Genomic DNA, 41,904 nt, shown 5'->3' on the forward strand with positions numbered 1-41,904 from the left:
AATTGTAATGAAGGGTAAATTATGATATGATTTTTGTCTCCTGTTATCAGGGTAAATCCTCAATAGTGGTATTTTTGTTACTACATAGTGGGAAAGTCCCAAAAAAATCAATCATCAATAGATTCTTCCAGTCACAACAATTATGCCGTGATTAAAAATGGTAGTTGTGGTTTGTGGTATCGAAGGCTGATAATAGTTGTGTTAAACAAAAATACTAAGAATTAAAACAAACAATTGAGGCTTTCTAGGCGAAAGCAAAAAATTAGTACTAAAATGTGACTCAAAATTTCGGGAAGGTACAAAACAAGTTGTTGCAATATACACTTGTAGAGTAAATTCTATACGGCATTTTTATGGCACGGTTTTACAGGCCTGGAACGCTCTAGGTGAATTATGTTGATCGCGGTGCAGGGGAAGTAGGCTGTGCGAATTCCGCTAGATTACTACCGAATTTTAGGACTACCGTTAGCGGCAAGTGAAGAACAATTGCGACAAGCATACAGCGATCGCATTGTACAATTGCCGCGACGTGAGTATTCTCAGGCAGCAATTTCTTCTCGTAAACAACTCATAGAAGAAGCTTACGTGGTTTTATCAGATCCAAAACAACGCAGTACCTACGATCAGCTTTATCTTGCTCACGCCTATGACCCTGATAACCTTGCTGCTGCCGCAGTAGCACTGGAAAATCGTCCAGAAAGCACCAAAAGGGGTAGTGATACCCAAAGTTTGGGTATCGAAATTACCCAAGACGAATTAGTTGGCGCTTTATTAATTTTGCAAGAATTGGGGGAATACGAACTTGTACTGAAACTAGGTCGTCCGTACCTGGTAAATAAAAATGGTGCTACAAGTGCAAGAAAGGGCAATAATTTAGCAGACGAAGAAATACACAAAAGTGCTGAACATCCAGATGTTGTTCTCACTGTTGCCCTTGCTTGTCTAGAATTAGGTCGCGAACAGTGGCAGCAAGGTCACTATGAAAATGCCGCCATATCTCTAGAAACTGGTCAAGAACTGCTAGTACGCGAAGGGTTGTTCGCCAGTGTTCAGGCAGAAATTCAGGCGGATCTTTATAAATTGCGACCATATCGAATTTTGGAGTTGCTGGCACTACCTCAAGAAAAGACTGCCGAACGCAGCCAAGGTTTGGAATTATTGCAAAACCTCTTAGAAGACCGTGGCGGGATTGATGGCACAAACAATGATGATTCTGGTTTAAATATAGATGACTTTCTGCGATTTATCCAGCAGTTACGCAACCACTTAACAGTCGCCGAGCAGCACAAGTTATTTGAAGCCCAAAGCAAACGTCCTTCTGCTGTTGCCACTTACTTAGCTGTTTATGCATTAATAGCGCGGGGATTTGCTCAACGGCAACCTGCTTTAATTCGTCAAGCAAGGCAAATGCTCATACGTCTGAGTAAGCGCCAAGATGTACATTTAGAACAGTCTTTATGTGCGTTACTTTTGGGACAAACTGAAGAAGCAACTCGGGTTTTAGAACTTAGTCAGGAGTACGAAGCTTTAGCTTTTATTAGAGAAAAATCTCAAGACTCTCCAGATTTGTTACCAGGCCTGTGTCTATATGCAGAACAGTGGTTGCAACACGAAGTATTTCCCCATTTTCGAGATTTAGCAAACCAGCAAGCTTTTCTAAAAGATTACTTTGCTAACCAACAGGTACAAGCTTATTTAGAAGCACTGCCAACGGATGCAGAAACAACTAATGAGTGGGCTGTAATTAACCCCCAAAATTTTCCCCAGCCACAGACAAATAATTCGCCTTTCCCTAAGAATTCAACTAGGACTCCAAGGCAATTTAACCACAGCAGAACACCTGACCTAGATTTGCCAGAAACACCAGAATATTCAAACTTCTCACCACCTATGTGGAATTCATCTGGAAATGTAAAATCAGAGGTTCCTGCTGCTGAACGAACGAGCAGAGGCACTAATCAGCATTTGAACGGTTCAGCTAAAAGTGCTATACCTGCTCATAACCAAAAGCGTCGGCAAAGAAAACCTACTCCATCTGCTATCCGGGAGCGTGTACCGAATAATCGTCCCCATTCTCGTCGTCCTCGGCGGCGGCGAACTTTTGCTAACACCATCGAAGGGAAAACACGGCTGGTATGGAGAGTGTTTATTTCTTTGGTGAGTCTATTAGTTTTCTGGGTTTTAGCCACAACAACTTTTGGATGGTTAAAAAATCTGTTTTTTCCAACAAGGTCTGCGCCTGCTTCACAGTTGTTTGTACAAATAAATCAACCACCAATATCTATTCCCGGTCCAAATAGTAAACCACAAGGACTAGATGGCCCTTTAACAGATGCAGCAGCAGAGGAAATCATTCGCACTTGGCTATCTACTAAAGCCGAAGCTTTAGGGCCGAATCATGAGATTAATAACTTAGAGCAGATTTTAACTGGTTCAGCTTTGTCTCAATGGCGGGTGATTGCTCAACAGGCTAAGTCTGACAACCGCTATCGCAAGTACGACCATAGCGTAAAGGTAGAATCTGTAGAGAAAATTGATTTATTTGCAGATCGTGCCGCAGTCGTAGCTACAGTGAAGGAAGCGACGCAGTTATATGAAAATGGTCAGTATAAAAACTCTTCTAACGAGAATTTGCGAGTTCGGTACGATTTGATTCGAGAACGAGGTAAATGGCGTATTCAGAGTACATCTGTTGTGAATCAGATAATCAGATAAGTTTGAATTTTTAGGTTATCGTCTACGACTTACCCCCGCGCTGAACTGTTCCCTTGGAAGGCTTTAACAATTCAGTAAGTTGGCAAATCAACAATATAACAAGACAAATTTCTAGAGCTTTGGAAAGCCAACTTCAAAAACTTTTCGTCCGATGATGATTCCAGAGAATTATATGGGAATATTTATAAATGGAAGCCCAAATATTTCTCGGAGAGCATTATGTTTGGCTCGGCTTCCAATAATTTTATCTTTTCTAAATAACTAAATATGGGCGTATTTAACAAAATTACAGCAACGTTTCAGGAGTCTAGACAATTTCTAAAAAGAAGTCTAGAAGAATACGTTATGTTTAGCTCAGAAGCTAAATATTTGACTTTGACCAAAAAAATGGTTTTACTTCTCTGTCAACAAGCCGAATCTAGAGTTGAGCAATTAAAAAGCTTAAAGCCACACTCTGAGGAGGGACTTATTGCAACAATAGAATACAATAAAATTCAAGTGCAATTACATTTTACTCCTGAGAAAATAATTCTTAATGAAGATTGCCTTGAAGGGGAACTTCGCTTATTGAAACCCCCTGAGTTTGAAACTGAATCGATAGTTTACCGTTACCTCATTGCAGGTTGGAAAACATTCTTGGGAGGTAAACTTCCCAATGAGGCTTTACCAAAAGAAGTTAGAATTGAAAATAATAAGATTTACTATACTCTTCCTCGAAATCAATTACAGCTTTTAGATGACCTTTTCTATAGTCTTGAAAATGGTTCTGCTTTGATTACTAACCTCAAACAAGGAGAGTTAACTATTGAAACTTCAGTAGCTTTGAGTTGGAATAATTTCAAGCTTCAAAATCTGCTTCAACTTCTGAATTTTAAATAGGGGTAATATCATGTCCGCAGAACCCCACCCCGCCAAAGCTATGCTTCGTCTCCCCTCCCCGCAAGCGAGGAGGGGGATTGAGAGGTGAGTGCAATGACTGTGGGAATCATAACTAATTATCTGGACTTGATATTACCTAGAATCTTCCAATACACCTAACAAACTCTTCAACATCAAATAAGCAGAAGTTCCTCCTGGATCTGGATGTCCGATACTCCGTTCTCCAAGGTAGCTAGCTCGTCCCTTTTTGGCTTGCATCGGTATAGTTTCTTGCAATCCCCTTTGGGCTGCTGCTACAGCCTGTTGCATCGCTTCCAGCGTCCCTTTACTTTCTCCTACAGCCTGCCTAAAAGCGTCTACAGCCGGAGATAGTACATCGACCATTGTTTTGTCTTCTAGTTGCGCTTTACCACGTTGCAACACACCGTCCAAGCCTGCTTGGAGTAGCCCTAATACATCTTGTTTCGTTAATTCTTGCTTATCTACTACTGCTGTACTGGCTCGTAAAAACCAGGTTCCATAAAGAGGGCCACTAGCACCGCCAATGGAAGAAATTAAGGTCATACTCACGGTTTTGAGAATGTTGCTGATGTCCTTGTTTGTAAGAGTTGGTAACTGAGTACTTACCTTTTTGAAGCCGCGATCCATATTGATCCCGTGGTCAGCATCTCCGATCGCAGCATCTAATTCTGTCAAATATGCTTTATTCTGCTCTATCTCGGTTGCATAAGCCTGCAACCATTGTAATATCTGCGCTTGAGTCACCATATCAACATAATTCGTAATTCGTAATTATGAAATTCCCCAGCACCAACTTGGCGTTTTTACTGGTGCATCCCATAGCCGGATCATCTCATCATCTAATTTCAGCAAGGTAATGGAGCAACCTTGCATTTCTAAAGATGTTATATAAGGGCCAATTAAGTTTCGCACAATTTGCAATTCTTGCTGTTCGCAGATTTGGGCGAGTTTGCGATAAACAATATACAATTCAGAAATCGGGGTTCCACCCATACTATTGACGAAAGCTAAGAGGCGATCGCCTTTGGCAAATGGTAGACTTGTTAACTCTACATCTACCCATTCTCCTTTATCTTCATCCCACTCTCGCAGTGTGCGGCTGTATGCTGCATCCTCCATGAGCGATCGCATCAAAATTTCGGTAATCTCATCTACTGATTTGATAGCTGTACGTTCTGTTCCTGGCTCACCGTGGATACCGATACCTAATTCGATTTCGCGATCGCTCAATTCAAATGTCGGCGTTCCATTAGCTGGCACTGTACAGGATGTTAGAGCAATTCCCATACTCCGTCCATTCAGATTTACTCGGCGACACAAATTTGCTATCTGTGGCAAATCATACCCTGCCTCAGCCGCCGCACCACAAATTTTTTCTGCCAGTATTGTTGTTCCCACACCTCTACGTCCTTGGGTATAGAGGCTATCCTTTACTGCTACATCGTCATCAATCAAAATATTTAGCGATCGAATGCCTTCACCACGGGCTAACTCTGTTGCCATCTCAAAGTTCATCACATCGCCACTGTAATTTTTGACGATATAAAGGATACCTGAGCCTCCATTTACTTGCTTGGCTGCTTCTAGCATTTGGTCAGGAGTGGGTGAAGTGAAAACCTCACCAGGACAAGCTGCATCCAGCATTCCTTTGCCCACAAAGCCAGCGTGCATTGGTTCATGTCCACTGCCACCACCTGAAATAATTGCTACTTTACCCTGAATAGGTGCATTGGCTCGATAGACAAAGGCAGGATCGTAGTTCAGTTTAATTAAATCGGAATGAGCCGCCGCCATACCTTCTAGACTTTCTTGCACAAAGTCTTCCGGCTTGTTGATCAGCTTTTTCATAATCCGTGTTTGGTTAAAAGGGTGCTAAAACCCAGGTTATAGCGATCGCTGGTTTGTATGCAATACAGTCTGACCTCTCTTCTTAAAGGCTACCGTGTACATACAAGTCTTTTAGAGTGGCTCCACGACTTTTAATCCTCCCACCCCCCTCTTGAAAAGCAAAGCTGTTTCATTCCCTTAAAGGCTCAAAAAAGACTTGTGTTGTGAACGAAAAGACCTGTTTATGAACCAAAGTACTTGTGTTATGAACGAAAAGACTTGCTTATGAACGAAAGTACTTGTGTTGTGAACGAAAAGACTTGTGTTATGAACGAAAGCACTTGTGTTGTGAACGAAAAGACTTGTGTTGTGAACGAAAAGACTTGTGTGTACACCGTAGCCCTAAAAGAGAGAGACTTTGAAATTTTCCCCTTCCTGTGTCGGGAAGGGGGTTAGGTTTTTCGTAGGTTTTGCCATATAACCGAATAATTATGAATTATTTGGTCAATTCAAAGATTCCATCAACTCAATACACTTGTGCATCTGCTGGTGCATCATTTCCCTATCAGCATGAAACCTTCGCCCATGACCTGGTAGTACCCACTCAAAAGAGTAATTAGCCAAGTTACGCATTGATTTAGTCTGTTCTGACCAAGAATACCAGCAGGCACCGTGGAATGCAATCAGTTGGTGCAAGCTTTCTGACCAAGCGAGATGGTCGCCAGTGAAGAGGAACTTATTTTTGTAGAGTAAAACAGTTTGTCCTTTGGTGTGACCGGGAACTGGGATAATTAATAAATCTGGTGTCAAAGTAAATGGTTCAGAACCAGTTAGCTGTATTTCTACATTGCGAGTATCGGCAGTAATATCATCAGTATGAAGGATGCGATCGCACTGAAAATGTTCGGCAAACTTTTGATGATCTGCGACATCATCCTTATGAGTTAGGTACATATAACGAATTGGCCCCAGTTCCTCTAAACGCTTGACTAAAGGTGGCGTAAAGCGGGGAGAATCCACTAAAATATTACCTTCTGGAAGTTGAATTAAATAGCTAGCAGCACCATAAGATTTTTCGGAATGATAGCCGCAATGGTAAACATTTTCTGCTACTAATATTGGAAACTTTTCTTGAGCAACTTTGATATCTTTTGGTTTCTCAACTGTGCCAATAGAACTAGTAGGACAAGCTAAAAGTGCTTCCAGGGCTGCTAATCTTTCTGTATTATTCGTAGGTTGATGATAAACCACCGACTGTTGATCGACACGAGAAAACACTTCAGGAGTCATCCAGCGACAGGTATCACAATCAATACAGGTAGTATCTACATAAAAATCGCCGTTGACATTTTGCGAGTGACGTTGATTTAAATGAGCCATATTAATCCTTTTGCTTCCAGCCGCTTACTGGGGAGCGATAAACTCTATATCACTACGCTAGCAAAAGCGGACTAAGACTGGAGACACCATTAGAAATAAATCTGCTCAAAAATATAAAGACTCATGAAACCTAGTAAGCAGAAAATGGAAAACTTAACATAGACACCATCTGCTTAGAGAGCATCCCAAACGATCAACTACTTTTAATATTCATGCACCAGAAAGAGCATTTCCTACTTTTTGAGGTGGAGAAGGAAGAAAGTTGATATTTAGTTCTGGGAATATTGAATAGTTGTTTCGCGCTTAGAGCGAATCTACTCCAAATTCCTGCGGACGATGGCGAACCGCCGTATAGGCTTTCATTGGTGGCAATTCTGGCCGTCTTAAAAACCAGTTTTCTGAGGCATCAGAGCCGTAATTAAACCCCACTATTACCACATACTCTTCCTTGGGCTTATAGGTGTCAATCACATTAAACAACTCAGCATATTCGATCGGCTGTTGTTTCGCCGCTTGCGAGAGCATCATCATCTTCCAGGGTTCACTTCTTTGCGCCACATAATGAACCTTGCTCCCGATCGCAGATGGACTTTCTGTGATTGAAAAGTCGTTGCCACCGGAATGCTGGATATTCACGACTTTGTGAAGATAAAGGTAGCCTCGACCTGAGCGCTGATAGAACTTCCACGCCTGGGCGCTAAACAGGACTTCACATTCATCGATGATGTTTCTTGCGATTTCGACTCTCAGTTCGCGTTCAGGTGTCATTGTCAGTTCACCCGTGCAGTGGTCAGGCTTCTTGCCCTCATTTATCATGGTAACAGAAGACAAATAGACTATTTTGGCTTCTTTTGAAAACCATGCTGGTGAAGTAGTAATTACTTGCTGCCAATGGGCTTGTGCTGCCTGATGATTTCGATCGTTTGCCAGTTCGAGTGTTAGAAGATATCAACCCTGTCAGCCTTGCCAGTTCTGCCAAAGTCGGGGGATGCTTCAGCCGTTGTCGTAAAATATCTCTGGCATAGTGAATTCTATCCACTGTGTCCGATTTCAACAGATTTAGACCGCAGGGGGCAGGGAGCAGGGGGCAGGGAGCAGGGAGCAGGGAGCAGGGGGAAAGAGACTTTTCCGATTTTTGCACAGATCCGGTAATCATAAGTGATTAACCGGACTTGATATAATACGTCCAAGATCAATCCCTTAGATTTATCTATGGGGTTACTCTAAGCCGAGGCACTCAGCAATCAGCACTCCTGAATACCTCCAAATAAGGATGGCACTCCGAAAAATCCACTAGGTTTTTGGGAGATAACCCACTGCCATAAATGCCGTATTGTCCTGCCCCAACGGTATGGTAGCGATCCTGATAGTCTCCAAAGAAGTAAAAATGATACTCTACTTTGCCTGCTTTTCCTTCCCGCTTCTCCTGTAGGAAACGCTATGCGTAGCTTGCTTTCTCCACGAAGTGGTACGGGTTGCCGCAGGCATCGCCTTTCCTTACCACTTCACCTCAGCTGCCACGTTGACCTCTCGTTGAGTGCCCACTTTCACCCGACGGCGATACCACCACATCACAACACCTGTCACCATCAGCACGGTGGGAGCCAGACCCACAAACACATACAAAACCTGCGTCAGCCGTCCACCGAAGGTGCCAAAATGCACAGAGCCAAACTGATTCAAAATGGCTTCGGCACGGGAGGGTTTAACGCCATCATTAATCTGAATTACCTTGCCTGTGAATTGATCGAGATAGACTTGCGTTGTCCCATATTGACCTGTTTCCTGAGCCTGCTTTTTGCCCACGTGGAATGGTTCTTCCTGTTTATTAGCAAAAGAAACGTAGGTAGTAATAGCATTGGGAACGGCGGCATCGGCTCGTTGTAGCAGGTCTTTGATCGCCAAAGGTTGCTGAAGAGAAATCGGTTTAGAAACTGGCTCTGCGGGTTTTGGTGTTAGGGTTGCGGCATAAATGATATCAGTCACCTTTGCTTGAGGAATGTTCCAGGCAAAACCGGTGAAGCCAATGAAGGCAAGAAAGACGGCGGTGATGATACCTGCTACTTTGTGAATATCAAAATTCGTGCGTTTGATATGAGCCTTCTGCCATTTGATTTTGAATCCAGTAATCAATTTGCGCCAACCAGGCCAGAGGATGATACCCGTGATGCTAAGGATCAGAGTTAGAAGGGCAACAATACCCATGATCCATTGGCCTATATCGCCTGCTAAAAGTTTGTAATGCAGGCTATAAATGCTGCCAATCCAACTGGTTTCCCACTGACGATCGCCCATAACCTGCCCTGTATATGGGTTCACAAATACATACCAAACGCGATCGGCCGCATCATTCAACCACACCTGGTAAGGCTGATCGATGTGTTCTGGCAAGCTGACACCGCCAATAGTCAAGCCTTTGGAGGCGTAGACAGTTTTCACAGTGTCTGCGATCGCGTGAATTGAAACTTGCTCTTTACCGGGGATGATGCGACCAAACCGTTGTGCTAGAACAATGCGATCGATTTCGTGCCAGAAAACCAGCACACTGCCTGTCAATCCAGCGATGGAGAGTAGAGTGCCACCGATTAAACCGAGCCAGCGATGCAGGTGAAATGCAGTATTGCGAATTATTCTTGCATTCATGATAGACCCTTCTCAATAACTTAATCCTGTGCCCTTGTCACAGAGCTAGCAAACCAGATTGCGATAGTTTAAAGCTAAATGAGAATTAATTCTATCAGAACTTACGCATTGTCCACAACTCAATCCTGTACCCTTGTGACGAACCAGCAAGGGACTTCCAACTAAAAAAATACCCATCGCTTTGGTGAGCAGGGGAAGCAAGGGAGGAAGAATCTAACGATCATCTTCGCTCACAAAATTGAATAATTTAATTTCTGGAAGTCCCTAAAACAGTTTGTTCTTTGGTGTGACCGGGAACTGGGATAATTAATAAATCTGGAGTCAAGGCAAATGGTTCAAAACCAGTTAGCTGTATTTCTACATTGCGAGTACTTGCAGTAATATCATCAGTATGAAGGATGCGATCGCACTGAAAATGCTCGGCAAATTTTTGATGATCTGCTACATTATCCCTATGAGTTAGATACATATAACGAATTGGCCCCAGTTCTTATAAACGCTTGACTAAAGGCGGCGTAAAGCGGGGAGAATCTACTAAAATGTTACCTTCTGGAAGTTGAATTAAATAGCTAGCAGCACCGTAAGATTTTTCAGAATGATAGCCACAGTGGTAAATATTTTCCGTTACTAATATCGGAAAAGTTTCTTGAACAGCCTTGATATCTTTTGGCTTTTCAACTGTGCCAATGGAACTGGTAGGACAAGCTAAAAGTGCTTGCAGCGCGGCTAATCTTTCCGTTTCATTGGTTGGTTGATGATAAACAGCCGATTGGTCATCAACATCATAAAATACTTCAGGAGCCATCCAGCAACAGGTATCACAATCAATACAGGTAGTATCTACATAAAAATCGCCGTTGACATTTTGGGAGCGACGCTGATTTAAATGAGCCATATTAATCCTTTTGCTTCCAGCCGCTTACTGGAGAGCGATAAATGCTATATCACTACGCTAGCAAAAGTGAGTTGAGATTGTAGATGCCAGTAGAAGTAAATCTGCTCAAAAATAGAGAGTCGTGAAACCAAGTCAGCAGAAAATGGGAAAACTGAACATAGACACTATCTGCTGATATATTTCCAAATATGCTTTACTGTTATAATTCCAACTGCTCAAATCCGTTTAACCCTGATAATAATAAGTTTTGCATTAAGTGTGGACAAACACTCACACCATTATTCAGAAACCGCTTCCGAGTAATACGACTTTTGGGTGAGGGTGGATTTAGCAGAACTTATGAAGCCAGAGATGCAGATAAGATAGATGAACCTTGCGTAATTAAGCAATTTGTTCCGCAAGTTCAAGGAACGAATGCACTTGAGAAAGCAACAGAGTTATTTAAGCAAGAGGCGAAGCGACTGTATGACTTGGGAGAACACCCGCAAATTCCCCGTCTGATTGCTTATTTTGAACAGGATAAACGGCTTTATTTGGTACAAGAGTTAATTGAGGGACAGAATTTATTACAAGAATTGCAGCAGCAGGGAGCTTTTAGCGAAGAAAAGATCAAAGAGCTTTTGGCTGATATATTGCCTATCCTGAAATTTATCCATGAACGCGGTGTAATTCATCGAGACATCAAGCCAGAAAATATTATGCGCCGTCGTCAGGATGGCAAGTTAATATTAATTGATTTTGGTGTTTCTAAACAAATTACAAAAACTTTTGTAGGTGTTGGCACAACAGTAGGAACGCCTGGATATACACCACTAGAGCAAATACATGGTCAAGTTTTCCCTGCAAGTGACCTTTATAGTTTGGGTGTAACTTGTATTCGGCTATTGACACAATGTTTACCAAATGTAGATGGTTATGATGAACTTTATGATGCATTAAATGGTGAATGGATATGGAAAAATCATTTACTAAAAGATACAAATATTACACTTCATTTGAGCAAAATTTTAGATAGATTAATTGAGGAATACGTTAAAAAGCGCTATCAATCGGTAGATGAGGTATTTCTATATTTCGATTTTTATAATAAGCCACAATCTAATCAAGATATAGATTTAAAATCGAATACAACTCAGTTAAGTGGAGAAGGTTGGAGACAACGGAAAAATTGGGGAACCCATTCACGTTGGGATAGTTCAGAGGACTCGGATGGTGAAAAAAATTCGGGAGATTGGGATAGTTGGGAAAGTTCCGCAGGCAGCTATACTTGGTAAAGTTATAGAGATTGATGTAGCTGTTGATTCCTATTTCTGCTTGACAATAATTTAATTTTACAAGCAATGATTAAATATGACTGAAATTATATTTATCGTTGAAGATGATCCAGATGGTGGTTATACAGCTAGAGCTTTAACCGAGTCAATTTTTACTCAGGCTGATGATATAGAAAAACTACGAGAAATGATCCGTGATGCGGTTCATTGCCATTTTCCTAATGAACAAAACCGTCCCCGAAGAATCTTACTTAAATAATAAGGTATTAAAATTTTGGATTTTCAGTTTTAGAGATGCGATCGCACGAGAGATTATTGTCTCATGAGCGATTGCGCATATAATTCATAACACCTCCCATTCATCTCTGCTGATATTAGCTTGACGTAATATTCTATTTAGTAAGCTTGGACTGATGTCTCCCTGATGTGGATTGGGAATTGTCAGCCTTAATTCACCTTTCACCATGTATTGATGCTTACCACCTGGGTAAGGCCCATCAAAACCTGCATTTTTCAGATAACGAATTAGATCCCGCCGATTAATCGATCCAAAGGGTGGCATTCGGCGACCTCTTTGGTAAAATTCAGGTCAACACCATTAAGTATTGGTAGAGTATGACCCAAACGCAATCCTAGTACAATCCATCCTTCAAGAGTATCTTGCAAATCCTCCCGGCAAGCTTCTAGTGTTGCAGCGTTTGCCCAAACACCTTGACATTCTAGAATTTCGCCATAGAAAGTTCCATCCTCAAGCAACTCATAAGTTGCTTTGTGCATTGCTATACGAATGTAATTTGTCAACATTTATATTTTTTGCAACTTAATTCAGCTTTTTTAGGACTTATGCAAAATATCTCTCAAACTCTGATTTCTCCGTGTCCTCTGCGCCTCTGCGGTTCGTTATTCCGTAACTCATCTATAAGTCCTATTTTTAATCAATTTGGTTATAACTGAAATTTTACTTTTAATCGCAAATCCGCCAAACTCTAATTATTATGTATAATTTTTAATTTCCGAAAATGCGATCGCGCCCTTTGATCAACGCGATCGCTAAATTTTCCATCCCCTAACCAATAAAATGCAGATGATTCATCACCGCACTAATTAGATTATGGGTAACGGGAAGACTATCCACCACCATCCCCAGACACAACAGCATCATGTAGGAAATGGAATAGAGAAACAACTCTTTAGCTACAGCGCGATCCTCTGGATTCTGCAACAACCGCCAAGATTTGTGGATAAATAATCCTCCCAGACTTACAGCGATCGCAGCATAAAGAATTCCACTTGCGCCCAAGGGATATACCAATAACACGGTTGCAACTACAGTTAGCAGCGTATAATACCAAATCTGCCGCACTGTTGCTGTATCACCTTCAATTACAGGTAGCATTGGTATCCCAACCTTTGCGTAATCATCCCGAATCATCAGAGCTAATGCCCAGAAATGGGGTGGTGTCCACAAAAAGACGATGCCAAAAATTAACCATGCTGACCAGCTTAAAGTGCCTGTGACAGCAGCCCAACCCACTAAAGCCGGAATTGCCCCAGCAGCCCCACCAATGACAATATTTTGGGTACTGTGGCGTTTTAGCCAGTGAGTATAGACCAAAATATAAAAGACGATGCCAGAGAAAGCTAGCGAGGCGGCTAACAGATTGGCAAATACTGCTAGGAGTGTAAAGGAGATCGTTGCTAGTGCGATCGCAAAAATTAGAGCATCACGCGGCTGCACCTTACCGGAAGGCATCGGACGATGGCGCGTCCGCTCCATGTCATAATCAATATCCCGGTCATAGACACAGTTAATCGTCTGGGCGCTTGCAGCAGCCAAAGTACCACCAGTAAGAGTTACTAGCAACAGCAATGGGTCTACTTCTCCCTTAGCAGCAATCCACATACTTCCAGCCGTGGTAATCAAAAGCAACGGAATAATCCGAGGCTTCGTTAGCTGGTAATAACTTTGAACTACCTGGAAAAATGTTTCGTGGTGGCGAGAGACATTAGTCTCAATCATTTTGGCTCTGGTTCCTTATTTTTCAACAACTTATATGCAGCCCCCGCTCAAGGTGGCTCTTTCAGGCAAATGAAAACACAGATTTTCTGCACCTGCGTGGGTCGCATCATCAGTGCTGAGTGCTGAGTGCTGTTAGCGGTAGCGGGGCGTTTAGCCCGTGCTGAGTTAGGAGTTAGGAGTTAGGAATTCTTCCTCTGCTCCCTCATTTCCCCGATCTCTCCCAGTCCCTACTCAGCACTCAGCACTCGTGATTCAACACTCACTGAGTCACGTAGTGATAAAACTGTGAAAACCACCAAAGTACCTAGCAAAGTAGCTCCTATAGCTTGATGAGAGACTGTAAGAGGCTCGACTTGGAGGTGTAATTTGAAAGTGGCGACTCCCAACAAGATTTGTAAGATTAATAACGCACCAGCCATATTTGCCAGTCGCCGCAAGGCTGGATGTAGTGCTGGTGTCCGCCAACAAATAAATACCATTGCCAAGGTTGCCACTGTTGGCGGCACCAAACCAGCAATATGGCTGTACATTACAGTACAAAGTTGAGAACCGCCGAGGCATTGGTGTAGCGCCCAGCGAGAGCCTACCAAAGCACCTAGTAAACTTTGCAGGTAAACTAGAACAGCAGCAGTTAAACCGACCCAAGGCAACTTACCAACGGTTCCATTCCCCTGATAGGGTGTGAGTGCTGTGCCGATAATCAGGAGAGTAGTAAAAAACAGCAGCGCCGTTCCTAAATGGGCGGTAACGATATCAAACCGCAACAGTTCGGTAACGGTGAGTCCCCCTAAGATGCCTTGGAAGACGATTAGAAATAGGGCGAATGTAGATGCCCAAGGCAGCCAAGAGGGTAAGAAACGACGACGCCACCAGGACAATCCGAAAAGTGCGATCGCGCTTAAACCAATTAAAGCTGCATCCAATCTGTGAAACCACTCCAAAAACACTTGGAGATTCATTTGCTTGGCTGGCACGAGTTCGCCATAGCATAAGGGCCAGTCTGGGCAAGCAAGTCCAGCATTCATGACGCGGGTGGCACTGCCTATGGCCATCAAAATTAAGGTGGCTATGCACATTTTCCACACCAAGCGCCGAATCATTTCCTTGGGTTTTTGCTGCTGAAGAGCCGCTTCATTTTGTTGTTGTAGGACAAATTCGCTCATGAACGATACCTTCTGCCCGCTCTTGGTGGATTTCTTAAAATCTTCAATTTTCTTTTAGCGTCCTATCTCCACCCTAGCGTATACGCTAAAGCTTTATAGATCGGCACTCACTTATACTTTGAAGCACATTAGCCACTTTTTGCCTCAAGCTTTAGGTATTTTTCAAGATGTGAAAAATTGATTAGTTGCAATTAATTTCAATATCCTAAATTTTTTATTAAAATTTTTTAGTTATTTACATCTACCTTTGGCAGTATTTAATGTATCTCTTTTACTCAAAATTAGTAAAGTAGGCGAAAAAATTAATAAAAATTTTAGACTTTAGGACTATATATCGTTATTGACAGATTACCTTTTGCAGCATACGGCAACTGCGTAAATATGTTCTACTTTCGGTGTACCAAAAGAATGTCAACGTGGAAAAAAGCCGCTGAAGTGACAAAAAATTGCAGCTTTACAGATAGACACGAGGTTGGGGTTTAGCTTGGGGTTATTTTATATTGGCGATCGCCAAGGAGACTTAAACAACATATTTACTGTGCCAAGTTATTTACGCACGGATGCTGGTATCTTCTACAAGCAGGAAGGTTTTCGAGTTGGAGTCAATGTTAGGAATCTGTTTGACGTTGACTATTTTGAGAGTTCCCAGAGCAGGCTGCGTGTTTTCCCAGGCGAACCGTTGAGGGTGGTAGGGTCGATTTCCTGGGAGTTATGATGCTAAATGATGCCCCTCACATTTATGCTTAAGGAACCTAAATGATACCAATTTAATTGATAAATCATTGATAAAGAAATTTTAGTAGTCAATAGGCGATCGTGAGAAACAAGATCCCTGACATCTTTGAGATGTCGGGAATCTGTCGCTTTCAATTCTCACAAATGAAATAGAATTGCTATATCTTAAATTTTCTCATTGATTTATGTGTATTTCTCTCAGTATCTGATGAACCCTATAAAAAATCGAAATTAGCGTTTCCACCGAAATTCTCAAAAGACAACGCTTAACTAAACCTTATTGTTTGATCGACTTCTTGCACTCAGGATGAGTAAAGTAGCCAAAAAAATTAATAAAAATTTCAGAACACTGTACTCCATATCTAACAGCCTAGACTACCTTAGTAAGTGAGCAGCTCTGAGATAACGTAGTAAATTCAATTAAGTAAGCCGTGAAGATTCCAAGTTCAATCTGGACATTACTCATTGGCATCGTGCTAACGCTAGTCAGCCTTTGGTACGGTCAAAATCACGGTCTGTTGCCAGCAGCAGCCACGGATGAAGCCGTCTTGGTGGATAATCTGTTCAACGCGATGATGATCGTTTCTACAGGTATATTCCTGCTCGTAGAAGGTATTTTAATTTACTCTGCATTTAAATACCGTCGGCGTGCAGGTGACAATGAAGACGGCCCACCAGTTGAGGGCAATATACCTCTAGAAATTCTCTGGACGGCGATCCCAGCAATTATCGTTATTGGTATTTCTGTTTATAGCTTTGATGTCTACAACGAAATCGGTGGCTTTGATCCCCATGCTATTCATGAAGCACCGATGAATCAGGAATCGATGAAAATGCCAGGGCATGGAAGTGCAATCGCGCAGGGTGCGGGAACCGCACTCGCAGCAACTTTAAGCGATACTCCTCCCAGCACCGAACCCAACCTCAATCAAGAAAAATCTGATGAGGCAATGCAAGACCCAGCAACGGCAGAAGTCCGCAATGCTGACCAAATTCCCCAACTGCGGAATGCCCCAGGTGTAGGTAGTGTTGCTCCGACAATTGGGGGCAGTCCTGATAAAGCAGGCAAACCACCAGAATTACAGGTCAACGTCACAGGTCTACAATATGCTTGGCTTTTCACCTATCCTGAAACTGGTATAACTACGGGTGAAATGCACGTCCCCATCGGGCGAGAAGTGCAAATCAATATGACAGCCAACGATGTTATCCACGCCTTCTGGGTACCAGAGTTCCGCCTGAAACAAGATGCGATCCCTGGTAGACAAAGCGAAATTCGCTTCACACCTAAAAAAGCAGGCGATTATGCTTTGATCTGCGCTGAACTTTGTGGCCCATATCATGGTGCGATGAGAGCATCAGTAGTAGTTGAGACAGAAGAAGCCTTTAACAAATGGGAGCAAGAGCAGCTAGTTGCCAGCAAAGAAACGCTAAATCAAGCTGTTGCTGTTAACCCTGCCGATCTATCCCCAAATGAATTTCTCGCTCCTTACACCAAGGACTTGGGGATTCAGCCAGAAATCCTCCATCAAGTTCACCATTAGTAAATTGTCATTTAGTCAAAATCCAATGACTAATGACTAATGACTAATGACTAATGACTAATGACTATGACACAAGCTCAGTTGCAAGAAACTGCCAATATCCCCGCCCTTAGTGAGGAACCAGGGATCAGAAAATGGCAAGACTACTTTGGCTTCAACACCGACCATAAGGTGATTGGGATTCAATACCTAGTCACTACGTTCATTTTCTACTGCATTGGTGGCGTAATGGCTGACTTGGTTCGTACAGAACTACGAACCCCAGAAGTCGATTTTGTCACCCCTGAAGTCTACAACAGCTTATTTACGCTGCACGCCACGATCATGATTTTCTTGTGGATTGTGCCAGCTGGTGCGGGTTTTGCTAACTTCCTCATCCCGTTGATGATTGGGGCAAAGGATATGGCATTCCCACGCTTGAATGCTGTTGCCTTTTGGATGATTCCCCCTGCGGGTTTATTGTTGATCGCTAGTTTAGTAGTAGGCGATGCACCAGATGCAGGTTGGACTTCCTACCCTCCCCTGAGCTTGGTAACAGGTCAAGTAGGTGAGGGAATTTGGATTATGAGCGTCCTCCTACTAGGTACGTCATCGATTCTAGGGGCAATCAATTTCCTCGTCACATTGCTCAGGATGCGTATCCCTGGTATGGGGGTTCATCAAATGCCCTTGTTTTGCTGGGCGATGTTTGCTACCTCAGCACTGACTCTAGTATCTACACCAGTGCTAGCAGCTGGTCTAATTCTGCTTTCCTTTGATTTAATTGCCGGGACAACATTTTTTAACCCGACTGGCGGTGGCGACCCAGTTGTGTATCAGCATATGTTCTGGTTTTACTCTCACCCAGCGGTTTACATCATGATTTTGCCCTTTTTTGGGGCAATTTCAGAAATTATCCCGGTGCATTCCCGCAAACCGATTTTTGGCTATAAAGCGATCGCTTATTCCTCCCTAGCCATCAGCTTTCTGGGGCTAATCGTCTGGGCGCACCACATGTTTACCAGCGGTATCCCCGGTTGGTTGCGGATGTTCTTTATGATCACCACCATGATCATTGCCGTACCTACGGGAATTAAAATTTTCAGTTGGTTAGCAACGATGTGGGGCGGAAAAATCCAACTGAACAGCGCCATGCTGTTCGCCATCGGCTTTGTTGGCACCTTTGTAATTGGTGGGATCAGTGGTGTAATGTTGGCAGCAGTGCCCTTTGATATTCACGTTCACGACACCTATTTTGTGGTGGCACACTTGCACTACGTCCTATTTGGTGGTAGCGTTCTCGGTATTTATGCAGCCATCTACCACTGGTTCCCAAAAATGACGGGACGGATGGTAAATGAATTTTGGGGTAAGGTTCACTTTGCCTTGACAATAGTTGGTCTAAACATGACCTTCTTACCCATGCACAAGCTGGGATTAATGGGCATGAACCGCCGCATCGCCCAGTATGACCCGAAATTTACCTTTCTCAACGAAATCTGCACTTATGGCGCTTACATACTAGCAGTTTCGACATTCCCCTTCATCATCAATGCAATTTGGAGTTGGTTATACGGCGAGAAAGCTGGTAATAATCCCTGGAGGGCACTTACCTTAGAGTGGATGACAACCTCACCACCTGCGATCGAGAATTTTGATCGAACCCCAGTACTGGCTACGGGCCCCTACGACTACGGTTTGGAAAATGTTAGTGAAGGTGTACCTTTATCCGATCCCAATCCCGTCTTATCTGGTGGGCCAAACTCAGTATTAAGAGCAGAACCCGACCCAGCGGTTGCCGCCAATCCCGAAGACCGGAAATAAACTGGGGACTGGGGACTGGGGACTGGGGACTGGGGACTAGGGACTAGGGACTGGTTAATTAATTCTCTTCCCAATGCCCAATGTCCCATGCCCAATGTCCCTGCCCAATGTCCCATGCCCAATGTCCCATGCCCAATGCCCAATTCCCCACTTATCAAAATTCATGCAAAGTCAAACTATTGACCCAGCTAAAACTGAACTAAATCATCACCACGCGGCGGAAGCCTCCGTTGCTCATCACGAAGAACATCCAGATCATCGTCTGTTTGGGCTAATTGTCTTCCTGATTGCTGAAGGGATGATTTTTATGGGGTTGTTCGGAGCCTATTTGGCTTTCCGTGCTACCTTACCTGCATGGCCTCCAGAAGGCACACCAGAGTTAGAACTATTGTTACCCGGAGTGAACACCATCAATCTAATTTCTAGTAGTTTTGTCATGCATAATGCTGACACTGCAATCAAAAAGAACGATACGCGGGGTGCACAAATCTGGTTAGCAATTACTGCTGCAATGGGTGCTATCTTCTTGGTGGGTCAAGTATATGAATATACCCATTTAGAATTTGGTTTAACTACCAATTTATTTGCTAGTGCATTTTACGTTTTGACTGGTTTCCACGGATTGCACGTTACTATCGGCGTTTTGGCAATTGTTGCTGTCTTGTGGCGATCGCGCGTTCCGGGTCACTACAGTAACGAAAAGCACTTTGGTATTGAAGCAGCCGAAATCTACTGGCACTTTGTTGACGTGATTTGGATTATTTTGTTCGGATTACTGTATCTACTCTGAGCATTCATTAATTAACTAGTTGTTTAATCCACGCGGACAACTTAATAAGCCCCCTTAGTGGGGGCTTTTTTAATTAACAGAATTAAAAATATCAGTGAAAAAGATTGTAGAGACGTAGCAGTGTTATAGCAGGAGGCAGAAGGCAGGAGGCAGGAGGCAGGAGGTAAAAGTATTACTATTCCTAGCTTTCATGCTTTCAAAATGTCCTAACCTGTGTGACTACGGCTATACCTCTCTATAAGGGCTATCAATAAGCTATATTTATCATTGACCTAAAAACAGTTAAATAAAAATATATAAAAACAAGCTTAGACTTTTCCCACTATTACTTTTGCTAGATGCAACTGAGTTGTTGCAAGTGATATAGATACAAGTAAAGTAAAAGGTGGGAAAAGTCGGAAAAGTAGGATGTTTTGGAGTAAGCATTGAATAAGCAGTTAATATACTGTAGATTGATATCTTAAGGACTAAGTAAACCAATAAATAAAGAAAGTTCGCAAATTTATGCGGATTTAATTTAAGGAAATGCAGTCCTAATATTTCTTCTACTTCTAAAAGTGGAAACTTAAAGTTATTCGAGAGATTGCAAGCATTGTAATTCGCCATTTTGCTTTCTCATTTAAGTAGCTTGTACCAATTCAAAAAATGTTTACGACAGATAACCCAACCTGCACTCTCGTCTTGCTAAGGGTAGGGTAGGGATGGATTCTTTTTTAACAATTGGTATCAGATATTAATTGTGGTATTTCATGGAAGCGAATACGCATTACAGATTTGCCAGAATTATGAGTAGATCGAGATCGTGAAATGTGTGAGTGATTGAAAAGTTACACCTAATTTACCTCAAAAACCATCACTCAGTATTTACCTCAAAAACTTATCCGATCTTTTTTAGTTTTTTCGTCGAACTCACATTGAGCTGACAACCCGATCGCGGTTGGTAATGACTAAAATCTGGTAATAAAATTGTGGCAAACACTGTAAAGGTATTTGTGCTTTTAAATTTTACTTTTCAAGGTTTTGTCAGTAATCAAACTTAACAGTTAAAATAAATAAATATCCTGACTCCTGAATATTATTTTCTGCCCGCAGTATTTAAACTGTGGACTAGTGTTAAATTTACTTAAGTGATAAAATTACAAAAGTACTTCATAAATTAATTTTGTACTAAGATACTTAATAAAGGTATTAAATAAACCAATCAAGCAACTAAGCATTTAACTCATCTAAAGTATAGGTCGCCCGATGGCTAACTGCCGCAAATACCAGCAAATCTAGCAACAAGCAGTTATTCATGAACTCACCCAAGCTCTGAATGGTCAGTAAATTAAGAAGTAGTATACGCCACATGAGCCAGAACCCTCTAGTCAGAAAAACACTCCGAAGTCGCTTTGAAACTGTCAAAGTGATGGGAAGCGGAGAATCTGATAATACTTACTTATTAGGGGGTGCTATACGTAACAGAAATCGATACTCTTTCAATAGAAAAACACTTCGGAATCGCTTTGAGATTATCAAACACTTAGGAAGTGGAGGTTCTGGTGATACCTACTTGGCCATTGACTTGGATTTACCAGGACAACCCCATTGTGTCGTCAAACATTTCCACCCAAAAGATTCCAGCCCTGCTGTGCTACCCATTGCTAAAAAGCTATTCGATCGGGAAGCGGAAGTTTTATACCAGCTAGGCAACGACCACGATCAAATTCCGAGACTGTTTGCCCATTTTAATGAAGACGGGGATTTTTATTTAGTCCAGGAATTTATTGACGGTCATGCCTTGACTCAAGAAATTGTCCCAGGTCAGCGTCTGAACGAGAATACAGTTTTAAATTTATTAAAAGACATCCTAGAAGTACTGGCTTTCGTCCACCAACACGATATTGTTCACCGAGATATTAAGCCTCAAAACTTAATGCGACGCTCCTCCGATGGGAAGATTGTGCTAATTGATTTTGGGAGTATTAAGAAAATTGGTGCTTTGGGAGCAGGTTTAACAATTGCTGTTGGAACTCCTGGCTATATGCCAAGCGAACAGGCTAAGGGAAAGCCAAAACTTTGCAGCGATATTTATGCTGTAGGGATGATTGGCATTCAAGCTTTAACAGGTTTAATACCTGAGCAACTACCAGAAGATCCCAGTACGGGAGAAGTTATCTGGCGCGACAAGGCACAGGTAAGTGATAGTCTGGCAAATATTTTAGATACAATGGTTCGCGATCGCTACAGCCAGCGTTATCAGTCTGCCACAGAAGCTTTGCAAGCCCTTAATGATGTAGCGTTGTCAGAGTCTTCACAATCTGCTGACATCAACCACAAGGCTGATGATACCTATTTGCTAACTTATAGAAACTTTATTTTGCTGCTGGGCATCGGTCTTGGTGCAACCACTAGTTTGATAGTAATAGTTTTAATCTACACCTTTATTAATACAGGGACATCGCTTCCAAACCAACCTACTCCACTAAAGAGTTTTCTAGAAAAGTTTGGTGAGTCACTGTTAATTAATAGGAATAGCCTAGTAGTTAAATCAGCAGCTAATAAAGGAATATGTCAAAGCAACTGCACCATTGCAGAAACTACCAAAGAGCAAATTTAATCTCAATGAGAAAGAGTTAATCATCTAGCAACAATCATAAAACTGCCTATTAACTAGCTATTACAAATTTATTTTGAATCTTAAATATTTAAAGATTACTGTAGGATAAATACTTAGATATTCCTGTAAGATAAATACAATGAAACAATATTTAAAGATATGGACAATACAAATCAAAAAAAAGCTTTAATTAACAGCGAAATCTCCCTCTTTCTCAGAGGTTTGATTATTGGTAAAGTTCTCACACTTATGGTTATTGGCGGATTACTTTGGTGGTTATTGAAGCCAAATGTATTGTCCCCCAACAGTGTTAACTCTTCCTCTGCTCAAAATCTCAAGAGCGTCTCTAATAATGTCTCTAATAATAATGGATCAACTTTTCAGACAGTTGCTGATGTTCCCACTGCCTCATTCAACTACGGAGGTAGTACAGCTTGGGCATCTATCCGGCAATTGGTAGATTCTCAGATCCAGAGCGATCGCCCAGAACTACAATTACGCTACGTAAACCCTGTTAATGGTAGTCCTGGTTCTAGCTCCGGCATTCGGATGTTGCTTGATGGGAAACTAGACTTTGCTCAGTCTTCCCGTCCCCTCACAGATGAAGAACAAGCTATGGCAAAAGAGCGAGGCTTCACCCTTGAGCAACGTCAGGTGGGTAGGGATGGGATAGCAGTGGTAGTCAACCCATCACTCAATGTGCCTGGTTTAACTGTCGAACAATTGCAGCAAATTTATTTAGGGCAAATTACTAATTGGAATCAAGTCGGTGGGCCAAATCTACCCATTACAGCTTTTTCCCAACAGCCAGAGGACGCAGATACAGTAATATTCCCTAGTAACAGCAACTTAAAAGGGCAAGCATTTGGCTCGAATGTGCAGTATGTCTACTCTGCTACAGATGCAGTGCGCCAACTCAGTAAAACCCCTGGTGGTGTGTATTACGCTTCTGCCCGTTCGGTAGTCTTTCAATGTAGCGTGAAGGCTTTGCGATTGGGTCAGACTTCTGGTCAGTTAATTCCCCCCTATCGGGAGCCGATGGTATCACCTGAGCAATGTCCAGGTCGGCGCAACCAGCTAAATACTCAGGCGATCAAAAATGGCAGCTATCCGATGATTGCTAATTTGTTTGTGATTATTAAGCAGAATAAAGGTCGGGAACAGCAGATTGGAAATGCTTATGCCAATCTTTTATTAACTGACCAAGGGCAAAAGGCAATTGAACAAGCTGGTTTCGTTGGCGTTCGCTAGTAGATTTGGAAGTAGCAAGAAAAACGAGGTTTTTATCTGGCTAGCGATTGGCCGCAATTCCCAAAAAATTGTCGGTTGCTTTGTGGGAGATAGAACTCGAAAATCAGCCCGTAAATTATGGGCTTCTTTACCAGAAGTTTATCAGCAATGTGCCGTTGCCTATACAGATTTTTGGCAGGCTTACAAAACACTTATCATTTAGACCGCAGTTCTTGCTGGGAGCAGGGCAGGGGGCAGGGGGAAAGAGGCTTTTGGGATTTTTGCACAGATGCGGTAATCATAAGTGATTAACCGGACTTGATATTATTCCCCATGAACGTCATCGCTCTGTTGGTAAGGAAACGGGTCAAACTAGTCATATTGAACGATTAAATAATACCTTCAGACAGCGGGTTTCTCGACTGGTAAGAGAAAGCTTATCATTCTCCAAAAAGCTCAACAATCATATTGGGGCAATTTGGTACTTTATTCATGGTTACAATGCATAACTAGCAAGGACTTGAGCTTCACCACTACTTCCATATCATTACCAAATCGTTGATATTTAAACCAGTGGGAAATCGACAAGTGCCGACTCTAAAAGTTATTTATGTCGGCACTTCCAAAACGCTACTTTGCCTTTTTTGCAGCTTCTCTAGCTTTAGGGCGACGACACCGAGCGTGAATTACCACAATCGATGGCTGCGGGCTTTGCATTACAGAGTACTGCTTCAATTTTCCCAGAACCAAGCACTCTAAGATGCGATTAATTTCAAGGATGAGATTGTGTCATTAGTTATCCCAAAGTTTTCGACCCAAGGATAGTAGCCTGGTCCTAAATCTTTGTAAGAACCTGTGTAATTTGCATCTGCATAGAAACGCCACGTTCCTCCTGTAATAATAATTGAGGAAGTTTCATCGTTAAAATCATCCCCAACGTATGGACGGCTTCGGGTTGCACTGAATGTCTTACCACCATAATCGATGTTTTCACGAAGTAATACTTTCGCTCCACCCTTAATGGTACTAGCTTCTTCAAAGGAAAGCTCTACACAAAGGGGATTTATGTCAAAAATTTTCATGTTTTACTCCTTTGGTTAAGGAAATGGTTGTTACTACAGTTGTAGATAGTTGTAATGGACTGTCCACAACTCCTTATTTTCTTCAAAAAACATGAGAGGCGTTTCGGAAACTTAACAAAAGTTGATTGAGGATACCGTTGGCGAAATATTACTGAACAAAAAAGTTTTCTTTACTACTTGCTATTATGGGCAAAACGGAAGGAATACATGAGAATTTATAGAAAAGTTCAGCTATCTGAGCATTCCCTCCACAATCCAGTGTTTCGGTAGTAAGTTGAAGCCTTTTGATAAAAGTGAGTATAAGCGATCGCTCTGTTCCAAATAAAGGTACAATCGCATTTATTCTTAAACTCCAATGGCTGACGAGCCGATTTTTGATAACGCGATTATTATAGTAGAAATCTGGCTTGAGAAAAATGCGATCGCTAACCAAATCGAGAACATCTCATATTTTTGACATCCAATTATTTACTCCTTGTCTGTGCACCTCTGCGTGATTTATTCTTAACTTTTCCCCATAGCCGCCGCCAGTTTTTTTAAATTCTCCCGCACAGCCACACAACGAAGATGCTCAACACCCCAGACTCGTTCGCAAATATCTAAAGCTTGCAAATAAAGCGGTTCTGCTTCACCGTAACGTCCAGTTTCACGATAAATTTCTGCCAGATTATTGAGACTTTCGGCAACATTGGGATGATTTTCTCCCAATAGGTGCTTATCAAGTTCTAAAGCTCTTATACATAAGGGTTCCGCTTCATTGTAACGCCCCTGCTCTCTGTACATATAACCCAAAGCATAGATAGTATCTGCTAAAAGCGGATGCGCTTTTTGTAATACACGCTGCTTGAGTTCCAATGATTCCAAAAACAAAGACTCGGCTTCACTGTAACGTCCTTGAGCGCGGTATATTAAACCTAAATTGTGCAAATCTGTTGCAACATCAGGATTTTCTTCTCCCAAAAATCGCTTATCTAATTCTATTGCTTGTTGCGACAAGGGTTCGGCTTCACTGTAACGTCCTTGATGATAATAAAGTAGCGCTAAATTATTCAGTATGAGAGCGAAAGAAAGATGATTTTCGTTAAGCAAACGTTTTTCGAGTTCTAATGATTGCAGATACAGAGGTTCTGCTTCCTCATAACGTCCTTGTTGATCGTATAGTAATGCCAAATCGTTGAGACTGGCGGCGACATCGGCATGGTTTTCTCCCAATAGGTGTTTCCTCAGTTCCAAAGCTTGTTGATATAGGAGTTCTGCTTTACTATATTGTCCAGTAGATTTGTAGAGTCCCGCCAAATTATTCAGGCTAGTTGCAAAATAAGGATGATTTTCTCCTAACAGGCGTTTCCTCAGTTCTAAAGCTTGTTGATATAAAGGCTCGGCTTCGCTGTAGTGTCCCGTTGCACGATATATTCCTGCTAAATTGTTGAGGCTAGTAGCTAAATCTATCTGCAAACCTAATTCATTTTGTAGCTCACTCGCTTGACGCCAATATTTAATTGCTAATTCCTGTTCTTCTTGATAATTTTGAGATTCACCCCGATTTAATCTGCTGTGGTAAATATCGCCCAATCTTGAGTATAAAGTAGCCAAAGTAGGATCTTTAGTTCCCCGTTCTTGTTCTACCTTCTCAATTAACCTTTGTAAATCTTGAATGGGTAAGAAAAAGGGGTTATTTTCATTAGTATCTGTGCTGGCTAATTCTGTATCTCGAAAAACAAAGCGTATAGGTTCTAATTCTTCACCAGGAATAGCATTTGTCTTTTGAGATTCAAACCGAAATACACCGTTGCGCCAACTCCAAAAATCAGGAGCTTTTTTAATTAGGTTGACTAAAATTTGGTTAGTTACCCAAAGCACGATTGCAAATGGAAATTCGCGCAATCCTTCCCTTGTCCACTGTAAGTAACCAAAAAATTTCTCCTGTTCCGATTGCTCGTTTCCCAACCTGAGAAAATACAATTGTTCAGCACCCGTCACAGTAATTATTACCAGATTCTGCTGACGGAGGTATTCTTCTTGTTGTACCAGTTGGTTAAGAGCAGCTTTGAGGCTTGGTTCATGACGTGCTAAAGTTACTCGATATGCACCGAAGGCGGATTGTAGTTCAGCTTCATATTGAGCAATAATCTCATCGCGAAAGCTAGCATCATCGCAAACTGCAATCAGTAAATTTAATCCTCGTTTTTGAGCTTCAATAGATACAATTAAATCATCATAGGCATCTTGATTTTCTCCTTCATCATCTAATAGTTCTTCATTTAACATTAATGGCTCCCTGTCTTTTCAAGCTTTCGATCATAATTGGATGAACATCATACCAAGTTTCCTCAGTGCGATATTCTAGAACATACAGCCCGTGTAACAAATCTAAAAACTCTGCTTGTTTGGGGTCATTGGGCATAAATTGTTCGTACACACTCTGCAAAATATCGATATCAACCTTTCCTAAACGTATGGAAAAATCATTGCGGATTTTATTGATTGCTTGCAGGAGAATTTTATCATCAATAATAACTTTGGCTGAAGGATTTCGCCGGATCGTTCGCAAACATATACGGCAACATTCCTTAGAAATCCGAATTAACTCTCGTAATACACCACCACTGTAAATTACGATTTTTTCAGCAGTTTCTGCCGCGATTAATTCACTGGGAATCCGTTTTTGTAAAACTTCACCAAGAATCTTTGTTGCTTCCGGGCGAGGTTGGGCATTTGGGAAGCGATTTTTACCTTTATCAAATATTTTTAAGACAGGCATTGCCACAACTTGATCGTTGGTTTCAGTGGCAATTATTGTACTAATAAATGTTTCTCGAAGAACTGCGATCGGGATAGTGTAAATAATTTGAAAGTTAGGTTGACAGAGAGCTTTAATGTTATCTCGATAAATTTCGTTAACTCTGCCTAAGTCAAGCTTATCTAAATCATCAATAATGACTAAAACGTTTTGTTTAGTTGCAGCTTGAATTAGAGCAGCAATTTCATTAATTCTGGCAACTAAATCTGATAACTTGCGTTCAAATTCTTGCTTAATTTCATCCCGAACGCTAGCATCAGCTTTTAATTTAGAGCTAATCAATTTTAATAAGTCAAAACCGATACTAGCTTCAGCTTGCAAATTTAATTCTTCAGTGCGAGTGCGGGTAGCGAACCACTTATAAAGAGCTTCTTTAGTAGATTGAGGAATATCGACTTTACGTGCTTCTGCCTCGGTCATTAAATTAACTGCGATCGCAAACAGTATATTAATATGATTAACTGCCGACATTTCAATTTTGTCGGCAATAGAAAAGAGAACTACAAAATATTTATTTTGAATTTGTCGGCTAAATTCAGCTAACAAAGTAGACTTACCACATCCCCGATGTCCTGTAAAGACAATTTTGCCATCTCCATTAGGACTATCTTCCACTAATTGGTTTAAATCTGCAATCAAATCATCACCATATTCGACTCTAAATCTTTCCATTTCGTTCCGTTCCATCAACGGAAATAGTTCGAGATTACTATATGCTTCTTGAAAGGAGTTTAATAAGTCTTGAGACATTGGATAGTGCCTAAACATGCTAACTATCCATATAATGGCTCATCATTTTTGAAGTAGAAGTTGAGGTAATGTCTAGGATAGAGTATGCTTACATAACTCCTCAAATTCGGTTAATAAATAACTACTAGGTGAGTGGTATGTTATGTCTTAAAAAGAGATACCCCAATACCCAAATTTCAACCGAGCAATAAGTAACAGAGGTCAATAATCAATAAGACTGAATGATAGATTATACATTCGATAATTTAAACTGAATGATAGATTATACAGATAAAATAGTGAAAGCTACCTAACACATAAATAAAATAAAATTTTCAGTTAAAAAAATAAATTTTTAGTGTGCTTCGTCTCATCCCTCTCTAGCTGATGCGATGGTAGCTGTTGTGACTATTAGTTTACTAGGCGGATATCTCACTTTTGCAAATATACCTAGCAATTGGAAATTGCGGAGTTTACGGTAGACAAACGAAGTCCGAGCAGGCGGACTTTTAAAGTATCCCAAATTATTTGTATATTTGTAGGGGCGCAAGGCCTTGCGCCCCTACCGTGTGGCTGCTAAACCAGCTTTTGTGACTTCAAAACCAGCTTTTGTGACTTCAAAACCTGCTTTTACGACTTCAAAACCTGCTTTTACGACTTCAAAACCTGCTTTTACGACTTCAAAACCTGCTTTTGTGGCTTCAAAACCTGCTTTTGTGGCTTCAAAACCTGCTTTTGTGGCTTCAAAACCAGCTTTTACGACTTCAAAACCTGCTTTTCTCAACGAATTTCAGCAAATATACCCGCATCTATCTAGTTGGCTAATGCCATCCAATGCTTTTAAAATTCTGTAACTTCACTGTGGCTGGTGCATCTGCTTGTTGCGTATTTTGATGATATATAAATAACTCAGTGTATAAGAGCAGGGTTATTTATAAATTAATCCAAAGAGGAAAACTATATGACGCAACGGAAACGAAACTCTATGCCACTGACCAAAGCTGAACGACGGATTGAAGGAATGCAGACAATTAACCCTCAGTTAGACTTTAGTAATGGGTTTTCAATTGCTACTTACAACACTAAAGTAATTGAATTACGAGAAAAGCTAGCCGCTTATAATCAAGCACAAACAGTAGTAAATAAGACACACAATGCATTAATAGAAGCAGAACGTGAGTTGAATACTTATTCTGAGCAAATGCTGTTGAATGTTGCATCTCGCTATGGCAAAAATAGTGATGAGTATGAGATGGCTGGTGGAACGCGCAGGTCAGACCGTAAAAAAGCACGTCCAGTAGTAAACCAAACAGTAACATCTGTGAAGTGATTGTTTGGACTCGCCGTTTCTTTAGATAATGGTGCGTTGTCACAAAGGTCAACGCACCATTAAAATTAATATAAAGCTAATCAAACTCTTTTTTACAAGAAAGCCCTAATGCTACAAACCCCATCTAAATCGATAACTTTAGATGAGTTTCTCAAGCTACCAGAAACAGAACCTGCTAGCGAATATATTGATGGGCAAATCATCCAGAAACCAATGCCACAGGGTAATACCAATTCTGTATGAAGATGCGCTAAACCATAAGTACAAGAAAGAAAAACGAACCGCAAAGGACGCAAAGGACACAGAGAAAAAAGTTAAAAAAGTTTGGCGCAGGCTCACAAAGAAATGGTATAAGCACAGCACAATTCAAACCGAGTTTTCTACTACTGTCAACGTAATTCTTAAACCTCAACAGATTGCACGAGCATTTTCAGAGTTACGTTGCACATTTGATGGACGCTCAATAATTCCAGATGTGTCTGTGTTTACTTGGGGTAGAATTCCCCGCGACGAAAAAGGCGAGGTTGCTAATACCTTTTTAATAGCTCCTGACTGGACAATTGAGATTCTCTCACCTGACCAAAGTCAAACAAAAGTCACCAAAAATATTTTGCGTTGCCTCAATTTTGGCACTCAAATGGGTTGGTTAATTGACCCAAATGAGCAAACAGTGTTTGTTTATCTTCCCAAGCAGCAACCAGAAGTATTCGATGAACCACAGCAAAAACTTCCTGTTCCATCTTTTGCTAATGAGCTAAATCTGAGCGTTGCGTCTGTTTTTGGGTGGTTATTAGAGTAAAAACAGTATAACGAAGTTAAACCAAATATCTGTGATGGGTAATGTTGGGTTGACTTTTTCAAAAAGTCGGGAATCTCGTAAAACGATTGAGTCGAACAACTGTTCGGTTTTGCAACCTACCAAGCTATCCGACTCGGTTTTATATTCGGAGGTTGTCGCCTTCCTCGCTGGTTCAGGTCTGGACTTCCTGGTGTGCGCTCGATAAATTCCCACTTACCGACTCTGACTTTGGGGAGTACTCACGCCACAGCCACCGCCACCACGCGAAAACCAACAATCCAGTAATTACTCGCGCGCGGGAGCCAATTGCGAACGGCAGAACGGCAAGAACTTTCATCGTTTTCCCAACTACCGCCACGCAGCAACCTCATATTATTATCGCTACCATTGAACCACGGTCTACCATTTGTTGGTGCGTCTATGTAATTATCGTTATACACATCTTCACACCATTCCCATACATTACCATGCATATCGCATAAACCAAAAGTATTAGGTGGAAAACTACCGACTGGTTTTGTACCGACTGCTTTTGTTTCTTTGCTGTTGAAATTTACGAACTCAGTGGTAATGGTTTCGCCAAAATAGAATGGGGTCTTGGTTCCAGCACGACAAGCATATTCCCATTCTGCTTCACTAGGTAGTCGATAGGTTTTTCCTGTTTTCTGACTCAAATTTTGACAAAATTTTACCGCCTCATCCCAACTCACTTTTTCTACAGGTCGTTTCTCACCTTTAAAATTAGAAGGATTACTACCTATAATTGCTTTATACTGTGCCTGGGTGATTTCATACTTACCCATGAAGAACCCAGGTACTTTTACCTGATGCTGGGGATTTTCATTCTCCTCTCCCCCTGCTTCTCCTTTCGGCGAACCCATCATAAAGGTTCCCCCTGGTATCTGCACCATTTCCAGGGTGACACCATTTTCTAAGTTTTCAACAAAGCTTTTTACCTCACGGGTAATGCCCTTGGTGATGTTTCCTTTTACATTTCCTGGTGTTTTATTGGTGTTGGTTGGGCTAGTTTTTCCTGAATCAGATGGCCAAAAACGTGGTAATGCAATTGTCAAACCCAACCCAGCAACTGCAAACCCAGTAGTTTGAATTACACGTCGTCGTGACAAGTTAGGTAATATTAGTTTTTTTGATGGCGTTGAAGGTGTTGGAATTGTAGATGTTGCAAATTGTCCCGCACCAGAAGTCGGAATATTAGTAATTGGTGAGGTTTCCTTGGGAGGTGTTTGAGGAGGTTGACTTATAGGTATATTTGTAACTGATTTAGATGCTTGTGAAATTATTTGCTGAGGTAAATCAGGAATTGCAGAACTATTGCGCAACCGTTCAATTCTTTGTAAACCTCTCACCGCGTCCATATCTTGCCCTGAAGCCGCAGCTAATACCCGAATCCATAATTGTTCTGCTAAATCTAAATTCCTGTTTACTTCTGCTTGGTAAGCATCATTTTTCAACGTGGCGATATCCGTTAGCGTTGCGTATCGTGGCACAAGTATTAGGTGGGATTTATTCACAGGTTCAGCAATAAGATAAGGCGTTTGCCTTGTATTCTTATACTGGCGAACCAGTTCAGGTACGCGAAACTTAAGATATTGATCCAATCGTTCAACAGTAGCGCATTTACCTTGAATTCCTAACCCTTCTAGTAATGCTCTGGTAAAAGCACCTTGTTGTAAAGCATCAATTTCATAAGAATACTCTTGGGGAATACAAGAAAAAATACTGATAACTCCTTGCTGACGTGCTTCTTGGGCGGTTTGTCGCCCAATTCCTTCACCTGTTTTTTTGCCTTCATTGCGACAAGCATCCAGAATCAAGACAACGTTATCAGAACCACAGCGACGCAGACGTTCACTGACAAAGTTAATCGCAATTGCTGTGTTTTCAATATCCTCTGGATCGCCATCACAGGGCATGAGATAATCACGGTCAGCGTATCTTATTCCATGACCACTGAAGAAAAACCAGAAATTATCCCCTGCTCCCATAAAGGGATTGTCAAATAACTCCCGCAAGACTCGCCGCAAGTTAGTGCGAGTTGGACGAGTCGATTTTCCAGCAACATCAGGCGAGTCATCCGAGAAGAAGAATATCCGCTCAAATCCTGCTTCATTACCCAGAAACTCCTGCATTAACTGTGCATCTCGCTTCGCATAGTTTAGCGGTTGCAGATAATCATACTGGTTAATTCCGATCGCGATCGCCCAATTTTTTGCCATCTCACCCTGGTTCTTGGCGCTTAAACTTCAGCTTAATAGCTCCTTTAGTCCCAGCTTTGGCACCATTGCCAATTAATTTAACTTCTCCTTCCCCACTAATTTCAACCGACAACTCAACTTCATCTAGCTGCATCTTAGAGTTGACTTTTGCTTGCTGTTCAGCTTGAATAAACAAACTTCCCACGAGTTTGAGAAAGTGAGTCATATTTTGCTCTAATGTTTGAGCGCTAACCTTAACAGCATCTCCTACCCCTTTGCTACCAATACTTTCTCTGAGAGTTTCGTCTCCCCAACTGCGTGTATTATTACTCCCGCCTTTAGCACCATCAGGAATCGATATTTGCGGCACTTCATCCGTCACAATCCAAATGCCGTCATCTTGGGGTGTTTGTGACATATTACTTTAAATATTTACATTAAATCTTCCCACATTATAGATACAACGATAGAGAGAGCGATTCCGATTACTAAGAAATTTCACTGAGCATCTTAGACATCTCCTTTGCGCCCCTCTGCGTTAAAAAGTTTTCTCTAGTTAGGAATTGCGTAGGCAAAGCCCGCACTTCGGCAAGCTCAGTGACATCGTAGACATCGCACTCAGATTGTGTCAGATTAAGTGCGATCGTTTTCTCTAAGTAGTCCAATCAAAAATCTGAATATCTATAATCCAGTCTTAAGTACAATTATTTGATAACTTTCAGTGCGTTTACAACCCATGATCAAACCCGCCGATGTCAGCACCAAACGCTTAATCAGCCTTGCACCTGATAACTGGGTAAAATGGGTAACGCAGATTCCTGATATTGTTGCTGGTGAAATTCTCAACTCAGAATTTCAGTGGATAAGTCGAGAAAGTGATGTTTTAATCCGTGTCGAAAGTCCCCAGCATGGAAAATTTCTTGTTCTTAATGAATTACAACTGCGCTATAAATCAGAAATGCCCCGCAGGATGCGTGCATACGCAGCACTCGCAGAAGAAAAATATAATTTGCCAACGTATCCAGTACTAATTAATATCCTCAAGGCAAGCGACGCTGAAATACCGACAAGTTATACATTAAATATTGCTGGTTTACGTGCTATTCAAGATTACCGTGTCATTAACTTGTGGGAAGTTGATGTCGAGATTGCTTTTCAACAACCTTTACCATCCTTACTGCCGTTTGTACCCATTCTCAAAGGAGGTGATAACGAGTCTACAATTCGAGATGCATTGCGAATATTACGTGCAGATGAACAATTGAATCAACTAGAAACAGTATTAGGATTTTTTGCTACCTTTGTATTAGATAGTGCAATAGTTCAACAAATTCTGAGGTGGGATATGGCACTTTTAGAGCAGTCGCCTTGGTATCAAGAAATTTTTAGCAAAGGGGAACAACGAGGAGAAGCACGCGGAGAACTGCGAGGAAGAAAGGAGGAATTATATTCAGGAATTGAATTAGCATTAGAAATTAAGTTTGGCAATCAAGGTTTAGAATTGATGCCGATAATCTCTCAAATTACGGATTTGCAGAAATTAAAAACAATTCAGCAGGCAATTAAAACTGTAAATACAGTCAATGAATTACAGCAAGTTTTGTCAACTAACTTTACATAAAACACCAAAAACATAACCCCTCTCCGCCACCGGAAAGGGGTTAATCACTGCCGAAACTCAGCACTATATTGTACAGACGCGATGAATCGCGTCTCTATTCACCAATCTCTAATAAGCGTCTTGCAACTCGTAGAAATCAGGCGAGATGTAATCCTTCCGCAAAGGCCAACCCACCCAATCTTCCGGCATCAAAAGCCGCTTGAGATTTGGGTGTCCTTCGTAGATAATGCCGAACATATCGTAAGACTCGCGCTCTTGCCAATCTGCGGTCTTCCAAATCCAGTACACAGAAGGCACTACAGGATTTTCCCGTGGTAAGAACACCTTTACCCGGACTTCTTCGGGGCGATCGCTATTATCACCGACTTTAATCAAGTGATACATACTCACCAATTCTTGTCCTGGGCCAAGGTCAATGCCACCTTGACACTGGAGATAATTAAACCCATAAGCATAAAGGGCTGTAGCCGTAGGAAGCAAGAAATCTGCCGCCACCTTAATTATCTCTACACCATTTTTGTCTGGTGCTAAAAACTCATGGTCAAAGCCATTTTCCGTCAACCACTGGGAAACTTTACCCGCTTGTACCAATGATTCTTCTTTGGCTGCTGCTACTGGTTTAGATTCTTCTTCAGCCACGGGTTTAGATTCTTCTTCAGCCACGGGTTTGTTCCTCCTTTTGCGCCTTTTCTGTCAGCAGTGCAGGTGGTATTGGCATACCAATCGCTTCCGCCAATTCCTTCGGTGGTGTAGAGCGAGTTGCTGACTGCAAATACTTACCAGTTAAGATTTCCTCTACTGGCTTCAGGTTATGAGTCGTACTGTAGTAGCGGTGGGTTTGCTTAATTTTACCCCGCTCTTGCATCGATTCATTGGCGATTTTCTTCCGCAGCTTAATGATTGCGTCGATAATTGCTTCTGGACGGGGAGGACAACCAGGTAAGTACACATCCACAGGAATCAGTTTATCGACTCCGCGCACTGCCGTGGGGGAATCAACGCTGAACATCCCGCCAGTAATTGTGCAAGCTCCCATCGCAATTACATACTTCGGCTCTGGCATCTGTTCGTAAAGACGCACTAGTTGGGGAGCCATCTTCATCGTAATAGTCCCTGCCGTAATAATTAAATCGGCTTGGCGGGGGCTAGAACGGGGAATTAGCCCAAAACGGTCAAAGTCAAATCGGGAACCAATTAAAGCTGCAAACTCAATAAAGCAGCAAGCAGTACCAAATAACAACGGCCACAAACTAGAAAGCCGCGCCCAGTCGTAGAGATCGTCAACCGTCGTCAAAATGACGTTTTCTGAAAGGTCTTGAGTGATTGTAGTCCGCTCAATGGGGTTGATGATTCGTTCTTTGCCCTGGGTTGTTAAGTTAGAATTCAAGACCATTCCAAAGCTCCTTTACGCCATGCGTAAACTAAAGCGACTACAAGAATTGCAATAAAGACTAGCGCTTCAATAAATGCCAATAGCCCCAAACGGTGGAAAGCTACCGCCCAAGGATACAAGAATACAGTCTCCACATCAAAGACGACGAAGACCAGAGCAAACATGTAGTAGCGGATGTTGAACTGAATCCAGGCTCCCCCGATGGGTTCCATGCCAGATTCATAAGTAGTGCGACGTTCTGGGGCGTAACCACTGGGTCGTAGAAGCTTGGAAGCTGAGAGCGCTAAGGCAGGTACTAGGCTACAGATGATGAAGAAGCCTAGAAGGTACTCGTAACCGCTGAGGACAAACACAATGAGTATCTACCGCTTATGGAGTATTTTAAGTAGGGAGTAGGGAGTGGGGAGTGGAGACTAGGGACTAGGGACTGGGTACTGGGTACTGGGTACTGGGAAATTCTTCTGAATCTCCAATCCCTTATCCCTAATACCAAATTCTTTATTTTTAATTCCCAGTCCCCAATCCCCAGTCCCCAATTCCTTAACTGCGTAACTTTCTTTTACATTATATCTGTTTGGTTTTTCTGAAATCTGGGAAACAGACGCACTTCAGGTATTTGATTCGCTTTTGCTAGTGATAGAAAAGTCTAACAATTATGTCATAATTTTTAACGTATATTTAAGATTTCTTCTCTGCGAGGCCTTAGCCATGAGCGAACCAGCTGTTGAGACTACGGTGTTAGATCGCTACGAGTGTCGCGCCTGCGGTTATGTTTACGAACCCGAAAAGGGAGACGACAAGGATGATATTCCTTCAGGGACAACCTTTGCAGAACTGCCGATGAATTGGCGCTGTCCAGTTTGTAGTGCTAAGAAGACCGCTTTTGCCAACATCGGCCCTGCGGGTACTGCATCCGGTTTCAAAGAAAATCTCGGTTACGGTTTGGGTGTCAACAACCTAACGCCAACCCAAAAGAATATCCTAATTTTTGGTGCTTTGGCTCTTGGCTTCTTGTTTTTTATCAGTCTCTACGGCTTACAATGACAGCCCTTAAGCAATTCAAAATAACGCTCTCTAACAGAGGTTTTACACTGCGCTAACAAAATTAAAAATGAAAAATCTTGGATTTTCCAGCATTCTGGCTGCCAACTCCGACAAAAATTTAGAAATAACTAAGAAATACTGATGCATTCAATTGTGAAAGGTTGGCAACGAATATTTGCCTTGTTAATAGTAGTCGTGATGTGCATAGGTTGTAGCCAAATCCCCTCTGTTAGCTACAACCCTTGGAAAGTCATTTCTGTGCCAACAGACTCGAATTTATTGGATATTGCTTTTACTAATAACCTTGAGCATGGCTACTTAGTCGGTAGCAATGCCACCCTATTGGAAACCAATGATGGTGGTAATACCTGGAAACCAATAATACTGCAACTGGAGGAGCAAAAGTATCGCTTTGACTCAGTAAGTTTTGCAGGTAAAGAAGGTTGGATTGCCGGAGAGCCTGGACTGTTACTACACACTAGCGATGAAGGTGCTTCTTGGTCGCGTATTCCCCTGAGCGAAAAGCTACCAGGTAGCCCGATCGCAGTTAAGGCGCTAGCAGACAATACAGCTGAAATGGCTACTAATGTTGGAGCCATATATAAGACCACAGACGGCGGTAAAAACTGGAAAGCCCAAGTGGAATCAGCAGTGGGTGTAGTGCGTAACCTAGAGCGTTCTGCTGATGGTAAATATGTTGCAGTTTCGGCTAAGGGTAGTTTCTACTCAACTTGGGAACCAGGGCAAGATGCTTGGGTACCCCATAACCGCAATAGTTCTCGGCGGGTAGAAAACATGGGCTTTGGTGAAAATGGGCAATTGTGGTTGCTAGCTAGAGGAGGTCAAATTCAGTTTAGTGACGAAACCAAACCTGAGGAGTGGCAAAAGGCACAATATCCAGAGTTATCCACCAGCTGGGGTTTACTGGATTTAGCATATCGCACACCCAATGAAATTTGGATAGGTGGCGGTAGCGGTAATTTGCTACGCAGTGGCGATGGTGGCAAAACCTGGGAAAAAGACCGTGCGGTAGAAGAAGTTGCTGCTAATTTGTACAAGATTGTGTTCTTAGAGCCAGAACGGGGATTTATAATTGGCGATCGCGGCGTTTTGCTCAAATATCTACCAAATCCTGAAACAACTTCTCCAGAAGCAGCTTAATGGGGACTGGGGACTGGGGACTGGGGACTGGGGACTGGGGACTGGGGACTGGGGACTAAGGACTAGGTAAGAGTTTTCCTAATCCCCAGTCCCCGATCCCCAATACCTAATACCCAATTTCTGAGAAGAACGTTGCAACTTGTAACTCTTTCTTAACTTTGTAGGATAATAAACTCAATAACACTCTATGTATAAGGTAGGGATCTAAATGTCAGGTACCACTGGAGAACGTCCGTTTTCGGACATCATTACCAGCGTTCGTTACTGGGTAATCCACAGCATCACCATCCCAGCATTATTTATTGCTGGTTGGCTATTTGTCAGCACCGGACTGGCTTATGATGCTTTTGGCACACCCCGCCCCAACGAGTATTTCACACCAGCGCGGCAGGAAGTGCCCATTGTGAAAAACCGTTTTGAAGCTAAAAAACAAGTTGAAGAATTTATTGGAAAGTAGTTTGAAATCATGACTAGCGGCAACAACATCAATCAACCAGTTACCTATCCAATTTTTACCGTTAGATGGCTGGCAGTTCACACTTTAGGTGTACCAACTGTATTCTTTTTGGGCGCGATCGCCGCAATGCAATTTATTCAACGTTAGGAGCAATTATGGTAGAAAGATCGCCCAATCCCAATAATCAGCCGGTTGAACTAAACCGGACTTCTTTATACCTGGGATTACTAATGATTTTCGTTCTGGGTATTCTGTTTTCTAGTTACTTCTTTAACTAATTAGAAGTACTGTTGTTAATCTTGGTTTATGAACGTGTGTTGATTTGTTGTTAAGGGAGGAGAGAAGCTGTGTCTGGAAGTGGGAGAATTCCCCTGTGGGTCGTCGCTACGATCGCAGGTTTAGGTATAATTACAGTCTTGGGCATTTTCTTTTATGGTGCCTACGCCGGACTCGGTTCTTCGATTTAACATGAGTTAGTTTGAACCGAACACTATAAGTTAGAATTTTCTAGCATTTGTTGAGAAATCAACCTTAAAAAAACCGCCTGTCTCTATGAGATAGGCGGTATTAATTTTGGTCATTAGTCATTTGTCCTTTGTCATTTGTTGTTTTGCAAATGACTAATAACTAATGACTACATCAGTATCAGTTAATATCACTGATATCGTTGCTTTCAATGTATAAAAACAGAAACGCGAAGACCACACCTGGCAAAACCCAACCAATTATGGGAATGAAGATAGCAGACAAGTACGAAGTACTAGCCAAGACAGAAGGCAAAAAAGATGCTGCCATAGTAAAGGTTCCTATCAAATTACACTACAATTCAAAATGAGCTTACTGCAAATTCTGCCAGATTTTTTAAATTCTTTCATATTTTTAACACAGGGGAAATTGGGATATGGGGGACAAGGAGACAAGGGGGAATTATTGAACAAGTCTCTCCCTTGTCTCCCCCCTCTTCCTTGTCTACCTTGTCTCTTCTCCATGCCCAATGCCCAATTCCTAATGCTTAATGCCCCTCATACCTGAGTTACATACCCAGGAGTTCATCTAGCTGCAAGCTTGGCAAGTCTGGAGGAATTACAGTTCGGACTATTGTGACTTTGTGACTCTCCTGTTGGGTTGTTAGATCGAGTGCGATCGCTTCTAAGCGAATTTCCAAACAGCCAAAGGGAATGTTTAATTGTGTCATCACTTCCAACCCTCCCGATGCATTAGGAAGTAAATTTGTCAATAAATGAGGGCCATCTAGTAAGTAGCGAGTTTGATAATCTTCAAGCCATAACTTGACAACAACTTGCAGAGGTACTTCCGGCAGTACTACGCGCACTATGACAGACTTACCAGCAATTAATTCGCCTTCTGGCACATACAAATGTGGAGTTGGCAAAGGCTCAGTGGCTGCTGCAATTATAGGTAAGGAAGAAGATGAATATAACAGTGGTTGCTCCTTTTTTTCAAAGGTGTAACTTCCAGTTGTATCGCCTTCCAGTTCGGTATCTGTATCATCTACAACGATTTCTTGCGCCAACCAAGCTGACGCCATATTTATTTTTATCGGCGGAGGAGGGGGCGGTACTTGTGTTAACAGAGCCGATGAGATTGTTGGTTCTTCTAGTACTTTTTCTATTTCCGTATTTTCTCCAATCCCCAGTTCCACTTCCTGCGCTGTGTCTATATCTTCCCCAAAGTTCTCTAGTTCAGGAGCCAACCCTTCGACTTCTTTCCATGTCTCTTGTCCCTTTCGCGTTTGAGTCAGGAGAAGTTGTGAACTGCTCCAACCTTCGCTTAGATTATTCTCTGTGTTGGCATCTAGGTCTAACGGCAAGTTAACATCAATATTCGCATTTTCTGCACTAGGAGAAAGGGGTATCTGCTGTGCTGGAACATAGTTCTTGTAATCTTGAGGTTGCAGATCGTTGATAGATTCAGGCAAGGAGTATCCTTGGCTCTGCATCCACTTCCTGAGCAGGGGGGATGAGTAAAGGTTTCCTGTTGTATTGAATTGTGCACTTTCCGGGGCTATTATTTCAGCAACAGATTCTTCCTGGAATTGTGTATTTTGCGGGGCTTCGACTTCAGAAACAGATTCTTCCTGGAATTGTGTATTTTCTGGGGCTTCGACTTCAGCAACAGATTCTTCCTGAAATTGTGTATTTTGCGGGGCTTCGCCTTCAGCAACAGATTCTTCCTGAAATTGTGCATTATCTACCACTAATTCAGGTGTATTTTCATCTTCAGCCACAGTTGCGTCCAACTTTGGCAAGTCTTCAGCCGCTTTAACTTCCAATGCATCTGAAGGAACATTATTTTCTACTTTTTCTTCGGCATCATCTGGCAGAGCTTGTAGCCGTTTCAAGTATGGCAAAGTAGTCTCGATTATTGGCATTCGACGTTGCTTGATGACCAACTGCTCCAAATTGATGGTGGCTATAGTAGAATCCTTTTCTACAAGCTTTTCCTGTGTCTGTGGTTTTGCAACAACATCTGTGGGAATGTTGGCATCACTTTGAATAGGGGGCAGTTTCGGTAATTGAGGCAACGAAATGCTTGAATTCTTGAGCTTAGATGTCCGCAGGTTAGCTTCTCGCAGAACTTGTAGGTTAATTTGCGGTGGTAGAGGTGTGTTTGGAGATGGATTAACTATCAGAGACTGGTCTGTTTTTGGAGTCTTGACCAGATTTAAGAGTTTCAAATCGAGCCTAACAGGTGTCTCTGTTTCTGTGAAAGCAGCAGATGAGTCCGATGATGTTATGGGATCATTTAAAGATGTACTGGGTTTTGCTAGGGCTGTGATTGCCAGTAATTCTGTTACATCTGCTGTAATGGTGAAGGACTGGCTGGCTAACCGCATGACTTCACCAGCATTGGCGAATTTACCACACAAACTGATATCTGCCAAAATTAACTTGGATTCACAATCAGCAGGAATATCAATTGAGGTATTGATGTTGAAAGGCAACTCCCGATCTGATAAGGGTTTCCGTACTTTGGTCAAGATTTTCGAGTTCTTGGGCGATCGCAGTTCAATTTCTACTTCAAGCGCCCGCAAGCTTTTTGAGGATAATGTTTCACCCCAATCTAGATTTGTCTTTTCTTGGAATTCTATGTACCCGTTGATTATAAGAGCTTGTCCCCAACGAGCAATGTAATTATCCTGACTTAAAGTTAACAGTAATGGTGGCGGTAGTTGTGTTGCCGAAGAATCTGTAACCTTTTCATTTTTGAGCAGCAGTTCAGAGGCGGGTAAAGCTAAATCTATTAAATTTTGTAAAATCTGCTCTGCCGTCTCTCCTTGTAGCCACACAGGACTCACAGGCTCATCGATAACTATATCTTCGTCTTCTTCTGTTTTATCTGACGCAACAGTGGTAACAAGGTTGCTGTCTGTAATAATTGCCAGTTCTTCGGAAACTGCGATCGCTTTCTCTAGCTCAATTAGTGGTTCTGTTGGCGTATTAGATTCCAAGTTCCCTTCATCTGGTGCAACAGTGGGAACAAGGTTGCTATCTGTAGTAATTGCCAATTCTTCAGAAACTGCGATCGCTTTCTCTAGCTCAATTAGTGGTTCTGGTGGGGCATTAGATTCCAAATTCCCTTCATCTGACACAACAGTGGTAGTAGCAAGATTGCTGTCTGTAATTGCTAGTTCTTCAGAAACTGCGATCGCTTTCTCTAGCTCAATTAGTGGTTCTGTTGGCGTATTAGATTCCAAGTTCCCTTCATCTGGTGCAACAGTGGGAACAAGGTT

Annotated in this window: 41 protein-coding genes and 5 pseudogenes; 23 read left to right on the forward strand and 23 right to left on the reverse strand. The window is 42.0% G+C overall.

Translation table 11 applies throughout. The features are described from left to right. Nucleotides 1-423: 423 nt before the first annotated feature. On the forward strand, nt 424-2,715 hold the full coding sequence (locus V7K41_RS09275) for an IMS domain-containing protein (RefSeq protein WP_334847447.1): 2,292 nt from the start codon (nt 424-426) through the stop codon (nt 2,713-2,715). A gap of 267 nt (nt 2,716-2,982) precedes the next feature. Further along, the gene (locus tag V7K41_RS09280) at nt 2,983-3,594 is read left to right on the forward strand and encodes a hypothetical protein (protein ID WP_334847449.1); all 612 of its coding nucleotides are present in this window, start codon (nt 2,983-2,985) and stop codon (nt 3,592-3,594) included. A gap of 132 nt (nt 3,595-3,726) precedes the next feature. Here V7K41_RS09280 and dhaL read toward each other — a convergent pair whose 3' ends face one another. From dhaL to V7K41_RS09300, 4 genes are all read right to left on the reverse strand, one after another. Continuing rightward, a complete protein-coding gene (dhaL, locus tag V7K41_RS09285; RefSeq protein ID WP_334847451.1) occupies nt 3,727-4,362 on the reverse strand; it encodes a dihydroxyacetone kinase subunit DhaL in 636 nt (211 codons plus the stop codon). A gap of 24 nt (nt 4,363-4,386) precedes the next feature. After that, on the reverse strand, nt 4,387-5,463 hold the full coding sequence (gene dhaK, locus V7K41_RS09290; protein WP_334847453.1) for a dihydroxyacetone kinase subunit DhaK: 1,077 nt from the start codon (nt 5,461-5,463) through the stop codon (nt 4,387-4,389). Between the two features lie 483 nt (nt 5,464-5,946). After that, nucleotides 5,947-6,822 (reverse strand): MBL fold metallo-hydrolase, encoded by an 876-nt coding sequence (locus tag V7K41_RS09295; RefSeq protein WP_334847454.1) that lies wholly within the window; start codon nt 6,820-6,822, stop codon nt 5,947-5,949. A 303-nt stretch (nt 6,823-7,125) separates the two neighbouring features. Further along, the gene (locus tag V7K41_RS09300) at nt 7,126-7,590 is read right to left on the reverse strand and encodes a hypothetical protein (RefSeq protein ID WP_292859311.1); all 465 of its coding nucleotides are present in this window, start codon (nt 7,588-7,590) and stop codon (nt 7,126-7,128) included. 131 nt (nt 7,591-7,721) lie between these two features. On the opposite strand from V7K41_RS09300, the gene V7K41_RS09305 reads away from it, so the two are divergent. Beyond that, entirely contained in the window at nt 7,722-7,847 is a 126-nt protein-coding gene (locus tag V7K41_RS09305) for a hypothetical protein (protein ID WP_334847458.1), read from the forward strand. 472 nt (nt 7,848-8,319) lie between these two features. Here the strand turns inward: V7K41_RS09305 and V7K41_RS09310 are convergent, their stop codons facing one another. Continuing rightward, nucleotides 8,320-9,465, reverse strand: a complete 1,146-nt coding sequence (locus V7K41_RS09310) for a PepSY-associated TM helix domain-containing protein (RefSeq protein ID WP_334847459.1) — start codon at nt 9,463-9,465, stop codon at nt 8,320-8,322. A 265-nt stretch (nt 9,466-9,730) separates the two neighbouring features. Further along, nucleotides 9,731-10,360 (reverse strand): annotated as a pseudogene (locus V7K41_RS09315) (4Fe-4S domain-containing protein); the annotation flags it as partial. Nucleotides 10,361-10,548: 188 nt separating this feature from the next. On the opposite strand from V7K41_RS09315, the gene V7K41_RS09320 reads away from it, so the two are divergent. Both V7K41_RS09320 and V7K41_RS09325 read left to right on the forward strand, forming a co-directional pair. Then, nucleotides 10,549-11,634: a serine/threonine-protein kinase gene (locus V7K41_RS09320; RefSeq protein WP_334847461.1), complete on the forward strand. Its 1,086-nt coding sequence runs from the start codon at nt 10,549-10,551 to the stop codon at nt 11,632-11,634. Nucleotides 11,635-11,710: 76 nt separating this feature from the next. Beyond that, a complete protein-coding gene (locus V7K41_RS09325) occupies nt 11,711-11,893 on the forward strand; it encodes a type II toxin-antitoxin system HicB family antitoxin (RefSeq protein ID WP_334847463.1) in 183 nt (60 codons plus the stop codon). An 84-nt stretch (nt 11,894-11,977) separates the two neighbouring features. Here the strand turns inward: V7K41_RS09325 and V7K41_RS09330 are convergent, their stop codons facing one another. The 4 genes from V7K41_RS09330 to V7K41_RS09345 form a co-directional block, all read right to left on the reverse strand. After that, complete coding sequence (locus V7K41_RS09330; RefSeq protein ID WP_334847465.1) at nt 11,978-12,196, reverse strand: type II toxin-antitoxin system HicA family toxin; 219 nt, start codon at nt 12,194-12,196, stop codon at nt 11,978-11,980. Continuing rightward, entirely contained in the window at nt 12,160-12,438 is a 279-nt protein-coding gene (locus V7K41_RS09335) for a type II toxin-antitoxin system HicB family antitoxin (protein WP_334847466.1), read from the reverse strand. The genes V7K41_RS09330 and V7K41_RS09335 overlap by 37 nt, the downstream gene beginning before the upstream one ends. Before the next feature lie 262 nt (nt 12,439-12,700). After that, nucleotides 12,701-13,654, reverse strand: a complete 954-nt coding sequence (locus tag V7K41_RS09340; protein WP_334847467.1) for a heme o synthase — start codon at nt 13,652-13,654, stop codon at nt 12,701-12,703. A gap of 227 nt (nt 13,655-13,881) precedes the next feature. Next, nucleotides 13,882-14,817 (reverse strand): COX15/CtaA family protein, encoded by a 936-nt coding sequence (locus V7K41_RS09345; protein ID WP_334847469.1) that lies wholly within the window; start codon nt 14,815-14,817, stop codon nt 13,882-13,884. A 484-nt stretch (nt 14,818-15,301) separates the two neighbouring features. Between V7K41_RS09345 and V7K41_RS09350 the strand changes: the two genes are divergently transcribed. The 4 genes from V7K41_RS09350 to V7K41_RS09365 all read left to right on the forward strand — a co-directional run bounded on the left by V7K41_RS09350 (nt 15,302) and on the right by V7K41_RS09365 (nt 19,689). After that, on the forward strand, nt 15,302-15,532 hold the full coding sequence (locus V7K41_RS09350) for a hypothetical protein (protein WP_334847471.1): 231 nt from the start codon (nt 15,302-15,304) through the stop codon (nt 15,530-15,532). Between the two features lie 451 nt (nt 15,533-15,983). Then, on the forward strand, nt 15,984-17,096 hold the full coding sequence (locus tag V7K41_RS09355) for a cytochrome c oxidase subunit II (protein WP_334847472.1): 1,113 nt from the start codon (nt 15,984-15,986) through the stop codon (nt 17,094-17,096). A 66-nt stretch (nt 17,097-17,162) separates the two neighbouring features. After that, on the forward strand, nt 17,163-18,899 hold the full coding sequence (gene ctaD / locus V7K41_RS09360; RefSeq protein WP_334847504.1) for a cytochrome c oxidase subunit I: 1,737 nt from the start codon (nt 17,163-17,165) through the stop codon (nt 18,897-18,899). A 163-nt stretch (nt 18,900-19,062) separates the two neighbouring features. Then, nucleotides 19,063-19,689 carry a cytochrome c oxidase subunit 3 gene (locus V7K41_RS09365; RefSeq protein ID WP_334847474.1) on the forward strand — a complete coding sequence of 209 codons (627 nt, stop codon included), beginning with the start codon at nt 19,063-19,065 and terminating at the stop codon, nt 19,687-19,689. A gap of 1,209 nt (nt 19,690-20,898) precedes the next feature. Here V7K41_RS09365 and V7K41_RS09370 read toward each other — a convergent pair. After that, on the reverse strand, nt 20,899-21,039 hold the full coding sequence (locus tag V7K41_RS09370; RefSeq protein ID WP_334847476.1) for a hypothetical protein: 141 nt from the start codon (nt 21,037-21,039) through the stop codon (nt 20,899-20,901). Here V7K41_RS09370 and V7K41_RS09375 point away from each other — a divergent pair. From V7K41_RS09375 to V7K41_RS09390, 4 genes and pseudogenes are all read left to right on the forward strand, one after another. Beyond that, nucleotides 21,038-22,288 carry a serine/threonine-protein kinase gene (locus V7K41_RS09375; protein ID WP_334847478.1) on the forward strand — a complete coding sequence of 417 codons (1,251 nt, stop codon included), beginning with the start codon at nt 21,038-21,040 and terminating at the stop codon, nt 22,286-22,288. The genes V7K41_RS09370 and V7K41_RS09375 overlap by 2 nt on opposite strands. 159 nt (nt 22,289-22,447) lie before the next feature. Continuing rightward, nucleotides 22,448-23,539 (forward strand): PstS family phosphate ABC transporter substrate-binding protein, encoded by a 1,092-nt coding sequence (locus tag V7K41_RS09380; protein WP_334847479.1) that lies wholly within the window; start codon nt 22,448-22,450, stop codon nt 23,537-23,539. Nucleotides 23,540-23,618: 79 nt separating this feature from the next. Then, nucleotides 23,619-23,729: pseudogene (locus V7K41_RS32835) on the forward strand (IS1 family transposase); the annotation flags it as partial. 112 nt (nt 23,730-23,841) lie between these two features. Next, a pseudogene (locus tag V7K41_RS09390) lies at nt 23,842-24,027 on the forward strand (IS1 family transposase); the annotation flags it as partial. A 246-nt stretch (nt 24,028-24,273) separates the two neighbouring features. Here the strand turns inward: V7K41_RS09390 and V7K41_RS09395 are convergent. The 4 genes from V7K41_RS09395 to V7K41_RS09410 all read right to left on the reverse strand — a co-directional run bounded on the left by V7K41_RS09395 (nt 24,274) and on the right by V7K41_RS09410 (nt 28,913). Next, nucleotides 24,274-24,600, reverse strand: coding sequence for a beta/gamma crystallin-related protein (locus V7K41_RS09395; protein WP_334847483.1), 327 nt, complete (start codon nt 24,598-24,600; stop codon nt 24,274-24,276). Nucleotides 24,601-25,104: 504 nt separating this feature from the next. Continuing rightward, a complete protein-coding gene (locus V7K41_RS09400; protein ID WP_334847485.1) occupies nt 25,105-26,868 on the reverse strand; it encodes a tetratricopeptide repeat protein in 1,764 nt (587 codons plus the stop codon). Continuing rightward, nucleotides 26,858-28,150, reverse strand: coding sequence for an ATP-binding protein (locus V7K41_RS09405; RefSeq protein ID WP_334847486.1), 1,293 nt, complete (start codon nt 28,148-28,150; stop codon nt 26,858-26,860). The genes V7K41_RS09400 and V7K41_RS09405 overlap by 11 nt, the downstream gene beginning before the upstream one ends. Before the next feature lie 541 nt (nt 28,151-28,691). Continuing rightward, nucleotides 28,692-28,913, reverse strand: coding sequence for a hypothetical protein (locus tag V7K41_RS09410; RefSeq protein ID WP_334847487.1), 222 nt, complete (start codon nt 28,911-28,913; stop codon nt 28,692-28,694). A 177-nt stretch (nt 28,914-29,090) separates the two neighbouring features. Here V7K41_RS09410 and V7K41_RS09415 point away from each other — a divergent pair, with 177 nt between their 5' ends. The 3 genes and pseudogenes from V7K41_RS09415 to V7K41_RS09425 form a co-directional block, all read left to right on the forward strand. Beyond that, on the forward strand, nt 29,091-29,459 hold the full coding sequence (locus V7K41_RS09415; protein ID WP_334847489.1) for a hypothetical protein: 369 nt from the start codon (nt 29,091-29,093) through the stop codon (nt 29,457-29,459). 108 nt (nt 29,460-29,567) lie between these two features. After that, nucleotides 29,568-29,684, forward strand: a pseudogene (locus V7K41_RS09420) (Uma2 family endonuclease); the annotation flags it as partial. Nucleotides 29,685-29,811: 127 nt separating this feature from the next. Then, nucleotides 29,812-30,258: pseudogene (locus V7K41_RS09425) on the forward strand (Uma2 family endonuclease); the annotation flags it as partial. A 239-nt stretch (nt 30,259-30,497) separates the two neighbouring features. Here the strand turns inward: V7K41_RS09425 and V7K41_RS09430 are convergent. The 3 genes from V7K41_RS09430 to V7K41_RS09440 all read right to left on the reverse strand — a co-directional run bounded on the left by V7K41_RS09430 (nt 30,498) and on the right by V7K41_RS09440 (nt 33,139). After that, on the reverse strand, nt 30,498-32,495 hold the full coding sequence (locus V7K41_RS09430) for an SUMF1/EgtB/PvdO family nonheme iron enzyme (protein ID WP_334847490.1): 1,998 nt from the start codon (nt 32,493-32,495) through the stop codon (nt 30,498-30,500). Between the two features lies 1 nt (nt 32,496). Further along, nucleotides 32,497-32,892 carry a Pepco domain-containing protein gene (locus V7K41_RS09435; protein ID WP_334847492.1) on the reverse strand — a complete coding sequence of 132 codons (396 nt, stop codon included), beginning with the start codon at nt 32,890-32,892 and terminating at the stop codon, nt 32,497-32,499. 70 nt (nt 32,893-32,962) lie between these two features. After that, a complete protein-coding gene (locus tag V7K41_RS09440; protein ID WP_334847494.1) occupies nt 32,963-33,139 on the reverse strand; it encodes a hypothetical protein in 177 nt (58 codons plus the stop codon). 71 nt (nt 33,140-33,210) lie between these two features. Between V7K41_RS09440 and V7K41_RS09445 the strand changes: the two genes are divergently transcribed. After that, nucleotides 33,211-34,095, forward strand: coding sequence for an Rpn family recombination-promoting nuclease/putative transposase (locus V7K41_RS09445; protein ID WP_334847506.1), 885 nt, complete (start codon nt 33,211-33,213; stop codon nt 34,093-34,095). Nucleotides 34,096-34,203: 108 nt separating this feature from the next. On the opposite strand, the gene V7K41_RS09450 is transcribed toward V7K41_RS09445, so the two are convergent. The 3 genes from V7K41_RS09450 to ndhC are packed head-to-tail and all read right to left on the reverse strand — an operon-like array spanning nt 34,204 to nt 35,841. Continuing rightward, a complete protein-coding gene (locus tag V7K41_RS09450; protein ID WP_334847510.1) occupies nt 34,204-34,734 on the reverse strand; it encodes an NAD(P)H-quinone oxidoreductase subunit J in 531 nt (176 codons plus the stop codon). 16 nt (nt 34,735-34,750) lie between these two features. Next, the gene (ndhK, locus tag V7K41_RS09455) at nt 34,751-35,488 is read right to left on the reverse strand and encodes a photosynthetic/respiratory NAD(P)H-quinone oxidoreductase subunit K (protein WP_334847496.1); all 738 of its coding nucleotides are present in this window, start codon (nt 35,486-35,488) and stop codon (nt 34,751-34,753) included. Then, entirely contained in the window at nt 35,479-35,841 is a 363-nt protein-coding gene (ndhC, locus tag V7K41_RS09460) for a photosynthetic/respiratory NAD(P)H-quinone oxidoreductase subunit C (RefSeq protein ID WP_012411797.1), read from the reverse strand. The genes ndhK and ndhC overlap by 10 nt, the downstream gene beginning before the upstream one ends. A gap of 355 nt (nt 35,842-36,196) precedes the next feature. On the opposite strand from ndhC, the gene V7K41_RS09465 reads away from it, so the two are divergent. The 6 genes from V7K41_RS09465 to V7K41_RS09490 all read left to right on the forward strand — a co-directional run bounded on the left by V7K41_RS09465 (nt 36,197) and on the right by V7K41_RS09490 (nt 38,617). Continuing rightward, nucleotides 36,197-36,532: a rubredoxin gene (locus V7K41_RS09465; protein WP_292859401.1), complete on the forward strand. Its 336-nt coding sequence runs from the start codon at nt 36,197-36,199 to the stop codon at nt 36,530-36,532. Between the two features lie 141 nt (nt 36,533-36,673). Further along, nucleotides 36,674-37,693 carry a photosynthesis system II assembly factor Ycf48 gene (locus V7K41_RS09470; protein WP_334847498.1) on the forward strand — a complete coding sequence of 340 codons (1,020 nt, stop codon included), beginning with the start codon at nt 36,674-36,676 and terminating at the stop codon, nt 37,691-37,693. A 208-nt stretch (nt 37,694-37,901) separates the two neighbouring features. After that, a complete protein-coding gene (psbE, locus tag V7K41_RS09475; protein WP_094348030.1) occupies nt 37,902-38,150 on the forward strand; it encodes a cytochrome b559 subunit alpha in 249 nt (82 codons plus the stop codon). A 9-nt stretch (nt 38,151-38,159) separates the two neighbouring features. Beyond that, a complete protein-coding gene (gene psbF, locus V7K41_RS09480) occupies nt 38,160-38,297 on the forward strand; it encodes a cytochrome b559 subunit beta (RefSeq protein ID WP_015115279.1) in 138 nt (45 codons plus the stop codon). Nucleotides 38,298-38,305: 8 nt separating this feature from the next. Next, entirely contained in the window at nt 38,306-38,428 is a 123-nt protein-coding gene (locus V7K41_RS09485) for a photosystem II reaction center protein L (protein ID WP_322670285.1), read from the forward strand. 69 nt (nt 38,429-38,497) lie between these two features. Beyond that, nucleotides 38,498-38,617 carry a photosystem II reaction center protein J gene (locus tag V7K41_RS09490; RefSeq protein ID WP_012411803.1) on the forward strand — a complete coding sequence of 40 codons (120 nt, stop codon included), beginning with the start codon at nt 38,498-38,500 and terminating at the stop codon, nt 38,615-38,617. 178 nt (nt 38,618-38,795) lie between these two features. Here V7K41_RS09490 and psaI read toward each other — a convergent pair whose 3' ends face one another. Both psaI and V7K41_RS09500 read right to left on the reverse strand, forming a co-directional pair. Then, nucleotides 38,796-38,945, reverse strand: a complete 150-nt coding sequence (psaI, locus tag V7K41_RS09495; protein ID WP_334847500.1) for a photosystem I reaction center subunit VIII — start codon at nt 38,943-38,945, stop codon at nt 38,796-38,798. A 238-nt stretch (nt 38,946-39,183) separates the two neighbouring features. Further along, a complete protein-coding gene (locus V7K41_RS09500) occupies nt 39,184-41,763 on the reverse strand; it encodes a hypothetical protein (protein ID WP_334847512.1) in 2,580 nt (859 codons plus the stop codon). Between the last annotated feature and the right edge of the window lie 141 nt (nt 41,764-41,904).

It is taken from the genome of Nostoc sp. (assembly GCF_036917415.1).
Taxonomy (GTDB): domain Bacteria; phylum Cyanobacteriota; class Cyanobacteriia; order Cyanobacteriales; family Nostocaceae; genus Nostoc.

Bases quoted from the DNA above. Each gene is read 5' to 3' on its own strand.
- V7K41_RS09280 (WP_334847449.1), top strand. From the start codon at position 2,983: ATGGGCGTATTTAACAAAATTACAGCAACGTTTCAGGAGTCTAGACAA.
- dhaL (WP_334847451.1), bottom strand. From the start codon at position 4,362: ATGGTGACTCAAGCGCAGATATTACAATGGTTGCAGGCTTATGCAACC.
- dhaK (WP_334847453.1), bottom strand. From the start codon at position 5,463: ATGAAAAAGCTGATCAACAAGCCGGAAGACTTTGTGCAAGAAAGTCTA.
- V7K41_RS09295 (WP_334847454.1), bottom strand. From the start codon at position 6,822: ATGGCTCATTTAAATCAACGTCACTCGCAAAATGTCAACGGCGATTTT.
- V7K41_RS09300 (WP_292859311.1), bottom strand. From the start codon at position 7,590: ATGACACCTGAACGCGAACTGAGAGTCGAAATCGCAAGAAACATCATC.
- V7K41_RS09310 (WP_334847459.1), bottom strand. From the start codon at position 9,465: ATGAATGCAAGAATAATTCGCAATACTGCATTTCACCTGCATCGCTGG.
- V7K41_RS09320 (WP_334847461.1), top strand. From the start codon at position 10,549: ATGCTTTACTGTTATAATTCCAACTGCTCAAATCCGTTTAACCCTGAT.
- V7K41_RS09325 (WP_334847463.1), top strand. From the start codon at position 11,711: ATGACTGAAATTATATTTATCGTTGAAGATGATCCAGATGGTGGTTAT.
- V7K41_RS09330 (WP_334847465.1), bottom strand. From the start codon at position 12,196: ATGCCACCCTTTGGATCGATTAATCGGCGGGATCTAATTCGTTATCTG.
- V7K41_RS09335 (WP_334847466.1), bottom strand. From the start codon at position 12,438: ATGTTGACAAATTACATTCGTATAGCAATGCACAAAGCAACTTATGAG.
- V7K41_RS09340 (WP_334847467.1), bottom strand. From the start codon at position 13,654: ATGATTGAGACTAATGTCTCTCGCCACCACGAAACATTTTTCCAGGTA.
- V7K41_RS09345 (WP_334847469.1), bottom strand. From the start codon at position 14,817: ATGAGCGAATTTGTCCTACAACAACAAAATGAAGCGGCTCTTCAGCAG.
- ctaD (WP_334847504.1), top strand. From the start codon at position 17,163: ATGACACAAGCTCAGTTGCAAGAAACTGCCAATATCCCCGCCCTTAGT.
- V7K41_RS09365 (WP_334847474.1), top strand. From the start codon at position 19,063: ATGCAAAGTCAAACTATTGACCCAGCTAAAACTGAACTAAATCATCAC.
- V7K41_RS09375 (WP_334847478.1), top strand. From the start codon at position 21,038: ATGAGCCAGAACCCTCTAGTCAGAAAAACACTCCGAAGTCGCTTTGAA.
- V7K41_RS09370 (WP_334847476.1), bottom strand. From the start codon at position 21,039: ATGTGGCGTATACTACTTCTTAATTTACTGACCATTCAGAGCTTGGGT.
- V7K41_RS09380 (WP_334847479.1), top strand. From the start codon at position 22,448: ATGGACAATACAAATCAAAAAAAAGCTTTAATTAACAGCGAAATCTCC.
- V7K41_RS09395 (WP_334847483.1), bottom strand. From the start codon at position 24,600: ATGAAAATTTTTGACATAAATCCCCTTTGTGTAGAGCTTTCCTTTGAA.
- V7K41_RS09400 (WP_334847485.1), bottom strand. From the start codon at position 26,868: ATGTTAAATGAAGAACTATTAGATGATGAAGGAGAAAATCAAGATGCC.
- V7K41_RS09405 (WP_334847486.1), bottom strand. From the start codon at position 28,150: ATGTCTCAAGACTTATTAAACTCCTTTCAAGAAGCATATAGTAATCTC.
- V7K41_RS09415 (WP_334847489.1), top strand. From the start codon at position 29,091: ATGACGCAACGGAAACGAAACTCTATGCCACTGACCAAAGCTGAACGA.
- V7K41_RS09430 (WP_334847490.1), bottom strand. From the start codon at position 32,495: ATGGCAAAAAATTGGGCGATCGCGATCGGAATTAACCAGTATGATTAT.
- V7K41_RS09435 (WP_334847492.1), bottom strand. From the start codon at position 32,892: ATGTCACAAACACCCCAAGATGACGGCATTTGGATTGTGACGGATGAA.
- V7K41_RS09445 (WP_334847506.1), top strand. From the start codon at position 33,211: ATGATCAAACCCGCCGATGTCAGCACCAAACGCTTAATCAGCCTTGCA.
- ndhK (WP_334847496.1), bottom strand. From the start codon at position 35,488: ATGGTCTTGAATTCTAACTTAACAACCCAGGGCAAAGAACGAATCATC.
- V7K41_RS09465 (WP_292859401.1), top strand. From the start codon at position 36,197: ATGAGCGAACCAGCTGTTGAGACTACGGTGTTAGATCGCTACGAGTGT.
- V7K41_RS09470 (WP_334847498.1), top strand. From the start codon at position 36,674: ATGCATTCAATTGTGAAAGGTTGGCAACGAATATTTGCCTTGTTAATA.
- psbE (WP_094348030.1), top strand. From the start codon at position 37,902: ATGTCAGGTACCACTGGAGAACGTCCGTTTTCGGACATCATTACCAGC.
- psbF (WP_015115279.1), top strand. From the start codon at position 38,160: ATGACTAGCGGCAACAACATCAATCAACCAGTTACCTATCCAATTTTT.
- V7K41_RS09485 (WP_322670285.1), top strand. From the start codon at position 38,306: ATGGTAGAAAGATCGCCCAATCCCAATAATCAGCCGGTTGAACTAAAC.
- psaI (WP_334847500.1), bottom strand. From the start codon at position 38,945: ATGGCAGCATCTTTTTTGCCTTCTGTCTTGGCTAGTACTTCGTACTTG.